Origin of the sequence: Myroides albus, from assembly GCF_009711045.1 — a bacterium.
Lineage (GTDB): Bacteria > Bacteroidota > Bacteroidia > Flavobacteriales > Flavobacteriaceae > Flavobacterium > Flavobacterium album_A.
Genome location: NZ_WMJX01000001.1, coordinates 57672 through 115342 on the forward strand (window position 1 = coordinate 57672; position 57671 = coordinate 115342).

47 protein-coding genes (2 of these 47 cut by a window edge) are annotated in these 57671 nt (G+C 35.5%); 30 read left to right on the forward strand and 17 right to left on the reverse strand.

The features are described from left to right. The 3 genes from GJV76_RS00270 to GJV76_RS00280 form a co-directional block, all read right to left on the reverse strand. Nucleotides 1-212, reverse strand: the 5' portion of a protein-coding gene (locus GJV76_RS00270) for a glycoside hydrolase family 32 protein (RefSeq protein ID WP_155090642.1). 1486 nt of this gene lie to the left of the window's left edge; only the first 212 of its 1698 coding nucleotides appear in the window; the start codon lies at nt 210-212; its stop codon lies beyond the left edge, outside the window. 213 nt (nt 213-425) lie between these two features. Then, a complete protein-coding gene (locus GJV76_RS00275) occupies nt 426-851 on the reverse strand; it encodes a c-type cytochrome (protein WP_155090643.1) in 426 nt (141 codons plus the stop codon). Nucleotides 852-952: 101 nt separating this feature from the next. After that, nucleotides 953-1357 carry a hypothetical protein gene (locus GJV76_RS00280; RefSeq protein WP_155090644.1) on the reverse strand — a complete coding sequence of 135 codons (405 nt, stop codon included), beginning with the start codon at nt 1355-1357 and terminating at the stop codon, nt 953-955. 1118 nt (nt 1358-2475) lie between these two features. On the opposite strand from GJV76_RS00280, the gene porW reads away from it, so the two are divergent. The 11 genes from porW (at nt 2476) to GJV76_RS00335 (ending at nt 12373) form a co-directional block, all read left to right on the forward strand. Further along, nucleotides 2476-5139 carry a type IX secretion system periplasmic lipoprotein PorW/SprE gene (porW, locus tag GJV76_RS00285; protein ID WP_160338991.1) on the forward strand — a complete coding sequence of 888 codons (2664 nt, stop codon included), beginning with the start codon at nt 2476-2478 and terminating at the stop codon, nt 5137-5139. Nucleotides 5140-5171: 32 nt separating this feature from the next. Further along, the gene (locus tag GJV76_RS00290; protein WP_155090645.1) at nt 5172-5612 is read left to right on the forward strand and encodes a bactofilin family protein; all 441 of its coding nucleotides are present in this window, start codon (nt 5172-5174) and stop codon (nt 5610-5612) included. Between the two features lie 18 nt (nt 5613-5630). Beyond that, nucleotides 5631-5858 (forward strand): AtpZ/AtpI family protein, encoded by a 228-nt coding sequence (locus GJV76_RS00295; RefSeq protein WP_258204679.1) that lies wholly within the window; start codon nt 5631-5633, stop codon nt 5856-5858. Between the two features lie 2 nt (nt 5859-5860). Beyond that, nucleotides 5861-6271, forward strand: coding sequence for a hypothetical protein (locus GJV76_RS00300; RefSeq protein WP_155090646.1), 411 nt, complete (start codon nt 5861-5863; stop codon nt 6269-6271). A gap of 93 nt (nt 6272-6364) precedes the next feature. Next, nucleotides 6365-7543 carry a F0F1 ATP synthase subunit A gene (atpB, locus tag GJV76_RS00305; RefSeq protein ID WP_155090647.1) on the forward strand — a complete coding sequence of 393 codons (1179 nt, stop codon included), beginning with the start codon at nt 6365-6367 and terminating at the stop codon, nt 7541-7543. Between the two features lie 56 nt (nt 7544-7599). Continuing rightward, nucleotides 7600-7794 (forward strand): ATP synthase F0 subunit C, encoded by a 195-nt coding sequence (gene atpE, locus GJV76_RS00310; RefSeq protein ID WP_155034838.1) that lies wholly within the window; start codon nt 7600-7602, stop codon nt 7792-7794. 95 nt (nt 7795-7889) lie between these two features. Further along, nucleotides 7890-8390: a F0F1 ATP synthase subunit B gene (locus tag GJV76_RS00315; RefSeq protein WP_155090648.1), complete on the forward strand. Its 501-nt coding sequence runs from the start codon at nt 7890-7892 to the stop codon at nt 8388-8390. Between the two features lie 10 nt (nt 8391-8400). Next, nucleotides 8401-8937, forward strand: a complete 537-nt coding sequence (gene atpH / locus GJV76_RS00320; RefSeq protein ID WP_155090649.1) for an ATP synthase F1 subunit delta — start codon at nt 8401-8403, stop codon at nt 8935-8937. A gap of 41 nt (nt 8938-8978) precedes the next feature. Further along, nucleotides 8979-10553: a F0F1 ATP synthase subunit alpha gene (gene atpA / locus GJV76_RS00325; RefSeq protein ID WP_155090650.1), complete on the forward strand. Its 1575-nt coding sequence runs from the start codon at nt 8979-8981 to the stop codon at nt 10551-10553. Nucleotides 10554-10619: 66 nt separating this feature from the next. Continuing rightward, complete coding sequence (gene atpG / locus GJV76_RS00330; RefSeq protein ID WP_155090651.1) at nt 10620-11480, forward strand: ATP synthase F1 subunit gamma; 861 nt, start codon at nt 10620-10622, stop codon at nt 11478-11480. Nucleotides 11481-11605: 125 nt separating this feature from the next. Then, nucleotides 11606-12373 (forward strand): 5'-methylthioadenosine/adenosylhomocysteine nucleosidase, encoded by a 768-nt coding sequence (locus GJV76_RS00335; RefSeq protein ID WP_155090652.1) that lies wholly within the window; start codon nt 11606-11608, stop codon nt 12371-12373. 95 nt (nt 12374-12468) lie between these two features. On the opposite strand, the gene GJV76_RS00340 is transcribed toward GJV76_RS00335, so the two are convergent. Beyond that, nucleotides 12469-13539 (reverse strand): endonuclease/exonuclease/phosphatase family protein, encoded by a 1071-nt coding sequence (locus GJV76_RS00340; RefSeq protein ID WP_155090653.1) that lies wholly within the window; start codon nt 13537-13539, stop codon nt 12469-12471. A gap of 130 nt (nt 13540-13669) precedes the next feature. Between GJV76_RS00340 and GJV76_RS00345 the strand changes: the two genes are divergently transcribed. From GJV76_RS00345 to GJV76_RS00375, 7 genes are all read left to right on the forward strand, one after another. Next, entirely contained in the window at nt 13670-16519 is a 2850-nt protein-coding gene (locus GJV76_RS00345; RefSeq protein WP_155090654.1) for a carboxypeptidase-like regulatory domain-containing protein, read from the forward strand. A gap of 16 nt (nt 16520-16535) precedes the next feature. Further along, complete coding sequence (locus GJV76_RS00350; RefSeq protein WP_155090655.1) at nt 16536-18620, forward strand: DUF5689 domain-containing protein; 2085 nt, start codon at nt 16536-16538, stop codon at nt 18618-18620. 292 nt (nt 18621-18912) lie between these two features. After that, nucleotides 18913-20460 (forward strand): PSP1 domain-containing protein, encoded by a 1548-nt coding sequence (locus GJV76_RS00355; RefSeq protein ID WP_155090656.1) that lies wholly within the window; start codon nt 18913-18915, stop codon nt 20458-20460. Further along, the gene (locus GJV76_RS00360) at nt 20447-20947 is read left to right on the forward strand and encodes a gliding motility lipoprotein GldH (RefSeq protein WP_155090657.1); all 501 of its coding nucleotides are present in this window, start codon (nt 20447-20449) and stop codon (nt 20945-20947) included. The genes GJV76_RS00355 and GJV76_RS00360 overlap by 14 nt, the downstream gene beginning before the upstream one ends. Nucleotides 20948-20970: 23 nt before the next feature. Next, the gene (locus GJV76_RS00365) at nt 20971-23280 is read left to right on the forward strand and encodes a penicillin-binding protein 1A (RefSeq protein WP_155090658.1); all 2310 of its coding nucleotides are present in this window, start codon (nt 20971-20973) and stop codon (nt 23278-23280) included. A gap of 71 nt (nt 23281-23351) precedes the next feature. Beyond that, the gene (locus tag GJV76_RS00370) at nt 23352-24050 is read left to right on the forward strand and encodes a CoA transferase subunit A (protein ID WP_155090659.1); all 699 of its coding nucleotides are present in this window, start codon (nt 23352-23354) and stop codon (nt 24048-24050) included. Between the two features lie 27 nt (nt 24051-24077). Beyond that, entirely contained in the window at nt 24078-24734 is a 657-nt protein-coding gene (locus tag GJV76_RS00375; protein WP_155090660.1) for a CoA transferase subunit B, read from the forward strand. Nucleotides 24735-24800: 66 nt separating this feature from the next. On the opposite strand, the gene GJV76_RS00380 is transcribed toward GJV76_RS00375, so the two are convergent. Further along, entirely contained in the window at nt 24801-25646 is an 846-nt protein-coding gene (locus GJV76_RS00380; protein ID WP_155090661.1) for a universal stress protein, read from the reverse strand. A 129-nt stretch (nt 25647-25775) separates the two neighbouring features. Next, nucleotides 25776-26570 (reverse strand): NAD(P)H-binding protein, encoded by a 795-nt coding sequence (locus GJV76_RS00385; protein ID WP_155090662.1) that lies wholly within the window; start codon nt 26568-26570, stop codon nt 25776-25778. Between the two features lie 99 nt (nt 26571-26669). On the opposite strand from GJV76_RS00385, the gene GJV76_RS00390 reads away from it, so the two are divergent. Continuing rightward, the gene (locus tag GJV76_RS00390; RefSeq protein ID WP_155090663.1) at nt 26670-27935 is read left to right on the forward strand and encodes an alkaline phosphatase family protein; all 1266 of its coding nucleotides are present in this window, start codon (nt 26670-26672) and stop codon (nt 27933-27935) included. Nucleotides 27936-27989: 54 nt separating this feature from the next. On the opposite strand, the gene GJV76_RS00395 is transcribed toward GJV76_RS00390, so the two are convergent. The 7 genes from GJV76_RS00395 to GJV76_RS00425 all read right to left on the reverse strand — a co-directional run bounded on the left by GJV76_RS00395 (nt 27990) and on the right by GJV76_RS00425 (nt 36560). Beyond that, complete coding sequence (locus GJV76_RS00395) at nt 27990-28760, reverse strand: porin family protein (RefSeq protein WP_155090664.1); 771 nt, start codon at nt 28758-28760, stop codon at nt 27990-27992. Between the two features lie 27 nt (nt 28761-28787). Next, nucleotides 28788-29972 carry a PCMD domain-containing protein gene (locus GJV76_RS00400; protein WP_155090665.1) on the reverse strand — a complete coding sequence of 395 codons (1185 nt, stop codon included), beginning with the start codon at nt 29970-29972 and terminating at the stop codon, nt 28788-28790. A gap of 435 nt (nt 29973-30407) precedes the next feature. Then, a complete protein-coding gene (locus GJV76_RS00405) occupies nt 30408-31181 on the reverse strand; it encodes a porin family protein (RefSeq protein ID WP_155090666.1) in 774 nt (257 codons plus the stop codon). Between the two features lie 17 nt (nt 31182-31198). Beyond that, on the reverse strand, nt 31199-32356 hold the full coding sequence (locus tag GJV76_RS00410) for a PCMD domain-containing protein (RefSeq protein ID WP_155090667.1): 1158 nt from the start codon (nt 32354-32356) through the stop codon (nt 31199-31201). A 300-nt stretch (nt 32357-32656) separates the two neighbouring features. After that, a complete protein-coding gene (locus GJV76_RS00415; protein ID WP_155090668.1) occupies nt 32657-33454 on the reverse strand; it encodes a porin family protein in 798 nt (265 codons plus the stop codon). Between the two features lies 1 nt (nt 33455). Next, the gene (locus GJV76_RS00420; RefSeq protein ID WP_155090669.1) at nt 33456-34547 is read right to left on the reverse strand and encodes a PCMD domain-containing protein; all 1092 of its coding nucleotides are present in this window, start codon (nt 34545-34547) and stop codon (nt 33456-33458) included. 486 nt (nt 34548-35033) lie between these two features. Then, complete coding sequence (locus tag GJV76_RS00425) at nt 35034-36560, reverse strand: bifunctional GNAT family N-acetyltransferase/carbon-nitrogen hydrolase family protein (protein ID WP_155090670.1); 1527 nt, start codon at nt 36558-36560, stop codon at nt 35034-35036. Nucleotides 36561-36719: 159 nt separating this feature from the next. Between GJV76_RS00425 and GJV76_RS00430 the strand changes: the two genes are divergently transcribed. The 9 genes from GJV76_RS00430 (at nt 36720) to GJV76_RS00470 (ending at nt 48683) form a co-directional block, all read left to right on the forward strand. Continuing rightward, entirely contained in the window at nt 36720-37055 is a 336-nt protein-coding gene (locus tag GJV76_RS00430; protein ID WP_155090671.1) for a single-stranded DNA-binding protein, read from the forward strand. A gap of 223 nt (nt 37056-37278) precedes the next feature. After that, nucleotides 37279-37968, forward strand: coding sequence for a response regulator transcription factor (locus tag GJV76_RS00435; RefSeq protein WP_160339247.1), 690 nt, complete (start codon nt 37279-37281; stop codon nt 37966-37968). Further along, entirely contained in the window at nt 37958-39316 is a 1359-nt protein-coding gene (locus GJV76_RS00440) for a sensor histidine kinase (protein ID WP_155090672.1), read from the forward strand. The genes GJV76_RS00435 and GJV76_RS00440 overlap by 11 nt, the downstream gene beginning before the upstream one ends. Before the next feature lie 768 nt (nt 39317-40084). Then, the gene (locus tag GJV76_RS00445; RefSeq protein WP_155090673.1) at nt 40085-40780 is read left to right on the forward strand and encodes an MgtC/SapB family protein; all 696 of its coding nucleotides are present in this window, start codon (nt 40085-40087) and stop codon (nt 40778-40780) included. A 21-nt stretch (nt 40781-40801) separates the two neighbouring features. Next, on the forward strand, nt 40802-42199 hold the full coding sequence (mgtE, locus tag GJV76_RS00450; protein ID WP_155090674.1) for a magnesium transporter: 1398 nt from the start codon (nt 40802-40804) through the stop codon (nt 42197-42199). A gap of 215 nt (nt 42200-42414) precedes the next feature. Next, nucleotides 42415-43530 (forward strand): efflux RND transporter periplasmic adaptor subunit, encoded by a 1116-nt coding sequence (locus GJV76_RS00455; RefSeq protein WP_155090675.1) that lies wholly within the window; start codon nt 42415-42417, stop codon nt 43528-43530. A gap of 21 nt (nt 43531-43551) precedes the next feature. Then, a complete protein-coding gene (locus tag GJV76_RS00460) occupies nt 43552-46665 on the forward strand; it encodes an efflux RND transporter permease subunit (RefSeq protein WP_155090676.1) in 3114 nt (1037 codons plus the stop codon). Nucleotides 46666-46672: 7 nt separating this feature from the next. Continuing rightward, nucleotides 46673-47971, forward strand: coding sequence for a TolC family protein (locus GJV76_RS00465; protein ID WP_155090677.1), 1299 nt, complete (start codon nt 46673-46675; stop codon nt 47969-47971). A gap of 10 nt (nt 47972-47981) precedes the next feature. Beyond that, a complete protein-coding gene (locus GJV76_RS00470; protein WP_155090678.1) occupies nt 47982-48683 on the forward strand; it encodes an outer membrane beta-barrel protein in 702 nt (233 codons plus the stop codon). A 91-nt stretch (nt 48684-48774) separates the two neighbouring features. Here the strand turns inward: GJV76_RS00470 and GJV76_RS00475 are convergent, their stop codons facing one another. The 3 genes from GJV76_RS00475 to GJV76_RS00485 form a co-directional block, all read right to left on the reverse strand. Beyond that, complete coding sequence (locus GJV76_RS00475) at nt 48775-49464, reverse strand: HAD family hydrolase (protein ID WP_155090679.1); 690 nt, start codon at nt 49462-49464, stop codon at nt 48775-48777. Nucleotides 49465-49510: 46 nt separating this feature from the next. Then, nucleotides 49511-50485, reverse strand: a complete 975-nt coding sequence (locus GJV76_RS00480) for a deoxyhypusine synthase family protein (protein WP_208103209.1) — start codon at nt 50483-50485, stop codon at nt 49511-49513. Between the two features lie 172 nt (nt 50486-50657). Beyond that, complete coding sequence (locus tag GJV76_RS00485; protein ID WP_155090681.1) at nt 50658-51218, reverse strand: Crp/Fnr family transcriptional regulator; 561 nt, start codon at nt 51216-51218, stop codon at nt 50658-50660. Nucleotides 51219-51565: 347 nt separating this feature from the next. On the opposite strand from GJV76_RS00485, the gene pafA reads away from it, so the two are divergent. After that, nucleotides 51566-53218, forward strand: a complete 1653-nt coding sequence (pafA, locus tag GJV76_RS00490; RefSeq protein WP_155090682.1) for an alkaline phosphatase PafA — start codon at nt 51566-51568, stop codon at nt 53216-53218. Between the two features lie 142 nt (nt 53219-53360). Then, a complete protein-coding gene (locus GJV76_RS00495) occupies nt 53361-56282 on the forward strand; it encodes a M16 family metallopeptidase (protein ID WP_155090683.1) in 2922 nt (973 codons plus the stop codon). A gap of 74 nt (nt 56283-56356) precedes the next feature. On the opposite strand, the gene mfd is transcribed toward GJV76_RS00495, so the two are convergent. Further along, nucleotides 56357-57671, reverse strand: the 3' end of a protein-coding gene (gene mfd / locus GJV76_RS00500; RefSeq protein ID WP_155090684.1) for a transcription-repair coupling factor. The gene runs 2042 nt beyond the window's last position; 1315 of the gene's 3357 nt are visible here — the last part of the coding sequence; the start codon falls outside the window, past its right edge; the stop codon is at nt 56357-56359.

The following is a 57671-nucleotide window of genomic DNA, read 5'->3' on the forward strand; positions in this document are numbered from 1 at the left end:
ATTTTTAGTTTCAAGGTTTGCCCCTTGAATTGGCTTACTTGTATAGGGTGATAGTATTGTGCCTTGCCTGAGGTAATCTTTGCTGTAAAGCTTAAAGAAGTAGCTTTATTAGGACTGATAAACTCAACTTTGGATTCAGGTTCTCCATTGCAAAAAGGAAGTAAAATAAAATTTGAAGTGATGTCAATAAGCGACTTTTGATTGTACTTCATAAGTTATAGTGATTTAAGGTTTTACTTTTTGTATTCTATCTATTGTTGTGTAAAGTAAAATTACCTTTAAATTGAAAAACTCAATATTATTATAGTATTAAATATTCGTTTGAAATTCAATGATTTATATAGTGAAGAAATCAAATATTCACATTTTAGTTTGTATAGAATTAAGCGGGGGATACATACTTGTATCCCCCGTTTTAAATTCTATTATTTCTTTAGATCTTTTGATGGTTGTGGTGATCCTCTATGGCACATCGCACAACTAACAACATCTATTTTTTCTGGCTCTGCAGCATTTTGCCAATTGAAATTTTCCGCATTAATCTTGCGAGTCATTACAATCATATGACGTGTAAATTCTTTCTCTTTTTTGCTGTCATCAGCAAAGTCTAATTTGTCGCTACCTTCAATTTGAGCGTGACAATAACTACACTTTACACCTAAAGCTTCGTTATAGCCTTTCATCAAGCCTTTCAAACTATCATTAGAAATATCCGCTGGCAATACTTTTAAGTTTTTCCATTCAGATTGTTCTTTTGTTGATTCTGTAATCGTTGTTTTATTATTAAATGCTAATAATATTGTCGCTCCAACGATAACCAATCCTAATCCAAGTAAGTTTTTAATTTTCATAAGTGATTCTTTTTTGAGTAAAAGCAAGTTAATCAAAGAATCATTTGGATTGAATATAAATAATGTGCTTGTATGTGGTTGAAAATTAGTTTATTGCGATTTTATAAGAAAACCCCATTTTTGTTGTCAAATGGCAATTTTTTTAATTCTATTCCTTCGATTGTATTTGCCTGTAGGGTATAATTTTTATCATAAAGCTTGCCACCTTGAAAGAATGTCAACATAAATGTATTGTCTAATTGAAAGATGTTCTCATCAAGTAGTTCAACTTTTAGCGCTTGTTTTGGACCTAATTTTTGAAAGGCATGTCTAAATAGACTGGATGCTCTCTTCTCTCCATTGAGTTCTCCTTGCGCTTGTGAGACAATCATGATTGCTTCAATATCTTCTGCTGTATTGTTATATAAGTAGACGTACCAGCAGTCAGCAAGAAAATTGTCATTGTACTCTTTTACAATTGCTATCTCTACATTTTTTACTTCTGGAATTTCAATGTCTTTTTTCATTGTCAACAAATTTAGGTTGCAAAGATAAAAACTTATTGATGTTTCATTTATAAAATATTTGCGACCCATAGGGGCAACTGTGATTTCTGTATTTGTTTTCGCGGTTGGTATTTTTGTTGTGTTCGTTTGATTTTATCGCTGGCTTGTTCGTGGAGTGCTAATAATAGGTAGCAGTCATTTTGTCTATTAGTCTACTTACTTATCTTGAATTGTTTGATGCTCTTGCTCATTTAATCCTGTTTTGCTATTTGGCATATTACCACCGCAGAACTATACAGTTGCTTTTTGCTTTTATTGATTTCTTCTTTGCCACCTTCCACTTATGATTGTTGAGAGTTAAGTATCGTTTATGACACAGTGAGGTGTTTGCTACTTCGCGTTTTCTTTTGCTTTAGAGGATATTGGGTGGAAGTAATCAGTAGGTGATAGTAAGGTGATTGCATAGTGGTCGCATGAATTTGCCTATAAAGTATGCGATCACTATGCGATCACATGCCGACCACCCTCTCTAAATTTTGTCTCGTCCTAATATAGCTGTACAGTTATTGTTTATAATTCTGCTTTTAACTGTACTCTTGTTTTTACATTCTGATATTGTTTTAGCGGTAAGCCTGAATTGATGTGTTTGGATGAGTCATTTGCTGATCCCAGCCCTACTACTTAAATTCGCTTAAGTGAGTTAATCAAAAGCAAGGTGATAGACAAGGAGATGGCTCTTGCCGTGTCAAGTCACGATTTACAGTATATTGTGGATATCTCCAATTGCGGAGAGTAGAATGGATGGAGAAAGGCAAAGTAATTGAGAATGCAACAAGTGGGAACCACGTTTTTTGCGTGTTATTGATGTACTTTAATAAATGCGTTGAATCCTTTATTTTACACTTAATAATTGGAACAATGTAGACCAATTCGTTCTTGAATTGTCTTTTTGGGCATTTTGGGTTACACAGTGGTGACTATATTTTTTTGAAGTAATTAAATACGCGTTATTTTAATCAAGGAAAAAATAGTTACTTTGTTAGAAGTTTAAAATTTTAATAAAAAAGAAGTAATCATTATTTTTGTGAGTAAGGATACTAAAAGTATATTAAAATAGTTTAGATGATAAATGAGTTAAGGTGAAAAGTTTAGGAAGTTACAGTTTATTATTAATCTTCAGTGTTTTGTTCATTGTCAGTTGTTCTGTGAAGCAGGATCGACTGATTAATCGCGGATATCACGCGATGACTACGCGTTATAATATTCTGTATAATGGTGATATGGCTTACGATGAGGCGTTGATCGCTCTCAAAGAGGGCTATTATGACAACTTCTGGGAGATTCTTCCTGTTGAGCGCATCGAGATAAAAGTTGACCCAGAAAAGGAGTTTAAGATTAGTGAACCGATAAAAAGTAAACCAGGGTCAATATTAGATAACCTTTCCATTGAAGGAGAGAACAAGGAAGGTGGGTTAGATGGAGGTACTGGATTTGAACGAGCAGAGAATAAAGCTACAAAAGCTATTCAAAAGCACTCAATGTACATTCAAGGTAGAGAGCGAAACTGGCAGATGGATGAGGCTTATTTACTCTTGGGAAAGGCGCGTTATTACGACGGGAGATTCATACCTGCCTTAGAGTCGTTTAACTATATTTTGTACAAATACCCTGATAGCGATAAGATTGACGAAGCAAAGGTATGGCGTGAAAAGTCAAATCTTAGACTTTCTTATGATGATATAGCGATAAAGAACTTGAAAGAGTTTATACACATCCGAAAAGGAAAAATGAAGAAGCAAACGGAGGCTGACGCCAACGCTATTCTTGCACAAGGGTATATCAATATCGAAAAATTTGAGGAGGCAATCGCTCCGATGAAGAATGCTTTGGAGTTAACGCAATCTAAAGAAGAAAGAGCAAGGTATTCTTTTATCTTAGGACAATTGAATGCAAGAGTAGGAAAAAAAGCGGAAGCATTTCACTACTTCGAATCTGTCGTGAAGATGAAGCGCAAAGGACCGAAATCGTATTATATTCACTCGTATAGTCAAATGGCTGAATTAGGTGTGCGCAAAGCTTCTGATTCTACTGCTTTCCTAAAATTGTACAGAAAGTTGTTGAAGGATAGAGAGAACCGCCCGTATTACGATGTACTAAATCGTCAAGTAGGTTTGTTTTACAATGGGGTTGGCAAAACGGATTTGGCTTTGAACTACTTGAAAAAGGCAGTAAAAGAAAGCAAAGGAGATGAGCAATTAAAGGCGTACAACTATTTGAGTATTGCCGATATCTATTTCAATAGTGCTGGATATGCGGAAGCGGGATCATATTATGATAGTGCACTTAGTATCTTGCCTGAGAAGTTTAAAGAACGATATCGCTTAACGAAAAGACGCGATGCACTGAAAGAGGTTGTGAAATACGAGCAAATTGCACATAAGAACGATAGTATTCTCAACCTTGTGGCGATGACTGCTGATCAACAGATTGCTTATTTTACCAAATATGTAGAGGACTTGAGAAGAGAAGATTTTAGAAAGTTGCAAGCCAACCTAAAAGGTAAAAATAGAGATTCAAATGTAGATTATTTTAATATGGCCAATTTTGGAGAGGCTGTAGGTTCCTTTATGGAATCAAATAGTCTACCACAGGGAATGGGCAATTCTACTTTCTACTTTTATTCTCAACAGGCTTCAGCTTATGGTAAACAGGATTTTAAGCGAAAATGGGGAAATCGTCCATTAGTTGATAATTGGAGATGGTCTTCAGCATTGAATAATAGCCATAGGGAAGTAGGACAAACAGAGAACTCTGAGGGGAAATCAAAAGGAAATACCGTTGGTTCTCCTCCCGACAACAGGTATAATGTGGATCATTACATCGGACAGATTCCAAAAGATTCTTTAGAGATTGGCAAGCTTCGCGTTGATCGTGATTTTGCTTATTTTCAGTTAGGGTCAATGTACAGCGAACAGTTTAAGAAATACAAGTTAGCTGCTGAGCGATTTGAAAAATTATTAGCTTTTGTACCTGCGCCTGCAAATCGACTTATTTTGCCAAGTATGTATAAGTTGTATAAGATATACTTAGAGATTGACAATGATAAGGCGATGGCTATGAAAGCGTATATCATCCGTAATTATCCAAACTCGCGTTATGCAAAATTACTGCAGAATGTCAAAATGAGCGAGATCGATGACTTATCACCCGAACAGTTGTTTACGAAAGTGTATCGTGTCTACGCAAGTGGAGATATTGAAAAAGCATACAAGGAAGTAGATTTTGTATTAGAGAATTACGATAATGACTATATTAGTAAATTCGAATTGTTAAAAGCGAGAATCATTGCTCGAAAAGAGGGAATTAATGCTTATAAAGAGGCGCTCAATTTCATTGCTATGACCTATAGCTCTACAAAAGAAGGTAAAGAAGCTGAGGAAATACTAAACAATGAGGTAGTCAGCTTGGAAGCACGAGAGTTTACAAATAACAATAGTGCTGATAGTTGGAAGGTAGCCGTGTGGGTCTCTGATAGGGATGCGGGACAAGTGGGAGATTTACGTAGAAAAATGGCTGATTTCGGTGCAATTAATGAGCAAATCGGAATTAAGTTTTCGGAAGATTACTATTTGACAAGCGAAAAAATATTAGTTTTACATGGGTTTAGAAGTAAAGAAGATGCTGAAAAAGTGATAGATAGGTTGGGAATACTTGCTTATCCTGTGGAAACGAATGACTATGTTATTATTCAGATTAAAAAGAATTGGAAAGAGTTTATTGATAAGTTCTTTCCTCCACAATAGTTAAGTAAAAAAAGGTTGAAAAAAAATAGATTATGTTTAAAAATTCAAAAAAAGAGTCTTCTGTAGATTTGTTAGGAAAAACGAATAGAATAGTTGAAGCAACTATTATTAGAGGAGATATTGAAGCAGTCTCTGATCTTCGCATCGATGGAGAATTGAAGGGAAATTTACTTGTAAAAGGAAGAGTTGTTGTAGGACCACAGGCTAAGGTGGTTGGAAACATCGACTGTGAGAATGCCGATATTGAAGGAACTGTTGAAGGTATTATTCGCGTGAACGATCTGCTTACAGTGAAAACAAATGCGAATATCAAAGGAGAATTAATAGTGGGGAGATTATCTGTTGAACCTGGAGGAAATATAGAGGTTACTTGCCAAATGCTTGGGCAGTCAGGTAAGGATTCTAAATCCAATGGCAAACAAGAGAAAGCTGAAAAAACGGAGAAATTAGAAGCTGTTGAAAAGAAGGGATAATAGTAAGAAATTGATATTTTGAATAAACAAAAGCCAAATGATAAGGGACCTAATAAGTGGCTAACTTTAATTACGATGCCGTTTCAAATGGGGATTACTATTTATTTGGCTCATTTGTTAGGAGATTGGTTAGATGGTAAATACGATTTTAACAATGGTATTGCAAATAAAACTTGTACATTATTGGGAGTAGGATTAGCTTTGTACCAAGTTATTAGACAAGTACATCAAATTAATCAAAAGTAAAGATGGATAGACAGACACTTGGTGTTGGATTGAAAGCGCTCGGATTTTTAGCAATCTGCTTTTTAGCGCATTATGCGATTATTTCTTTTACGGATTTGGGAAATTCACTTCCTGTATTAGGATATAGTTTATTTGGATTTTATGGATTAGGATTGATTTTTACGATTGTTATATTTGCAGCAATGGTAGGGATTAAAAATAGCCTGCCAAATAACTTGGGCTTTGTCTTTTTGGGCTTCATAACGCTTAGGCTTGTCGTTAGTTATCTTTTTGCTAAGGCAGGTTTAGACAGTGAAAATGTCGATCTGGGATTCAAAGTAAATTTTCTTGTATCTGTTCTGGTTTTTCTTGGGGTAGATGCATATTTGAGCTATTTCGTTTTGAATAAGAATAGTAGCGCAGAAAAAAGTTAACAAAAAAAGTTTCGCATAAAGGTATGATTATATAAGATTTATTGTACTTTTGCACAAAATTTTAAGAACCATAAATATTCAAGAAGTTAAGGTATGGTGACTCTGAAGAAATCACTGAATTTATTAGCAGCTGTAATTTTTACAGCATCGTCTGTATTTTCGTATGCACAAACTAATGCTCAAAGTAATGAAGGAAACCTTTCAAAAGCTGAGCAGTCAATTGAGGAAACACTTGAAGCTGTAGAGGATACAGAGCATGTTGTGGCTGAAAAAACTCAAAAGGAGAAAGTTCAAGACCACATCACGCATCACTTAGCAGATGATTATTCATTTGTGTTTTTCTCAGATGAGGCGACTGGTAAAAATTACGGATTTCCGTTACCAGTAATTTTAATAGACAACGGCCTTAAAGTATTTATGTCTTCTGAATTCGACTACGGTAAGAAATTAGTTGAAAAAGATGGACAAACGTATAAATTGTACCACAGCAAAATCTATAAGACTGACGCTGAGGGAACAATTAACTATGATGACAAGCATTTTGTAACTAATGAAAAACCTTTGGATTTTTCAATTACAAAAAATGTTGCGTCATTGATGTTTACTACTATTTTAATCATCATCATGTTTACAGGTTTGGCTAAAACGTATAAAAACGGGCCAAATAACTTGCCAAAAGGCTTTTCGAGAGCTTTAGAGCCAATGGTGCTTTATGTGCGTGATGAAATGGCAATTCCAAACATTGGAAAAGATAAGTATAAGAAGTTTATGCCTTATCTGTTGTCAGTTTTCTTTTTGATTTTCTTATTAAACGTATTGGGGTTAACTCCACTTGGATTTAACGTAACAGGAAGCATATCGGTAACTGCTTGTTTAGCATTGTTTACTTTTTTCTTTGTTCACTTTTCTGCAAACAAAGATTATTGGAAACACATGTTGTGGATGCCTGGTGTTCCAGTACCAATGAAAATAATGTTAGCGCCAATTGAGATTTTAGGAGCTTTAATTAAGCCTTTCTCATTGATGGTTCGTCTTTTTGCTAATATTACAGCAGGTCACTCTGTAGTATTTGGGTTAATTGCTATCATCTTCGTAATGCAACAAGAGTTGACTACAGGTGGAGCTACAGCAGTAGGGTTTTTACTTTCTACTTTCTTAGTATTCTTAGAGATATTAGTTGCTTTCTTACAAGCGTTCATCTTTACGATGTTATCTTCTCTATTTATCGGAATGGCTGTTGCTGAGCACGATCACGAAGAAGCTCATCATTAATAGTATTAAATCAAGAATCAATTTAAAATTTGTTTAATTAATATAAATCAATCACTATGGAATTACCAAACATTATTGGTGCAGGTTTAATCGTAATCGGAGCTGGTTACGGTTTAGGAAAAATCGGATCTTCTGCAATGGACGCTATTGCTCGTCAACCAGAAGCTGCTGGAAAAATCCAAACTGCGATGATTATTATTGGTGCATTATTGGAAGGTTTAGCATTCGGTGCTTTAATCTTAGGTAAATAATCCAAGAAAACAAAAAGAGGTTTATCTGTGACGGTTGGTCATAGGTAAACCTCTTAATTAAACAAAATAGGCATTAAAAAGTATAATTTTAGATAATGGAGAAGTTAATTAACGATTTCAGTTTTGGATTATTTTTCTGGCAATTTATCATCTTATTAGTGGTGGTATTTGTTTTAGGGAAATTTGCATGGAAGCCAATTGTAAATGCTTTAGAAGCTCGTGAGGCGGGTATTACTGACGCATTAGCAGCAGCTGAGAATGCAAAAAGAGAAATGGCTAATTTAAAAGCTGATAATGAGAAATTATTAGCTGAGGCTCGTGCTGAGCGCGATGCTTTACTTAAAGAAGCTAGAGAAATTAAAGAGCAAATGATTGCTGATGCAAAAGTTGAGGCAGAAGCTCATGGAGAGAAATTAATTGCACAAGCGAAAGCTGTTATCGAAAGCGAAAAAGCGGCTGCAGTAATCGATCTTAAAAATCAAGTATCTTCAATTTCAATTGAAATCGCTGAAAGATTATTAAAAGATCAATTGGCTAACAAAGAGGCTCAATCTAAATTGGTTGAGAAGATGTTAGACGAAGTAAAATTAAATTAATAAAGTCATTATGATAAGCACTAGAGCAGCTGCAAGATATGCTAAAGCAATGCTTGAGATTTCCATTGAAAAAGGAAATACTGATGCTGTTAATAATGATATGATCTTTATTTCTCAATCAGTATCTCAAAGCAGTGAATTGAAAACGTTTCTTTTAAATCCTATCGTTAAGGATGATATTAAACTTAACGCGTTAGTAGAAGTTTTTGCTTCTGTTAGTGAGGGAACGAAAGAGTTGTTTAAATTGTTAAGTACAAACAGTAGATTTGAGATTCTTGAGGGTATTGCTTCTGAGTTTCAAAAGCAATATGAGATTTTCAAGGGAATCGAGAGAGTAATTGTTACTACTGCAATTCCTATGGACGCAACGTTAGAAGCTAAGGTGATTGACAAAGTCAAAACTCTTGCTCCTAATAAAGAAATTATTATTTCTAATATTGTTAACCCTGATATCTTAGGTGGTTTTATCCTTAGAATGGGAGATAGACAATTCAATGCGTCTTTAGCTAATCAATTACAAGTTTTAAAAAGAGAATTAACTAATTAAAAAATCACCGCACGAATTTTCGTGTATAAACATAGACAAAAATGGCGGAAATTAAACCAGCTGAAATATCAGCGATTTTAAAGAAACAGTTATCTGGATTTAGCTCTGAAGCTTCATTAGAAGAAGTGGGAACTATACTAGAAGTAGGAGATGGTGTTGCTCGTGTGTACGGGTTGACAAATGCTGAATATGGAGAGTTAGTTGTTTTAGACAACGGATTAGAGGCAATGGTACAAAACCTTGAAGAAGACAATGTAGGTATTGTATTATTAGGTTCAGCTGTTGGAGTTAAAGAAGGAGCTACAGTGAAGAGAACTGGGCGTATTGCTTCTTTAAAAGTTGGAGAAAAAATGGTAGGACGTGTTGTAAATACATTAGGTCTGCCAATCGATGGAAAAGGTCCTATTGAAGGTGATTTATTTGAAATGCCATTAGAGCGTAAAGCTCCTGGTGTTATCTACCGTCAGCCAGTTACTGAGCCATTGCAAACAGGTATTAAATCAGTAGATGCGATGATTCCTATCGGACGTGGACAACGTGAGTTAGTTATCGGTGACCGTCAAACTGGAAAAACTACGGTTTGTATTGATACGATTTTGAATCAAAAAGAGTTTTACGATGCTGGGCAACCAGTTTACTGTATCTACGTTGCAATTGGACAAAAAGCTTCAACTGTAGCAGGTATCGCTAAAACTTTACAAGATAAAGGAGCTATGGATTATTCTATTATCGTAGCTGCTAACGCTTCTGACCCAGCTCCAATGCAAGTTTATGCTGCTATGGCTGGTGCTGCAATCGGAGAGTACTTCCGTGATACAGGACGTCCTGCTTTGATTATCTATGATGACTTGTCTAAACAAGCTGTTGCTTACCGTGAGATGTCATTAATTTTACGTCGTCCACCAGGACGTGAGGCGTACCCTGGAGACGTTTTCTATTTACACTCAAGATTATTAGAACGTGCTGCTCGTGTTATTGGTGATGATGATATCGCTAAAAACATGAACGACTTACCTGAGTCTTTGAGACCATTCGTAAAAGGTGGTGGTTCTTTAACTGCTTTACCTATTATTGAAACTCAAGCGGGTGACGTTTCTGCATATATTCCAACTAACGTAATTTCGATTACTGATGGACAGATTTTCTTAGAGTCTGATTTGTTTAACTCGGGTGTACGTCCTGCTATTAACGTGGGTATTTCTGTATCTCGTGTTGGGGGATCTGCTCAGATTAAATCAATGAAGAAAGTGGCTGGTACTTTAAAACTTGACCAAGCGCAATTCCGCGAATTAGAGGCTTTTGCTAAGTTTGGTTCTGATTTAGATGCTGCGACTATGAACGTTATTTCTAAAGGTCAACGCAACGTTGAAATTTTGAAACAAGCTGTTAACGATCCATATAAAGTTGAAGATCAAGTTGCAATTATCTACGCTGGATCTAAAAACTTATTGAGAAACGTACCTGTGGAGAAAGTGAAAGAATTCGAAAGAGAATATCTTGATGCTCTTAACTCTCGTCACAAGGATACATTGAATCAATTAAAAGCAGGTAAATTCACTGATGAGTTAACTGCTGTATTAGAGAAAGTAGCGAAAGAAGTAGCTGCAAAATATTAAGAATTAGATTTAGGTTGGAAAGGTGCTTTTGGCTCCTTTCCATTCTAAGGTAATATATATAACAAAATGGCAAACCTTAAAGAAATACGTAATAGGATTTCATCAATCGGTTCAACTATGCAGATTACTTCTGCAATGAAGATGGTTTCTGCAGCTAAGCTTAAAAAAGCAACAGATACTATTATGGCGATGCGTCCATATTCAGAAAAGTTGACTGAATTGATACAAAATATTAGCGCTACCTTAGAAGGAGATAACGCTGGAATATATTCTCAAACAAGAGAGGTTAAGAATGTATTATTTGTAGTGGTTACTTCTAATAGAGGTTTATGTGGTGGGTTTAATGCTAATATTATTAAACAAATTAATCACTTAAGCCAAAATGAATTTAAGGGAACTAATATTGATCTTTTAACAATTGGTAAGAAAGGGTTTGATGTATTGCGCAAGCAATTTAACGTGACAGAAAATCGCAGTAATTTATACGATGATTTAAGTTTCGATAATTCTGCTGTAATTGCTCAACAGTTAATGGATGCTTTTGTAGAAGAGAAATATGATTCTATTCAAATCGTATATAATCAATTTAAAAATGCTGCAACGCAAATAGTTGTTACTGAGCAATTCTTGCCATTATTGCCAATTGAAACTGATAGCAATGCTTCATCTGATTATATCTATGAGCCTTCTAAACCTGAGATTATTGAGACATTGATTCCTTTGTCATTGAAAACTCAATTGTTTAAGGCTGTAGCTGATTCAGTAGCATCAGAACACGGTGCGCGTATGACGGCTATGCACAAAGCAACTGACAATGCGAAAGATCTTAGAGATCAGTTAACGCTTAGCTATAATAAAGCTCGTCAGGCTGCTATTACAAATGAAATTTTAGAGATTGTTGGTGGTGCGGAAGCATTGAACAAATAATCGAAATAAATTAATTATACTTTTTATATAAAAGAGCTATCTGTTTACAGATAGCTCTTTTGTTTTTTAGTACCCTATAGTATTTTGTTACTTTTGTAACTTTGAACGTAATTAAATTGTAAAGCATGAATGCATCTAATGTAATTGGTATTCTTGGAGCTATCCCTCAAGAGATTAACGGTATTATTAATTCTTTGACTTCCGTGAAGGAGACTGTTATCAGTAATCGCAGTTATTATGAAGGTTTTCTCGGGGAGCAAAAGGTTGTTGTGGTCTATTCGCGTATCGGTAAGGTTGCAGCTGCCGCTACCGTGGCTACTTTGTTGCTCAAGTTTGACGTTTGTAAAGTTGTGTTTATTGGTGTTGCTGGAGGTATTGGTACAGATGTCTGTGTTGGAGATGTGGTAGTGGCAAAAGATTTGATTCAATACGATATGGATGCTTCTCCTTTGCGACCAAAATTTGAAGTTCCTTTGATCGGTAAAAGCTATTTTAATTCAGATCAAGAATTATCAATAGCTATTATGGATCGAATTAAAGCTATTTTAAGCCCTGATAATCTAAATGAGTTAATCGATAGTGATGATTTAAAAAAGTTTAAAATAAAAGCTCCTAAAGTTCTTTTTGGTACTATTGCAAGTGGTGATCAGTTTGTTTCTACTAACGAACAACGCAGTAGACTGCTTGCTGAGTTGCCAAATGCTTTATGTGTGGAAATGGAAGGGGCTGCAGTTGCTCAAGTATGCTTTGAGTTTGGTATTCCTTGTGTGGTAATTCGAACAATATCTGATAATGCTAACCACGAGGCAAGTTTTAGTTTTCAATCTTTTGTGGAAGAGGTTTCGATCGTGTATGGTCGAGAGATCTTAAAAACAATTATTGAATTAATGTAAAGCCAATGTTAATTATTGTTTTCACTGCAAAAACAAACCCCCATAGCTCTAAAAGTGCTATGGGGGTTTGTTATATCATTGAGTTAATCTAACGATTATTTAACTTCTCTAATTAAGTATACATAAACTGGAAAGTGGTCACTAAATCCTGGGATTCCATTTGTGTTTCTAAGTGGATAACCTTTGTATTGACCAGTGCTTTGAATCATAAAAGGTTTTTTAAAGATTTTAGCTTTCCAAAAACGCCAAGAATCATATTCTTCTCTTACATATGGTTCAGTCAATACCATTTGATCAAATACGTCCCACGCATCTCTATATGCTAATGTTCCTAATCCATCTTTAGCCATCTTTTCCATTGGATTATATACTCCACCAGCTTTTACATTAGATTTTTTAGCTTCAGTTTTTAATACTTTTTTCATACTGTTGTTGTATGGTCCGTCGTTCATATCACCCATAGTGATGATTTTAGCGTCCGGATTGATAGCTCTCAGTGAGTCCATGATCTTCACGTTTAAAGCAGCAGCAGCCTCTCTTAATGGGCTACTTCTCTTTTCACCACCTACTCTTGAAGGCCAGTGGTTAACGATAAAGTGAACTTCTTCACCATCTAATAAACCAGTTACCAATAATTGGTCACGTGTATACACACGTACACCTTTTTCTCCTGTGTATTTGTCTACTTTGGTCATGTCGTAGATCATCGTAGGGATAGCTTTAGAGCTTGTAGGAGTGAAGTGATTTTTTTGGTAAAGTAAACCAACGTCTATACCGCGTTTGTCAGGAGAATCATAATGAACAATTCCATAATTACCTGGTAGTAGTTGTGGTTCTTTTACAAGGTCTTCCAGTACAGCTCTGTTCTCAACCTCTGCAACACCAATAACAGCTGGCATTTTTGGGTTTTCGTCTGTACCGATGATAGACATAACTCTTGCTAAGTTGTGTAGTTTTTGCTTGTACTTAGCTGAAGTCCAAGATTGAGCACCTGTAGGCGTCCATTCTTCATCATAGATTTTCGGATCACGAATCGTGTCGAATAAGTTTTCACAATTGTAAAAAGCAATTGTTTGAATTTCGTATTTCTTTTCTTGAGCTTGTACACCAAAAGAGATGAAAAGCACGAAAAAAAATAGATTTCGGATGCTTAGTTTTGTAGCCATATTAAATTTTAGTAAAGTTTGACTTAATTCCTACAACAAAAGTAGTTAATATTATTTTAATAGCATACCTTTGTAAGAGAAATAAGCGTAAAGCTTTTTTTTAACATAGCACTTTAATCATTTTTAATTTATGAAGAAACTTTTATTTAGTTTGTTCCTTGTTTTGCAGGTAGTTGTGAGCTACGCACAAGGAGTTCAAGAAATTAAAGGGAAAGTTGTAGATGCTAAATCTTTAACACCAATTAACGCGGTGTTGACGAGAATTGACGCTACAAATATTTCCACTTTGACAGACAATGAAGGAGTCTTTTTCTTAGGTGATGTAAAGGCTGGAGATTATCAAATTATTGTATCTTATGTAGGGTATGGTACAAAGAGATTTCCAGTAACAATCGACAATCAAGATGTCGATTTAGGTACCATCTACCTTGAAGAAGATTTAGCTTCATCACAACAAATGGGTTTAATCACTCTTACAGAAAACGACTTAGGAGATGATGACTCAGGTTCAGAAACTTCCTCAAGTTTATTGCAAGCCACAAAAGATCCTTTCCAACAAGCAGCAGCTTTTAACTGGGGATCTGCGTTTTACCGCATTCGTGGTTTAGACAATGAATATGGGAAAACATTGTTGAACGGTATCGTAATGAACAAAATCTACGACGGTCGTCCTCAATGGGGTAACTGGGGTGGTCTTAATGATGCGACTAGAAACCAAGAATACTCTTCTGGTACTACACCATCTGACTACACTTTCGGCGGAGTTTTAGGAACTCAAGCCATTTCTACAAGAGCTTCACACATTCGTAAAGGAGCTAAAGTTGGTATTTCTGGTTCAGATACAAACTACAACTGGAGACCTTATGCAATTTATTCTTCTGGTATGAATAGTGAAGGTTGGGCTTATGTGATCTCTATGTCTTATCGTGGAGCTAACGAAGGACGTTGGGAAGGTACGAACTACCATGCACCATCTTTCTTTGCTGCAGTTGAGAAAAAATTCAACGACAACCACAGCTTAAACTTCACAGCAATTTATGCTAAAAACAAAAGAGCGAAAAACTCTCCTGTAACTGATGAGCAAGTTGCTCTTAAAGGTTATAAATACAACTCTTACTGGGGTTACCAAGGTGGAGACAAGAGAAACTCTCGATATAAAGATGTATCAGAGCCTATCTTTATGTTAACACACTATTGGAAAATGAGTGAGAAAAGTAATTTGACTACTACTTTAGGTTACCAATTCGGACATATTGCTAATAGCCGTTTCGGATATCAAGATAACTTAAACCCAGATCCAACTTACTACCGTAACATGCCAAGTTATGCTCTAAACAACAGTAATAGAGATACGATGGAATGGTTGCCGTTGACTGACTTAGCAAACGAAAAAGCAGATGCTTTTAGAAATGACGGTCAAGTTGATTGGAAAGAAATTTATACCATTAACTCTTTAGGAGTGAATGGGCAAAGTAAAATTATCCTTTACGAGGATAGACAAGAGGATCAAACATTCCACTTTAATACTAGCTTTAAAACACAAGTAACTGATAATATTACTTTTGACGCTGGTTTAAACTATAGAAGATTAGTTTCTAAAAACTTTAAAAAGTTAACTGACTTATTAGGTGGAACTTTCTATAATGATATTGATACTTATCAAAAAGGTTTAGCTCGCTATAATGACCTAAACAAAATTGAAAGAAACGATAAAGGACAAATAGTTTTAGATGAGCAAGGAAATATTCCTGCAGGTCGTCACTATGTTGGAGAGAAAGACAAATTCGGTTATAACTATAAAATGTTTGCTGATGTTGTTGACGTATTCTCTCAATTCGCTTTCGACTATGATAAGTTTGACATCTATGTAGGACAAAAAATTAGCTATACAAGATACCAAAGAGAAGGACTTTTCAGAAATGGTGTTTATGCTAATGACTCTTACGGAAAAAGTGGTGCAATAGACTTCAATAACTTTGGATTCAAAGGAGGGGCTACTTACCACATTACAGGTCGTCATGCCTTAAATATGAATGTTGCTTACTACAACCAAGCACCTTCAATTAGAAATACATTTGCTAACGTACGTGTGAATAACTTAATCACTAAAGATATTACAAATGAGGATATCTTCAGTATTGATGGTAGTTATATCGTTAGAACTCCAAAATTCAAAGGTAGAATCTCTGGGTACTTAAGTGAAATCAAAAACAGTACGCAAATGAATTTCTACTACGCTGATGGTACTGGTATCGTTGGTTCGGATGGAGAATTATTAAATAGTACTACTGGTGGTGCTTTCGTTTCTGAAACTTTAACAGGAGTGAATAAACGTAACATAGGACTTGAATTGGGAGCTGAGTACCAATTAACTCAAACTGTTAAAGCTACTGCAGCTGTTGCTCTTGGTCAGTCTTTCTACACAAACAATCCAAATATTAGACTTAACTCTGATAATGCAGGTAGATCTTTTGACTATGGTCAAGCATACTTGAAAAACATCAGAAACGGTAACGGTCCACAAACTGCTTTATCTTTAGGATTAGAGTATAGAGATCCAAGTTATTGGTGGGTTGGTGCAAACGTGAACTATATGGATAATGCATATACAAATGTATCTGCTATTAGAAGAACGGATAACTTCGTTAAAGACCCTCTTAACCCAGGTCAATTGTTGCCAGGTGTTAATGAGCAAGATGTTCGTAGAGCATTGAAACAAGAAAAATTAAATGATTTTACTTTAGTTAATATTACTGGAGGTAAATCATGGAGATTACCTAATAGAAATATTATCGGATTCTTCGCAAGTATTAATAACGTTTTTAATAAAACTTATAAAACTGGTGGATTCGAACAAGCTAGAAATGGTAACTACAAACAAGAAGTGTTAAATAACCAAAGTGGTGTTAACACATTTGCAAACAAATATTGGTATGGTTACGGACGTAACTTCTTTGTAAATGTTTATTACAACTTCTAAAAAGATTAAATTCATTATGAAAACAATTTTTAAATCACTATTATATTTTTCGTTCGCAGGTCTTTTAGTAACTGGATGTGCTAAGAACGATGACTTTTCTACACCTGATATGACTTGTGTGGAGCCTGCAATTAAGGAGCAAGTGAATCTTACTATTGCACAGCTTAAGAATGAAGTAACAGCAACAATGACAACATATGAAAAAGATGCTGTTGTTGAAGGTTATGTTGTTTCAAGTGATCAAGGTGGTAACTTTTATCGCGAGATTTATATCGTTGATGAAGATAACGTGAACTCATTGCTTGTTAAAGCTGAAGTAAAAGCTTCATTCGCTAAATACCAATTTGGTAAAAAGGTATATGTTTCTTTAAAAGGTACTCAAGTACAAATGACTAATGGTATTATTACTGTTGGTGATAAAGATAAAGACCCTAAGAGATCATTTATTTCTTATATTTCTGATCCAACGTATAAAAAACACGTATTTGCTGGATGTGATGCTATAGCTGAAAAAGACTTAATTAAAGAGGTTTCTTTAATGGATGCTGTTAAAGATGAGAATATTGGTAAACTTGTTAAAATTACTGATGTTCAATTCAAAAAAGATATTCACGGAAAACCATTTTGGGATAAAAACAGACCTGCTCCAGGTAATGCTACTTATAATGATATTGTTTCTTCAAAAGAGAATCCTTCAAGTCAAGTGACTTACCGTGCTGTTGAACAATCTACAGATTTCGCTACTAAAAATGTTCCTGCAAAAAGCGGTAGCTTAGTTGGGGTAATGACAAAATTCGTTAGTGGAAGTAATACAACTTTCCAGTTCGTTCCAAGATATTGGTCTGATATCCAATTAGACAAAGATCCATTCGATGGTAGTGGTGAAGGTGACGGAGACGGAGATGGTGACGGAGACGGAGACGGAGGAGAAATCGTTGTTGAACCTGGTAAATATTTAGCTTTCCCTGGATCTGATTTTGAGAACTGGGATGAGTTTAATGCAAGTATTAATCAAGAGTATAAATTGAAGTTTGCAACTGAAGGTGCTGGATTAGGTTGGAATGGTTCAAGAGGTCTTTTGTTTAAAGGGACTCCTGAGAAAACTGATTACACATTTAGTGTTGTTAATGTTAAAGTGCCAACTGGTGCTACAGAGCTTTCTTTCTTAATGAAAGGTACTGCTGATGCACGCTCATTATCTATTAATTTGTATCAAGCAGATGGTACATACGTTGCATATAACGTTGGAGATGTGAAAGGTAGTAAACGTGTTGAGAAATCAAAAACAAATAAGGAAGAGCAATTTATTAATAACTATGAAGGAGTTATTGATACTAAAGGAGAATGGGTTAAAATTGTCCTTAACTTAAAAGGTTTTGATTATAATACTACAGGTACTGGTAATTTTATTGGATTCAAACACGGAGGTCCAACAAAAACAATTAGCAGTAATTACGATTTAGTAATCGATGAGATTAAGTTTGAAGATGGTACTCCAGTAGAAGGTGGAGAGAATCCAGGAGAAGGTGGAGAGAACCCAGGAGAAGGTGGTGAAAACCCAGGGGGTGATGTTTCTTTACCAACTGACAAAGGTTTGTATATTTCTGATTTTTCAGATTGGAATGCGTTCGTAAGTAATGTTTCTAAAGAGGGGATGAAAGCTTATGCTGTAGAAGCAAAAGGTAAAGGTCCTAATGGTACTACTGCAATGGAAATTAAAGGACCTATCAGTGGAAATGACTATGTATTTACTTCTTTAGCGAAAAATGCACCAGCTGGAAAAACTAAGGTTTCATTTTATATTAAAGGAACTGCTGATTCAAAATCTATTTCGTTGAATGTTTATAAAAACAGTAAAGATGAAAAGTATAATGCATTTAATCCTGGAACAATTGAGGATACTGATTTAGTTGTCCAAAAAGCAGCTAATAACCAATATGTTGGAAGTATTGATACTAAAGGCAAATGGGTTAAAATCACTTTAGATTTAACTTCTGTATCTAACGATTATCAGACTACTAACGGAGAGAAATTGTTCTCTCTAAAGGTTGGAAAAGATGCTAATTTTGATATTCTAGTTAGTAGCATTTTCTTCGAATAACATTAAATTTTCAAATTTAAGATAGTATAAAAAGCTCGGCATATGCCGAGCTTTTTTTTTGAGGTCTTTAGTACCTGTTCTTTGCATCAAGAAAATAATGATGAGTTTGTATCGTTTATGTTATATACCTTACTTTAGTTAGTTCAAGGTGGGGTAACCTTATTTAGGTTTGGGTATATAATGAGTCTCTGTTAAAAAAAAAGTCAATGTCAGCACTAAAAATAGTATCTTTACAACAAATTTTCTCAAAAAATACCTTATAATAAGGTTTAAATTAATAAACATAAATTGAATGGCTTGTACAAATTGTTCGACAGATAAAGGAAGTAATGGGCAACCAAGAGGGTGTCAGAATAATGGAACGTGTGGTACAGACAGTTGTAATAAATTAGCAGTTTTTGACTGGTTGTCTAATATGGTTTATCCATCAGGCAGCGAAGTTTTTGATATAGTAGAAGTACGATTTAAAAACGGTAGGAAGGATTTTTATCGCTATCCTAAAGAGCTAACGATCTCTATGGGAGATATTGTTGCAACTGAAACGTCACCGGGACACGATATAGGTGTGGTTTCATTAACAGGTGAACTTGTGAAAGTTCAAATGAAGAAAAAAGGTGCTGATCCAGAGGGAGATGTACTCAAAATTTATAGAAAGGCTACGCAAAAAGATATTGATATCTGGCAGGAGGTTCGCGAAAAAGAGGAACCTGTACGTATGCGTGCACGGGAACTGGCTATTGAGCTTAACTTGGAAATGAAGATTTCTGATGTAGAATTTCAAGGGGATGGTTCTAAAGCTACTTTTTATTATACGGCAAGTGAGCGAGTGGACTTTAGACAATTGATTAAGGACTTTGCAAGAGAGTTCTCTATCCGTATCGAAATGAAACAAGTTGGTTTTCGTCAAGAAGCTGCACGCCTTGGAGGTGTGGGTTCTTGTGGTAGAGAATTGTGTTGTTCTACGTGGTTAACTGACTTCAGAAGTGTGAATACTGCTGCTGCGCGTTACCAACAACTATCTTTAAACCCTCAAAAACTCGCTGGTCAATGTGGGAAACTTAAATGTTGTTTGAACTTTGAGTTAGATACATATTTAGAGGCATTAAAGGATATGCCAGAGTCAGATACGAAATTAATGACTACTAAGGGAATCGCTTTTTGCCAGAAAATAGATATTTTTAAAGGTCAGATGTGGTTTGCTTATGCAAATAACTCTGCGAACTGGTATGTACTATCTACGGAGCAAGTGAAGGAAATCGTGGATCTGAATAACCGCGACATCAAGGGGGATGAGTTGGAAAGCTATGCTTTGGAGCGCGAGGATTTACCTGAACAAAACGCTGTAGAGGAAGATAGCGTTACTCGCTTTGATCAACCAAAGCGCAAGAAGAAACCTGCACGTAAAAGAAAGGAAAAGTCTAATGATGGAGCTACTGCTAAAGAAGCAAATGCTACAGCAGACAACAGTGGTAATCGAACTGAAAGACGCCCTCGTAATCAAAAGGTACGAAAGGAAGGAGAGGTTAAGAATGTTAAGAACGAAGGAGGAGAAAATGTAGCGAGAACGGAGAAGAAAGAGGGGCAACCTCGCGTGAAGAACAACAAACCTAAAGGTCCACGTACAAGTGAAGATAAGAAACCGAATTTAGGTAAAGAGAAGTCACAGGATACTACACGTAGTGAGAAGGCTAGTGATCAGAAGAAAGGACCTGCTAAACAAAATGATGCTGGAGAGGGAAATGTAAAGAAAGCAAATCCTCGTAATAAGAATCGCAACAATAATAATAGAAAGCCGAAAAACTCTAATAATCAAAATAATAGTTCAAATGCTACTGAATAGTAAAGTTTTAATAGCGCTGATTAGTTTTATCATATTGTCTTTTGCATCTTGTCAGAATTACGATAATGTAGTTTTTGACCAGTTTATTGAAACGAAAGGTCAATGGGAGAAGAAAGATGTAAAAACCTTTGTTTATAAGGTAACGGATACTATTTCTCCTTATAATTTGTATATGAATGTTCGTGCGAACAAAGATTACCCATATAGCAATATGTATGTGATCTTTAAAGTATACCAGCCAAACTTGAGTATTCATGTGGACACCTTACAGTATCAAATGGCAGGTGCTGATGGTACTTTGTTAGGAAATGGTTTTTCTGATATAAAGGAGAGTAAACTAGAGTTAAAAGAAGGTTTTGTATTCCCTCAATCAGGGACATACAAAATGACTTTAGAACACGCAGTAAGAGCCTTAGGCGAAGTCGAAGGTGTAGTTACCTTGCCAGGTATTTCGGAAGTTGGGTTAAAAATTGAGAAAAAAGAATAATATAACAACGAACTTTAAATTCTATGAGTTCTAAACAAAACAATAAAGTAAAAAAAGAGCAAGGTGGTTTTAGAAAGTACCTTCTTGCTTTTTGGTTAATCTTTTTAGGAGGATGTGCTGCAGTAATATTTTTCTTTCTTTGCGCATCTTGGGGTGTTTTTGGGCCTATGCCTACCTTTGATGAGCTTGAGAATCCTGCAAGTAATGTCGCTACGGAAATTATTTCATCGGATGGAAAAACGATTGGTAAATTCTATTTAGAGAATAGAGTACCTGTTTCCTATGATGATTTGCCAGATCATTTAGTAAAGGCTTTAATTGCTACAGAAGATGAACGTTTTATGAACCACTCTGGTATTGATGCAAGAGGGACATTAAGAGCTGTTACTTCTGTTGGTAGTAGTGGTGGAGCAAGTACAATTACGCAGCAGTTGGCTAAGTTGCTTTTTCACGGAGAAGGAGCGAAGAATTTACCAAAGCGTATTGCACAGAAAGCTAAAGAATGGGTTATCGCTGTTAAATTAGAACGTCAATATACCAAAGAAGAAATACTTACAATGTATTTAAACAAGGCTGACTTCGTTAATAATGCTGTAGGTATTCGAACTGCTTCTCGCGTTTATTTAGGTAAAGAGCCTAAAGACCTTACAATCGATGAAGCGGCAATGTTTGTTGGAATGTTGCAGAACCCTGCTTATTTCAATCCTGTAAGACGTCCTGAACTTGTTCAAAAAAGGAGAAATGTCGTGCTACATCAAATGGCGCGTAATGAATATATTACTAAAGAGCAAAGTGTTGAATTGCAGGAGTTACCTTTAAAGTTAAACTATACTCCTGAAAGTCACAGAGATGGTATTGCTACTTATTTTAGGGAATATTTACGTGAATTTATGCGTAGATGGGTAAAAGAAAACCCTAAAAAAGATGGAACAACTTATGACATTTACAGAGATGGTTTAAAGATATATGTTACACTTGATTCTAGACTACAACAGTATGCTGAGGAAGCTGTAACTGCTCATATTTCAAATTTACAAGAGGAGTTCTTTATTGATCAGAAAAGCAATAAAATGGCACCATTTTATAAGATTAATGAAGCAGATAGAGAGGGAATTATTTCTCGTGCAATGAAGAGTTCTGATAGATGGAGACAAATGAAATCTCAAGGTAAGTCTGAAAAAGAGATTGTAGACTCTTTCAAAGTAGAGACGAAAATGCGTATTTTCTCTTGGAAAGGCGAAATAGATACGGTAATGACTCCAAGAGATTCTATTCTTTATTACAAGCATTTTTTACAAGCAGGGATGATGTCTATGGAACCACAAACTGGGCATATCAAAGCTTGGGTAGGTGGAATTAATTATAAGCATTTCCAATATGATCACGTAGGACAAGGGGCAAGACAGGTAGGTTCGACTTTTAAACCATTTGTTTATGCTACTGCTATCGAAAGATTGCATTATTCGCCTTGTGATTCTATTATAGATTCTCCTTTTACAATGCCAAAAGGAAGACATGGGATAAGTAAAGATTGGTCACCTCAAAACGCCAATCGTAGCCATAAAGGTATTATGACTCTAAAACAAGCATTAGCAGGGTCTGTTAACACAGTTACTGCTAAATTAATGGATAGAGTAGGACCAGCTGCAGTAATTGATCTGATGCGAGATTTAGGTGTTACCTCTGAGATACCAGAAAGCCCTGCCATTGCATTAGGAGCAGTGGATATTACCGTAAGCGATATGGTTGCTGCTTTTAGTACATTCGCAAACCAAGGGATCTATGTGAAACCTGTATTCATTAGTAAAATTCAAGACAAGAATGGTGTAGTGCTTTATAATGCTGTACCAGAAACTAAAGATGTAATGAGTAAAGACGTTGCTTTTGCTATAGTAAAACTACTTGAAGGTGTAACAGAGTCTGGTTCAGGTGTTCGATTACGCACTACTTGGCAAGGGAGTGGCTATAAGAGAGTAACAGGTCACCCATATAAGTTTACTAATCCTATTGCTGGAAAAACGGGTACAACGCAAAATCAGAGTGATGGATGGTTTATTGGTATGGTCCCTAATTTAGCAACAGGTGTTTGGGTTGGGAATGACGATCGTGCTGCCCACTTCAAAACGATGTTGTATGGACAAGGAGCTACTATGGCCTTGCCTATCTGGGGAGTTTATATGAATAAAGCTTATGCAGATAAAACATTAGATATCTCTAAAGGGAATTTTGAAGTACCTGCTAACTTATCTATTCGCGTAGATTGTAGCAAAGTCACGGAGGACACCAAGTCTGAAGATGAGTCAGAGTTAACAACAGATGAATTTGATTTTTAATAAATAGAACGCCTTTTTTTAAAGGCGTTTTTTTTTATATATTAGGACAATTAATTAAACCAAAAAGTCCTATGATAAATAAAAAAGTAGCTAATGTTCAGGTAGCTTTATCTGACATTGCAGATAATATGACGATTATGCTTGGTGGTTTTGGGTTATGTGGAATACCTGAAAACTCTATTGCAGAATTGGTTCGCAAGAATGTGAAGGGATTAACTTGCATATCTAATAATGCAGGGGTTGATGATTTTGGATTAGGTTTGTTACTTCAAAAGAGACAGATTAACAAAATGATATCTTCTTATGTTGGTGAGAATGCTGAATTTGAAAGGCAAATGCTTAGTGGAGAATTAGACGTAGAACTTACTCCTCAAGGTACATTGGCAGAGAAATGTCGTGCGGCTCAGATGGGAATACCTGCATTTTACACTCCTGCAGGTTATGGTACCGAAGTAGCTGAAGGTAAAGAAGTTCGCGTGTTTAAAGGGAAGCCACATATCTTAGAGCATGCTTTTGATGCGGATTTTGCTATTGTGAAAGCTTGGAAAGGGGACGAGGCAGGAAATCTAATCTTTAAGGGAACAGCTCGTAATTTTAATGCTTGTATGGCTGGTGCCGCAAAGATTACTATTGCGGAAGTGGAGGAATTGGTCCCAGCGGGTGAGTTAGACCCGAATGAGATCCATGTTCCTGGCATTTTTGTCAAGCGTATATTTCAAGGAGAGAAATACGAGAAGCGCATTGAGCAACGTACAGTGCGTACGAAGTAATCATTCATCAACCATTAAAAGTACATTATGTTAGATAAAATAGGTATTGCAAAGAGAATAGCAAAAGAGCTACAGGATGGGTTCTATGTAAATTTAGGGATAGGAATCCCTACTTTAGTTGCTAATTACGTTCCACAAGGTATGAATGTAGAGTTTCAAAGTGAGAATGGTGTGTTGGGAATGGGACCTTTTCCCTTTGAAGGAGAAGAAGATGCTGATTTAATAAACGCTGGTAAACAAACGATAACAACTTTGAAAGGAGCTTCTTTTTTTGATTCAGCGACCAGTTTCGGAATGATTAGAGGAAAGCATGTGGACTTGACCATCCTTGGTGCAATGGAAGTCTCTGAAAGCGGAGATATTGCCAATTGGAAGATTCCAGGTAAAATGGTTAAGGGAATGGGAGGAGCTATGGATTTAGTAGCATCTGCTGAAAATATTATTGTTGCTATGATGCACGTTAATAAGATTGGAGAATCGAAGATATTAAAAGAATGTTCGCTTCCTTTGACTGGTGTAAAGTGTGTCAAGAAGATTGTTACAGAACTTGCTGTAATGGAAGTAACTGATAAGGGAATTAAACTATTAGAACGCGCCCCTGGCGTATCTGTAGAAGATATTATTAAGGCTACGGAAGTGACGTTGCTAATTGAAGGAGATATTCCTGAAATGATATTAGACTAATTATCAGGAATTATAAAAGAGAAACGGGCTGTATTTTTTCAAAAAATACAGCCCGTTTTTATTGCGTTATTTCTTTCTTGTTTTGTAAACAAAGAATGGCGTTTTTAAATGCTTGGCCAAATGTTGGGTAGTACTCTTTTGCAGAATACTTTCAAAGAATGATTTATTTCTTTGGATTGTAGCAACCATATCCACAGGTTGTTCGCTTTGTATAAACTCCAATATTGCCTTATCTGTATTATCTGAGGTGAAAATATGGAAACTGATAGGTCTATTTTCATAGCGTTTTTTCCATTTCTCATACACTTCATCGCAAGAAGTACAATTTTTTTGTTTAATGTGAACACATTTTATCTTCGCACCAAGGTTCTCTGCAGCTTGTACTAGTTCATCTAATGTATCTTGTTCTTCTTCGTTGAATAATGAAGTAAAGATTATATTATTAAGCTGTTTAAAAGTAGCCTCTTTCGGAACACTCAATACAGGTACTGTAACTTTTGAGATTGTATTCAACGTATTTGTACCTAAGAGTTTCTTGTGAAAACTTGCATTTCTTCCGTCTGTTCCCATGACTACAAAATCAATTTCGTGCTCCTCTATGGCGTTTAATATCTCTGGGATAAGTAAACCTTCCTTAACTTTAAAAAAGACTTCTACGTGGTCTAAATTTAATTCAGAACGCAAATTAATTAATATTGGGCTATTAGCATGTAATTGCTCCAGTTTTTCGAACTCATTTTTTTTGATCACATTGTCAACTAAATGAGGGCTGATATGGCCTGATATTACTGGTGGGTCATAGACATGCAATACATATAGCTCAGCATCTTTTTGATCAGCAAGTTGTAAAGCATACTTAAATGCGTTATTTGCCGTCTCAGAATAATCAGTAGGGAATAATATTTTTTTCATTTTCTAACACTTTCATACTGTCTACAATATACAAATAATTAATATGTAATGCAGTTTTTTCTTTGAAAAGTACAATGATAATTATCTAAATTTAATAGGAATAATATTTTGTACAGAAGTAAAATAATATTAGTATCTATAAGGGATTTCGGTGACTTCACTAATTAAATTTCCAGTTATTTTTCGGTAAGAAGCCTTGTCATTTTCCCCTAAAGGAGGTAGTGTTAAGTTGTTCTCTTTGGCTTGTTGCGAATAGTAATCTAATCTACTTTTAAACGATGGAGACACAATGTTGTAAATTGTAGTTTGTGCAACTGGTTTAATGACCATGGCTACCGTATATGCAATTATATCTTCTAAGTGAATCATATTGATAGGCATATCAGGGTTGTCTAAGAAGGCTTTCTTGCAGATGTATTCGACAGGTTTTCTATTATGGCCATACAATCCTCCTAAGCGAAGTACACAAGTTTTAAAATGAGAGTTGCTCATCAGCACTTGTTCAGCTGCTAAAATTTGTTGGGCAGTTGCTTCTTGTGAGTATTCTGTACACTGTTCTGTAATTGTTACTGAAGATGGGGCATAAACGGAAACTGAACTCATCATGATCACATTCTTGATTTGCTGTGTTTCTATTGGCTCAATGAGTTTCTTAAAGTTTAGTGCATAAGTTGGGGTATCTTCATTACGAAAGGGAGGGATGGTAATAATTAGCGTATCTATACCATTTAAGAAAGTATTTAGGACAGCGCTATAATCATCAGTGTATAAGTCTAATAGGTAAGGGTCAATACCTTGTTCTTCGAAGTATTTTAGCTTGTCCAATGAGGTAGTTGTACCTTTTACGGTGTATCCTTTTTCTATTAAATTTTGAGCTAAAGGCAGTCCTAACCAACCACACCCTAAAATACCTATGGTTTTCATATTCTTAATATTAGATTTAAATTTGTTATAAAAATAAGCATTTACTTTGTAGTGCTTGATTTATCTCAAGATATTTGAACATTGAAAAACACGAATAAAATGAACAAACTGTTATTATCAGTTCTTGGTTTTTTGACTATGACATTAAGTACAAATGTTGTAGCTCAAGAAAAAGAGAAACAATTGGTTATTGAGAATCGCTTAAATAACCCAAAACAGGTTGACAAACCTTATGTTATTTTGATTTCTATAGATGGGTTTAGACACGATTATATAGAAAAGTACAATGCCGAGTTTCTAAAGAGTTTAGGGGAACAAGGAGTAAGAGCAGAGTCTATGCTGCCTTCTTATCCTTCTGTAACTTTTCCAAACCATTATACGATTGTGACTGGATTATACCCAGCTCATCACGGACTTGTTGGAAACAATATTTATGATCCTAAAATGGATGCAAGATATTCGTTGGGCAATGCTAAAGCAGTTCGAAATAAAGATTGGTACGGAGGAACACCTCTATGGGTGTTAGCTGAACAACAAGAGATGTTATCTGCTTGTTATTATTGGCCAGGTTCTGAAGCTGATATTAAAGGTGTTTTACCATCGTATTACTACAAGTATTCTGAAAAAACTCCTATGCAGGATAGAATAGGCGAAGTTGTGAATTGGCTGAGCTTACCAGAGGATCAACGTCCACATTTCATCACTTTTTACTTGCCAGAAGTTGATCACGCAGGACACCGTTATGGACCAGATGCACCTGAAACAGAGGCAGCTGTTAAATTCGCTGACGAATCGATTAAACAGTTAGTATCCGAAGTAAGCAAAACAGGTCTTCCTGTTAACTATATTGTAGTTTCTGATCACGGTATGGTGGAATTGAACCAGAAGAAACTATTGAAGTTTCCAATCAAACTTACAGGTGAAGACTTTAAGATTACGAGAAACGGAACGTACGTGAGTGTATTTGTAAATGATAAATCTAAAATTGACTATTGGTACAACAAAATTTCATCAGCTGCCAATAAGAAGTATATGAAGGTGTATAAACACGATGAATTGCCAGAGTCATATAATTTTGGTGGAGAACACGATCGTTTTGGTAGAGTAGGAGATATTGTAGTTACAGCAGAGTCACCTTACTATTTTACAGATAGAAAACTTGCTGGTAGCCATGGATTCGATCCCAAAACAGTAAAAGAAATGCATGCTATTTTCTTGGCGTATGGACCGCAAATCAAATCAAATAAAGTAATTCCTTCATTCGAGAATGTGCATGTGTATCCTATCGTAACTGAAATTTTAGGTTTAGAAGTTACTGAAGATATAGATGGAAATACTGAAGTTGCAAAACAAGTATTGAAGTAAAATTTTTGATCATTAAAAAAGGCATATAGTCAATTGACTATATGCCTTTTTGTTTTAAAACTGATAACCAAAACCTAAGTTAAGGTATATGTTGTGCATGGAGAATGATATCGCATCGAAATCACTTCTAAGTACCCCATTGAATCCATAAGTAAGATCTGAGAATAGTTTGAAGTTTTTATTCAACGTCCATTCACCTCCTATTTGAGCTCCCCATTGAAACTTGCGAACTTCGTCCGAGAAGTCGTATTCTCCACGTTCCTCATCTTTAAAGTTGATTCTATCACCGACAGGAGAGTCTTTTCTAAAGGTTCCATCATAGACATAACCATCAAAGTTCTTGTCAATAAGACCTGAGAGATATACTCCCCCATAGATGTTCCATTTAGGCGTTATTCTATAGACTGCAGATATAGGAAATGTTATGTAAGTATTTCGAACATTTGTGCGTACTTTTCCATCATAGTATCCATTTAATTCTGTTCCTTCATAGAAAATACGAGTTTTGTAATCTTTTACTTCAGCTTTTGTTTTCATACCTTTTCCTTCAAATCGCAAGCCGATTCTTACCCCCCATTTTTGATCAACTGTAAGCCATTTAGTAGCATTCGCTTCCAAGCCTAATTGTAATGTTGGATTATAACTGTCAATCTTTCTAATTTCACGAGGTAATCCCAGAGGAGAGCTCCCTCCAATACTAAATTGAGCTCTTACTTGATAGTCCATATTGTGGATAAAGAAGTTTTCTTCTTTTGTGTTTTCTGTTACTTGAGCCGTAACATATAAGGGCATCAGAGCAACTAATATGATATATATATATTTCATTGTTTCAAATTTTTAGAATAGTTGTCATTAATTGTCTTCAAGAACAAGTTCAATCTCGTCAATCCAAAGTGTACTACCGATAGCACCTCTAAAGTCTGCTCCTTGGATACTGGAAGTGAATACAAGTGCAATCATATATTCTTTTGAAGGGTCAAAAGTTTTGTCATTAACATTTTTGAAATTTGCTTCAAATGGCGTCCATTGTTCAGTTTCTGGATAACTACCTTCCTCTATTCTCGCAACCATTACCATTTTCTCACTCTCAAAGTTATGAACACCATCCAAATAATTCTTGTCTGTTGTCTTTTCAAATAATATGGCATAAGCGTCCCATGTATCTCTATCTAAGTCTTTTAGAGCAAATTCATTTTTAGCTCCATAAAAATCACCTGCTTTATATTTGTAGAAGCCTTTTAATGTGATGGGCTTTCGATTGGTATTATAAGGTATACCAAATTTCGGTGACGCCGCTGGTACTGACATGTTTAAACTAAAAGTACCAGTAAATAAATTACCAGCTGCGATCCCTGGTGTTTTTATGAATCCAGTCATTTTGTGATCTAAACCAGTGAGAATGGTTGATAGCTTCGCCGCTTTGCCTTTGTATCCATCAAAATCTACAGCAGTGGGATATTGTGAAGGATTTGTTAGTTTTAATTTTCCAGCAGGCATTATTGAAAACCCTTGGTTCCCACTTGACCAAAGGGTGTTTACCTCATTTTTATCTGTATAGCTTATGAAATTAATATATACATCAGAAGCATACCTTTCATCGACGTCATACTCTTCTTGTAAAACCGCACTTCCTTTGTATAAAAGGTAGTCTTCTAAATTAAAGTAAGTTGGAAACTCACTAAGGATAAAATTCACATAATACGTTTTGGTCCAAGCATGGTCTTCAGAAGTAACAATATACTTCTGAGGTCCATTTGTAAAGTCCAAGCTGGTACCACTTTCAGGTTGGATGGTAGCTCCAGGAGAAAGTACAAATTCAGGGGCAAAAATATTGTCTTCTTTATTTTGTTTTAGTTGGAATATTATAATATCCTCATCTCCAACTTTTTTATTGTGATTGAGAAGTAGTACTTCTGCATCTGCTATTGTAGCCTCTAATATATAAGCTTGTTTGCTCGGTGCTTCATCTTTTATGCATGAGGATAATGTCACGCTTATCAGTAAGAATAAGCTAAACAATAAGTAGTTTTTTTTCATTGAATCGTCATTTACGTTAATTTACTTTTGTATTACTCTATCTAAATAGAAATTTAACTCACAAAGGTATACATCTATTAAAGAGTAGATAGTTTCCTTGAAAGTTGTTAATGATATGGTTTAAGTGTAAGGTGGGGATAAGAAAGTGTTCTTATAGGGCAACTAAAGATTGGATACATTGAATTGTATTTATCTTGATGATGGAAACTTTGTTATTTATGTATTATATAAATAAGCCGACCTGTTTAGAGTCGGCTTAATTTTATATTAAGTTTGATTAGATATAATTTCCACATTAGTTAAATACTGCAAAACCACTCTACTTTATTGTGTTAACAAGATCTCTAAGGTAACACTTTTGCAGATTTGAATTGCAACATTAGGTCTACTTGAAATTATTATCTTTTGTTTATGTCCCTATCGCATATTTTTGTTTTAAAACTGATAACCAAAACCTAAGTTAAGGTATATGTTGTGCATGGAGAATGATATCGCATCAAAGTCACTCTTAAGCACCCCATTGAATCCATAAGTAAGATCTCCGAATAGGAAGAAGTTCTTATTCATTTTCCATTCAGCTCCAATTTGTGTACCCCATTGAAATCTATTTACTTCATCTGAGAAGTCGTAATCAGCTTGTTTACCATCTTCAAAGATAAGTTTTTGACCAGTCGAATTACCTTGTCTTAAGTAACCATCATAAACATACCCATCAAAGGATCTGTCAATGGTAGCAGATAGATAGATACCTCCATATACTGTCCATTGAGTATCTACATTATAGGTAGCTAATATTGGAAAAGTTAAGTAAGTGTTTCTCACTTGTGTCTTTACATTACCAGTGAAGTTACCTTTTACTTGTGCTCCGTTATAATTGATCTGTGTAAGGTAATCTTTTACTTTCGCATCTGTTTTCATTCCTTTTCCTTCCACTCTTATACCTGTACGGATACCCCATTTTTGTTCCTCTGTAAACCATTTTGTGAAGTTAGCCTCCATTCCTAATTGTAACGTTGGATTATAACTTTTTATATCTCTTATTTCACGTGGTAGTCCCAGTGGAGTTGCTCCACCGATACTGAATTGTGAACGTATTTGTACCGTTGTATTTGTATTGAAGAAGTGTTGTCTTTTTACCTTTATTTCTTGTGAAAAAATAGGCAATGAAAGTGCACAGATTAATATCGTTGTTATATATTTAAAGTTCATGTGATCCTTTTTTTAGATTAGTTTTTAGGGTTCTCGTTTTCATCATTTGTCAAGATTTCAACCTCGTCAATATACAAAGTACTTCCAATGGCACCATTAAACAAACTACCTTCTTCACTCGAAGAGAAGACTAAAGCAAGTTTATATTTTTTGTTCTTTGGGTCATAGGTTTTTCCTTCTACATATTGGAATGGTACTTCGAATAAGGTCCAAGTACTTGTCTCTTTTTTCTGTGATTCAGGTACTCGTGCGATAGAGACGATCTTTTCATCTATAAAATCATGATCTCCATATAGCACATCTTCTGGACCTGCTTCAAACAAGATTGCATAGGCATCCCATCTATCTTCTTTGATTTTGTTTTTCTCTAAGTTATTAATTTGGAATTCCTCACCTCTTTTATACTTAAAGTATCCTCTAAGCATAATTGGTTCTTTAGTGAAGCTAACTCCAAATTTAGTTCCTTTTAATGGTTTAGATACCGCTATTGCTAAATCAAATTCTCCTAAGAATAAGTTACCTGCAGCAAGGGGACTTCCCATCATAGGACCTAAAGGTTCTGTTGATAATGTGGTAAGTTTTAGTCCATGTCCTACAAACCCATTAGATACAGCTGAAGTAGGAAAGTCACTTGGCTTTTTCGGATTGTCTGTATCTCCATCAGTCATCGCAAAACCAATGTTTCCACTAGCCCATTCGAAAGTTTCTTTTTCTTTTCCCGTATCTTCATCTATTCCGTTCTCATAGAATACGTGGTAGATATCTGCATTATAGAAACCACCAGCTTTCTCCTTGAATGTTTCAAATTGATATGCTGTTGATATTTCAGAGTTTACAAATTCTATAGTATAGTTTTTTTTGAAAGTAGCACTCTGTGAAGTTACTTCATAAGTCAAAGGCCCTTTACTAAAGTCTCTTACCGTTCCGCTTGCTGGTATAATTGTTGCTCCGTTTGTAAGTCGAAACTCTGGTGCTACTTTAGTTAAATCAAGTGATTTATATACGGTAAATGTCACTTTATCATTTGAAATAATAGGAGATGACAATATAAATTCCTCCGGAATAGTTGCTATTTCTATATCAGCCTCGTTATTTAATGCCTCATCTTTGATACAAGATGAAAAGGTTATCCCTATAAACGCGAGTAGGGGTATAAATAAGTAATTTAATCGCATAGGTTAATCATTTTATTAATTAGTAAATTATTATGTGTTATGTTTTGTTCGGTAAAAACCGAACTGCAAATTTACACAAACTATTTGATTGATTAATTGATTGCTAAATCACAGTGAATTGGAATCTTTAGCTTTTTTTGGTCTAAAAAGCTAAATAACAATTCGTTTTATTAGCGAATTGTTATTTTTAGGTGCGTTTTTTTAGAGTTTGACAGTGAAAATAACGCGAATGGCTTTTGAATAAAAAAAAAGCCTGAAGATAGTATCTTCAGGCTTATGCTATAGGGTATGAGATGAAAACTAAAATTGGTAACCAAATCCTAAATTGACGTAAATGCTATACATATTAAAAGTTATGGCATCAAAGTCTTTTTTGAATAAGGGATTTAACCCCCAGTTTAGATCGGCAAATAGGCGAAAATGTTCATTCATCTTGTATTCACCCCCAAATTCTAACCCCCATTGAAATCGGTTTAATTCATTCGAAAAATCGTAGTCACCTTTGGCACTTTCTTCGAAGACAATAGGCGTACCAACGGGTGTGCCCTCACGCATTACTCCGTCGTATACATAGCCTGTGAAGTCCTTATCTATCAATCCAGAAAAGTAGAAACCGCCATAGACATTCCAGCTATTTGTCGCCTTCCACGTTGCTAAGACTGGAAAAGTAACGTAAGAGTTCTTCATTGTGGTCTTCACATTTCCTGTAAAATATCCTTTAGTCTGTTTGCCTTCTTCTCCATCTATTTGGGTATAGTAGTTCTTTACATTTGCATCAGTTTTCATTCCTCTGCCTTCAAATCGCAAACCTGTTCTAATTCCCCATTTTTGGCTTTCTGAAAACCATTTTGTAGTTGTAAATTCCAGACCAAGTTGCAGAGTTGGATTATAGCTGTTTACCTCTCTGATCGATGCTGGCATTCCAAGTGGAGTACTTCCTCCAACACTGAATTGTGCCCTCAGTTGGTGGTCCATGTTTTCTTGGAAGAAGTTACGAAACTTCGAGGTAGTAGAAACCTCTGTATTCTCTTGAGCAAGGGCTGTAGTAGTACAGCAGCTTGCAACTAGCAGAACGGTATATAAAAGTATATTTTTCATCTTATTCGTCTTTGTCAAAAACCAATTCTATTTCATCTACCAGTAAGGTGCTTCCAATAGCCCCTGTGAAAAATGCTCCTTCTATACTCGAAGTCATGACTATAGTCAGCATGTAATCTCTTTGAGGGTCGTATGTCTTTCCAGGTAGTAATTCAAAAGGCACTTCAAACTCAGTCCAAGTGTTTGTCTCTTGTCTTAGTTCTTTTGGTATACGCGCAATGGCTATATTTCGAGGATCTTTAAAATTGTGATCTCCCGATAAGTAATTATTTTTCTTCTGCGTTTCAAAAATGATTGCGTAGATATCGAAGTCGTCTTTTTTATTTGGAACAGGTTTGAAATTCACATCTGTTACCACTTCACCAGCTTTATATTTATACACTCCACGGAGTGATTTGGGCATTTCTCCATTGTATGGCAGTCCAAATTTGGTTGATTTAACTGTATTTAGATAGTTTAGTTTAAATGTACCAATGAATAGATTACCCGCAGCGATTGGATTACCCGTTTTGGCTGCGAAATCAGCTGTGTAAACCGTTTGCATTTTTACGGCAAGTCCTCCGCGACGTCCAGGAGCAATTGTAGTTGGGTATCCTTCAGGGGGAGTAGATCCAGCTATTGTAGCATATCCCTCATTGCCACTGTCCCAATCCATTATTTTATCTCCATTGGATCCAATCTCAAAAAAGCGATAATACCTGTCTTTATCTGTTAGTTCAGCATTATTGAAGGTGTATAAGGTACTTAATTCGTCTGACGTGAAACTTATTGTATAATCTTTACGCCACTTTTTGTCTTGTGCAATAACAGTTACCTTTTGGCTGTTTCTAAAATCTCTTGTCAGGCCGTTTGGAGGATCTAACGTCGCATTAGGCGATACTATAAAAACAGGAGATTGATGTTCAAGGTCAATATTTGACTTGACTCTAAACTCCACTGTAGTATTCGTAATAATAGGTTCTGTCTTTAAGTATTCTGACGGAATGTATGCCTCTAAAATATCTGCATTTGTATCGAGTTCTTCCTCTTTAATACAACTAATTGTGATTATAGAAGATAGAAAAAGTAGACTAAGAGCGATTTTCCTAAACATAGTAAGTTGTTTTTATTACGATAGTGAATATACAAGTTTCTTGCCAATTTTTAGTTTTGTTTTATCACTTCCTGTGATGTCAAAGGTCATCAAGTCAGTGGAGAGTAGAGATAGAGTGTATCTGCCAAGGCTTTGAGGTATTGTAGGAGGACTTGTTATCGCTGTGTTCTAATATTGTTGACAGGGTTATCGCATAGTGGTCGGCTAAAAAAGGTAATAAATAAGCCGATCACAAGCCGACCAAAAGCCGACCACAAGCCGACCACCATTTAAAAGGATGCCTAAAAGGTGGATTTAAAATGCGGGTAATAGGTGGTTTTATGGCCTTTTTTGTGTGATAAAGGTGTCGTTTGCTTGAAGTTTAATGGTTGTGAAGAGGAGTGATACTCAAAGGGGGGACTTTGGGTAAGAGTTATAAACCTAAAAAGGGACTATCTCATTGTTTTTTGAGATAGTCCCTTTTTATTGACGTATAGTTCAGTAGGTTTACTTTAATTTTCTTGTTTCATAGAGATCCAGTCTTCTGTCTTTCTTGATTTGCACACTACCGTGTTCGTGTAATTCTTTTAGTAAATCAACGTCAACGTCAACAATCAATGTCATTTCAGTATTTGGAGTAGCCTCTGCTTTAACCCCATTAGTAGGGAAAGCGAAATCAGAAGGCGTAAACACAGCAGCTTGAGCAAACTGTATATCCATGTTGTTTACTTTAGGCAAGTTACCAACACATCCTGCAATAGCAACATAGCACTCATTCTCAATGGCTCTTGCAGCAGCACAACTGCGAACGCGTGAGTATCCATTTTGGGTATCGGTCAAGAATGGAACAAATAAGATATCCATACCTTGATCAGACATCAATCGCGATAATTCAGGGAACTCTACGTCATAACAAATCATAACGCCAATTTTTCCACAGTCGGTGTCGAAAGTCTGTATTTTCGAACCTCCTTGCATACCCCAATAGTGTACTTCGTTTGGCGTAATATGTATTTTTTGATACATTTCGTAGGATCCATCTCGCTTACATAAGAACCCTACGTTGTAAAGTGTTCCATCTACTAAGTGAGGCATACTACCCGTGATAATATTTATGTTGTAGGATATTGCAAATTCTTGAAACTTCTTGCGAATAGGCACAGTGTATCGGGCTAATTCTCGAATAGCCTCTGCTTCTGATAAGTGGTTGTAATCGGCCATTAGTGGAGCAGTAAATAGCTCAGGGAATAGCGCAAAGTCACTTTCGTAGTCAGATACTGCATTAATAAAGAATTCTGCTTGATCAAAAAATTCATCTAAGTCGTTTAGGGGACGCATTTGCCATTGAATTAATCCAAGTCGAATAACACTTTTTTTGGTGTTAATTAACTGAACATCTTTTTCATAGTAAATATTGTTCCATTCAAGTAGGACAGCGTATTCTTTAGAGCTAACATCACCTTCAAGATAGTTGCGCATTAACCTTACCATGTGGAAGTCGTTAGCCAATTGGAAAGACATCACAGGGTCGTGAATTTCTTTGGTTTTTACTTTCTCAAGATACTGCTTTGGAGTCATTTCTTCAGCGTATTTTGAATAGTTGGGAATACGACCAGCAAATACAATAGATTTTAAATTCAGCTGTTCACATAATTCTTTACGGGCGTCGTATAAACGTCTTCCCAAACGCAAACCTCTATATTTAGGGTGAATAAACACATCGATACCATAAAGTACATTTCCTTTAGGGTTGTGCGTATTGAAGGTAGAATATCCCGTAATTTGATCATAAGTGTGCGCAGACATCGCCTGCTTTTCATCAATAATTAAAGATAAAGCAGAACCTACCACGACATCATCTACTAAAATTACCAATTGACCTTCAGGAAAGACATTTAGCAAGTCAGCAATCTCCCCTTTATCCCAGTAAGGATCTTCCAATCCTTTGTAGGATTCCATCATCGAACGCTTCAATTCTATATAATCGTCAATCTGTAAATTTCTTAGTTCAACTTTATTAATTTGGTTTTCCATGATTTTTTGTTGCAATTTACAAAGATTTAAGGATAGGAAAAGGATAAATAATGTGAAAATTATACAAAATTTATAAAAAATGGTCTATTTTTTGCTTGTAATTACATAGCGAGAAACCAATATATTTAACCATGCTCGCAGATTTAAAACCAAAAAACTATGAGTTCATTAAAAAATCGAGTTCAATTAATTGGACGTATTGGGCAAGACCCAGAAATTAAGCGTTTTGAAAAAGATAGTATTAGGGCAACTTTTTCGATTGCTATTAATGAGGTGTATTACAATGAGAAGAACGAGAGGGTGGAGTCTACTCAATGGCACAATGTTGTAGCGTGGGGAAAAGTAGCTGAGATAGTTGAAAAATTTGCTTCAAAGGGTAGGGAAGTGGCTATTGAAGGCAAATTAGTTAATCGCACTTACACCGACAGTGAAGGCAATAAGAAATACATTACAGAAGTGGTAGTAGGAGAAATTTTACTCTTGGGTAGCAAGTAATTAGAGATTTGAAAGATAATTGATTTATTATAAAAACAATGATAAACTCTATCAACGGAGTTTACATTGTTTTTTTTTGTCAGATGTTTTTCGCACATCGATTGATTAGGATATATTGGAGTTTAGTCTCTGTGAAAAAGAATATAATCAATAGGCCTCATGGATACCGTATTGTTAGACGTTTAAAAAATAGTAACTTGCAGATTATTAAAAAGTAATTGACGTGGTTTCTATTTTAGTCATTGAAGATGATATTCGCGTAGCAGAGTTATTGCAACGCAGTCTGGAAGAACAACAGTATAAGGTTGATGTAGCCTATGATGGTTATATGGGGCGAAAATTGGCTTTACAGAGGGAGTACAGCTTGATTATCACAGACGTTATATTGCCCAAAATCAATGGCATTGATTTGTGTAAAGAACTAAAAAGAGAAATACCACAGGTTCCGATTATTATGCTTACGGCACTCGGTACGACTGATGATAAAGTCGAAGGATTTGATGCTGGTGCAGATGATTATTTAGTCAAGCCTTTTGAAATTAGAGAATTGTATGTTCGCATTCGAGCGCTTATTAAGCGCTTTGAAAATAACAATCCCACAAAATCGAATATTTTGCGTTATGCAGATATGGAGCTTGATTTGAATGAAAAGAAGTTTAAACGATCTGGTCAAGAAATTCACTTAACTCCCAAGGAGTTTAACCTTCTTCAATATATGATGGAGAATCCTGAACGCGTATTGTCCCGCAGCGAGATATCCGAGAAGGTTTGGGACACGCATTTCGATACAGGAACTAATTTTATCGATGTGTATATTAACTACTTGAGAAAAAAAGTAGAGATAGATACAGCAAATAAACTAATACATACTAAATCGGGTATGGGCTTTATTTTGAAACAGAATGAAAATTAAAACGAGGCTTACATTACTTTTTACTGTTTTAGTAGCGTCAATACTGCTTGTGTTCGCAGGGGTTATCTATTGGTCTTCTTCTCAGAATAGAGAAATTGAATTTTATGAAGAGCTCGAGAAAGAGGCAATTACAAAAGCTAAACTTTTTTTAGAGGCTAAAGTTAAGACTAACACCTTACACCGTATTTATTTGAATAATAGTCAGATTATCAACGAAGTTGAGGTGGCTATTTACAACAGTTCTTTTGAGTTGTTGTATCACGACGATGTCGAAATTGACCGTGTTAAAGAAACGGACGAAATGCTGACCTCTATTTTAAAGTTGAATCAATTGCACTTTATGCAAGATGATTGGCAGGTTATCGGCATGCTTTATAAGTACGATGGAAAAGATTATATCATTACTGCTACTGCCTTTGATGAATATGGATATACTAAGTTGCAAAACTTGTTTTATACCATCATTGTATTGACTATTGTCTCCTTACTCGTTATCGCTTCTTTGGGTACCTTTTTTGCGAGTAGAGCACTAATGCCAATAAAGAAGATGATCAGTGAGGTAAATAAGATAACAGCTACTAACTTGGACTTGAGGCTGAGCAATGAACAAAATAAAGATGAATTAGCTGCCTTGGCTAATACCTTTAATGAAATGCTGAATAGACTTGAAAGTTCCTTTGATAGTCAAAAGCAATTTGTTTCGAATATTTCTCATGAGTTGCGCACCCCTTTGGCTGCTATAATTGCTGAGTTAGACTTGGCATTGAATAAAGAGAATGAAAAAGAAGCGTATGTACAGACAATTCAAAATGCTTTAGCCGATGCCAAAAAGTTGGTAAAGTTATCTAATAGTTTATTGGACTTTGCTAAGGCGAGTTATGATCCTACTGAGATTGTCTTTAAGGAAGTTAGAATTGATGAAATTATTTTGGATGCTTGTCAAAAATTGCAGAAGTCAAATAGTACTTATAAGTTTAATTTCCTTATCGATGAATCTGTAGAGGAGGAGGAAATGATGATTGCTTCTGTAAATCCATATTTAATGGAGGTGGCGTTGATGAACCTTTTGGAGAATGCTTGTAAGTATTCTGATAATCATCACGGAACAGTGAGTTTGTTTAATATCAGAGGTCGTTTAGTGATTAAGATAGCTGATAAGGGGATTGGGATGAGCGCAGAAGATATAGAGAAGATTTTTAAACCTTTCTATAGAGGAGATAACGGCAAGTATTTGGAGGGAAATGGCATTGGACTTTCACTGACTAAGAAAGTGGTGGACTTGCACAAAGGAACTATTGCTGTTACTTCACAAGTAAATAAAGGAACCGAATTTGTAATCACTTTATAATTCAGTGGGCGTGTATTATTCGCTATTTAAAACGCATATCTTATTGTTATTTACTCCTTGAGTAGGCAAAAAACTGATTGGTTCAAACGGCTTTGTTTGAACGAGGGGCTCCTTCGAAATTTAGTCTAAAGATTACTAAGGGCACAAAGCGCATTTGTTGTTTTTTTGTGCCTTGACTCTTTTCTGTGAGAGTATTCTCCCTTGTGTTTTTTATCACTTTAAATAACGTAGAGGGTGATGATAGCACTTTTAAAATAGCAGTTTTTTATTTCGTTAAATTCAACTGCTGTAGTTGATCGTTGACTTATCTTGTCAATTGATTAGAATTTTACCTCCTCTGTTTTGGTAAACCAAAATACGCGATAGACATATAAATGAGAATAAAGTATACGAGAATAGGCCTGATTTAGTAATACAAGCATATAATAGTTTTGGTTGTACAGCTAATGAAGGGACTATGGAGTAGAATTGCTTTGCCGTATTTTGCTAATACAGATTTTGGGTTTATCCCTTTCGTTAATCTGGTGTATTGTCAACTTGTATATTGTCGAATGTGACTTAGACGATCAATTTTTCTGTTTTTCTAATAGAATTCTAATATTTTTCTAAAACCTTTCTAATAGCCTTCTCTAAAGGCTTCCTTTACTTTTGCCACATCAAAAAATAAGATATGGACACAGAATCCTTTATAGTTATTCATTGTTAAACCATCCTGCTTAGTTGCTCATAATACATGTGATTGCTCAGTAGGAGCAAAAAGTAAAAGTTATGGCAATTTCAGTATTTATTTTAAGATTATTACTTGCTTTCGCATTAGGTGCTTTGATCGGTGTAGAAAGACAAGTAAGACAGAAAAGCGCAGGATTGCGAACAAATACCTTAGTATGTATAGGTGCGGCTGGTTTTGTATTGATGTCTTATCAGATTGGGGGTACAGCTGTAGGGAGAGTAGCTTCTTATGTTGTTAGTGGAATAGGTTTTTTAGGAGCAGGTGTGATCATGAAAGACGGATTTAGCATTCGCGGTTTGAATACAGCAGCTACTATTTGGTGTTCTGCTTCTGTTGGTTCTATGTGTGGAGTAGGACTGTGGAAAGAAGCAATCGTCATGACGGTATTGATTGTGGGAGCCCACTTGTTATTGCGTCCTTTAGGATCAGTTATTAATAAGCTTTCTTTTGAGTCAGAAAGCGATTCGTCAGAAGTACACTACGAGATAATTGTGGGTTGTAAGGAAGAAGTAGAGAATGCTATACGCGTAATGGTCTTACAACAGCTAAAATCTCAAAAGGATTTGCAAATGCGCTCATTGAAAAGTTCAGATAATGGCAATCCAGCTTTCTCGTATTTAAAATTTGAGATTTACTGTATTGGAAGGAAAGATGAGGTATTAGAGCAAATTACGAAGAAAGTTTCCTTAGAGTTTGGAGTGTCTGAAGTTTCTTGGGAACTAACAACTTATTAACCGATTAAAAACAGAAATGCGATGAAAAAGACGACCCATGTACCAAGTAATCTGACCAAGTTGGCTAAAGATTTTCAAAGTATAGATCAAATGATGACAATGCTTCCCGTTTTGAAGAAAATGCCCATTATAGATATTAGTGAAGTGTTGTCTTTAATGGAGAATAAAGATCTATTTACTGTTTTATGTGAATTTCCCATTTCAGAGCAAGGAGAGATTTTTGCAGAATTTCCCTTAGTAAAACAACTTTCCTTTTTTCAACAAATAAGTAAAAAACGCTTTTCAAAAATATTCGAAGAAATGCCTTCTGATGCAAGAGCAGATTTGTTTCAAATCTTAACGCAACAAGAGCAGATTGACTTATTGCCTTTTTTAAACAAGCACATCAGAGAGAATGTTTTGGCTTTGAGTTCTTATCCAGCAGATACTGCAGGTGGGATAATGATCACTGATTTTGCTACTGTTTCGAGAGATATGTCTTGTTTTGAGGCCATACAAAAGGTGAGACAAGATGCCCCTTCCAAAAAGACTATTTACTATGTGTACGTCGTAGGAGAGGATCAGACTCTTGTAGGCTTTATTACTTTAAAAGATTTGATCATTGCTGAGCCAGATGTATTGGTCAATGATGAACTCCACACAGAGTTTGTCTTTGGTTATGTAGATGAATCAAGCGAATCAGTGGCGGCTAAGATTGATAAGTATGAGTTAGTTGCACTGCCTATTCTCAATAGTAAGAATCAACTTGTTGGAATAGTAACCCACGATGAGGCTATTGATGTAATACAAGCAGAACATACAGAAGATATGGAGCGCTTTATGGGAATTATCAGCAATAATGAAGAATTAGATTACAATCAGACAAGCATATTTGATCATTTTAAAAAGAGAGTATTCTGGTTGGTTACTTTGGCTATTGTAGGTATTATTTCTGGATTGATAATTCACAGTTATGAAGGAGCCTTAGCGCAGATGATGATTTTAGCCTTGTATATGCCTATGGTAGCTGATACAGGTGGGAATGCCGGAAGTCAATCTGCAACTGTGATCATTAGAGCTTTAGCATTAGGACAAGTTAATATGAAATCGTGGTTTGCTATCTTGTGGAAAGAAACGCGAATTGCATTAATGCTGTCTATTTGCTTAGGAGTATTGGCTTTTGCAAAGGTAGTTTTCTTGAGTTGGGAGACTGATATTCCAGCGGCATATTCGCTGGTAGCAATAGGTGGAGTTATTGCTTTAGCTCTTTCGTTACAAGTTATTTCTTCTACAATTATAGGGGCTGCACTGCCTTTGATAGTCAAGAAAGTAGGAGGTGATCCTGCTGTGGTAGCTAGTCCAGCTATAACGACAATTGTTGATATTTCAGGTTTGTTAATTTACTTCAGTATAGCAGCTACCTTTTTTAATCTAAAGTAGCACAGTTATTGTTATATAAAATATTAAGTATTTGAATTGAGAAAAAAGGATGAAAAAAATACGATTTAGAAGTGATTTGAGCCCAGAAGGGTAGAATAAATCTTTTTTTGTAGGAATTAAGAGTAATAAGTTTATATTAATTAACATAATAAGGCGTAAATTTATTGTTAATAATTAGGTTTTAAAATATAGTAAAAATTAAAATATTAAACATAATGGCTAAAAAAGTACAAATAGCAGGTGTTTTAGGCTTGAGCCTCTTATTGAGTTTTTGTTCAGATAAGAATGAGCAAAACGGTGAAACAGCCCAATATTTGGTGGAGAATAAGGTAATTTCTTTGACCGAAAACTCAAACTTGAAAAGTAGAATTAAAACAACTTCAGTAAGTGAGGAGGATTTTACTTTTGATTTAGTTACAGCAGGAATTGTCAAAGCAATTCCTAACCATTATGCAGAGATAGCTTCTCCGTTTTCTGGTAGAATAATTAAGTCTTTCGTGAAATTAGGACAGAAAGTAGCTGTAAACACTCCTTTGTTTGAGGTTACTTCTCCAGATTATTTCGATGCACAAAAAGATTACTTTGACTCTAAGCAAGAGTATAAGCAAGCTTCTTTAAATCTGAGAAGACAGGCTGACTTACTTGAGAATGGCGTAGGTGTTCGTCAAGAGTATGAAGAAGCAGAAACAGAAAATTCGATTGCCAAAGCTGCTTTTGACAATGCAACAGCAGCAATCAAGATTTACAATGTAGAGCCGACGAGTTTAGTTTTAGGCCAGCCTCTTATTGTTCGTTCTCCAATTGCTGGAGAGGTATTGGAGAATAATGTAGTTATCGGTCAATATATCAATGATGATTCAGAACCAGTAGTTAAAATTGCTTCTCTGAATAAGATTTGGATTGTTGGGAAGATTAAAGAGAAAGACATTAATCACTTAAACAAGCTAAATAAAGTTCAGGTAGAATTGTCTGCTTATCTAGATCAACCAATTGTAGGAACGATTTACCATATCAATGAGATTGTAGATGAGGAGACAAGAAGTATTGACGTACTTATTGAGGTGGAGAATGACAAGCGTATTCTAAAACCTGGAATGTATGTCAATGTGCGTTTTATTGATCAACCAGAAAAAGTAATCTTAGTTCCTTCTCGTTCAATTTTACAAGGTGAAGATGATTCTTTTGTTTTTGTGGCAGTATCAGAGCATAGCTATGTCCGCAAGAATGTGAAAATTGGCGGAGTATCAGGAGATAAAACAGTGATTTTATCAGGATTAGACAAAGGAGATAAAGTTGTAAGTGAAGGGGGAATTTACTTGCCACAACTTTAATAACTACAAAAGACACAGACAATGAAAAAAAACATAATAGACTTAGCTATTCACAAAAGATGGCTTGTTTCAGCTCTATTTGCACTGTTATGTATATTTGGATATTACTCTTGGAAACAGTTATCTATAGAAGCATATCCAGATATTGCAGATACGACATCGCAAGTAGTGACGCAAGTACCAGGATTGGCTGCAGAAGAAATAGAATTGCAAATTACTATTCCTGTAGAACGAGCATTGAATGGAATGCCAGGAATGCACGTAATGCGTAGTAACAGTACATTTGGATTGTCAATGATCACTTTAGTTTTTGAAGATGGGATTGATGATTATTTTGCAAGACAGCGTATACAAGAGCGCTTAAATGGACTTGACCTACCTTATGATGCAGTACCAGAGTTAGATCCTCTTACATCTCCTATTGGAGAGGTGTATCGCTATATTATTGAAGGTGATGGTTATAGCTTAAGAGAATTGACGGATTTGCAAAACTTCGTGATTATTCCCAAGTTGAATCAAGTACCTGGTGTAGCAGAAGTAACAAACTTTGGGGGTATTACAACTCAGTTTCAAATTGAATTAGACCCGCGCAAATTAGAGCAATATGATTTATCGTTAAGTGATGTCACTGAGACAATCGAGGAGAATAATGTCAATGCTGGAGGAAGTGTTTTAACAAGAGGAGATCTTGGCTATGTTGTCAGAGGAATCGGTTTGATTAAGGACCTTGAAGACTTAGGGAAGATAGTTGTAAAGGCAGAGAACGGTATTCCTGTATTCTTGAATGATTTAGGACAATTAAAATATGGTAATGTAGAGCGAAAAGGAGTCTTAGGGTATAGTGATCGCGAAAGAAATTACTCTGATAGTATTGAGGGGATTGTCCTGTTGTTGAAACACGAAAACCCATCAGTAGTTTTAGAAAAGATTCACCAATATGTTGATGAATTGAATAATGGACTATTGCCAGAAGGTGTTAAGATACATACATTTTTAGATAGAACTGATTTAGTTGATACTACTCTTAGCACTGTTTCAACGACTTTGATAGAGGGGATAAGTTTAGTAGTAATCGTTTTAATTGTATTTTTAGGTAGTTGGAGAGGTGCGTTATTAGTAGCGATTACAATTCCGGTGTCTTTGCTTTTCGCATTTATCATGATGCGCTTTACAGATATACCAGCAAACTTATTATCGCTTGGTGCAATTGACTTTGGTATTATAGTCGACGGTGCAATTGTAATGATGGAATCTATTCTGAAGAAGAGGGAGGACAATCCAGATGAAGAGCTGAAGGAAAAATCTATTGCGCAAAGAGCAAAAGAGGTTGCAAAGCCTGTATTCTTTGCTACAATTATCATTATTACAGCTTATTTACCGCTATTTGCCTTTGAGCGTGTGGAGAAAAAGCTTTTTACACCTATGGCATTTACAGTAGGGTATGCTTTAGCCGGAGCTTTATTGGTAGCTTTAATCTTAATACCAGGTTTGGCGTATGCTGTTTACCGTAAGCCGAGAAAAATCTACCACAACAAGTGGTTAGAAAAGCTAACGGGAATGTACCACAATCGCATCATTAAGATTGTGAATAAACCAAAGCAAGTTTTTGCTCCAATATTAGTGGTATTGGCGATTACAATTGGATTGACTATAAAGGTAGGTAAAGACTTCTTACCTCCGTTAGATGAAGGTTCTATATGGCTTCAGGTAACATTACCTCCAGGGATTTCACTGGAAAAATCAAAAGAGTTGAGTGATACGTTACGCGCACGTACGATGAAGTATGATGAAGTAACTTATGTCATGGTGCAGGCAGGTCGTAACGACGATGGAACAGATCCATTTACACCTTCACACTTCGAGTGTTCTGTGGGGATTAAACCTTACAAAGAATGGCCAAGAGGAAAGACTAAGGATGATTTAATTGAAGAATTATCAGCCGAGTATGAGAGTTTGCCTGGATTTACAGTAGGTTTTGCTCAGCCGATGATCGATGGTGTTATGGATAAAATATCAGGGGCTCACTCTGAATTGGTTGTAAAGGTTTTTGGAGAAGATTTCCACGAGACGCGCCGTATTGCAAATGAAGTTTTAGGAACATTGAGAACGGTAGATGGTGCAGTAGATTTAGCTATTGACCAAGAACCACCACTTCCACAGTTGCAGATTCACGCTAACAGAGATAAGATTGCACAGTATGGATTGAATGTATCTGACGTTGCAGAACTTATCGAAGTAGCTATTGGTGGAAAGGCTATCTCGCAAATATTTATTGGGAACAAGGTATATGATATCAGTGCGCGATATACAGAAGAAAGTAGAAATACACCTGAGAAGATTGCAAACTTAATGTTGACTTCAAGTACTGGTGCAAAGATTCCATTATCTCAAGTAGCAGAAGTGAAAACAAGTACAGGAGAAAGTACTATTACCCGTGAAATGAATAGACGTCACTTAACTGTGAAACTGAATGTCCGCAATAGAGATTTAGGATCCCTATTGAAGGAGGCACAGCAAAAGATAGAGGAGAATATCACTTATGATCACGAGAAGTTCCACATAGAATGGGGTGGGCAATTTGAAAATCAAAATCGTGCATATAGTCGTTTAGCTGTAATTGTTCCATTGACCTTGTGTTTGATGTTTGTCTTGTTGTATGGTGCTTTTGGACAGTTTAGACAGGCAGGATTATTAATGGTTGTTGTTCCACTGGCTCTTTTTGGAGGAATGCTTGCCTTGAATATACGAGGAATGTCTTTGAACGTTTCTTCAGCAGTTGGGTTTATTGCCTTGTTTGGTGTAGCAATTCAAAATGGGGTAATTATGATTTCTCACATCAATGACTTGAGAAGAAAGGGATTTGCTTTGTTAGATGCTGTATTGACAGGAGCAGAACAAAGGTTTAGACCAGTCTTAATGACTGCGACCGTTGCTATTTTGGGATTATTTCCAGCGTCTATGGCTACGGGAATCGGATCTGATGTGCAAAGACCATTGGCAACAGTAATTGTTTATGGATTGCTATTTGCGACTATATTAACGCTATTTGTGTTACCTGCGCTTTATTATTTAGTGGAACGCAAATGGGGGAAAGATAGTGATTTTGTAAAAAGTGAAGTAGAAGAAGAAAATTAGTCAGAAAATGAATAATTTAAAAAAATACATAGGAATAGGTTTAGTTATTCTTTGTAGTGGAAGTACACTGTATGCTCAGAACGGGCATACAGAGAACTCTGGAAACAAGAATGCGATTACTTATAAAGAGTTCTTGAGTAGAATGATAAGTAATAACCTAAGTTATACAGCAGAGCGATTCAATATTGATATTGCTGAGGCTGAGGTTCAAGCAGCAAAGGCTTTTCCCGATCCAGAGTTAAGTTTTGGATGGGCTGACAATCAGCAAAAGCGCATGCAAATGGGGTATGGCTTTGAGGCAGAGTTGTCTTGGGATTTGGAGCTCGGAGGTAAGCGAAAAGCGAGAAAGAATTTGGCACGCGATCAAAAAGTCTTGGCAGAATTAGAATTACAAGAGTTCTTTCATACGCTGAGAGCTGAATCTACGGTTACATTTCTTGAAGGCATGCAAAATAAGATGTTATTCGACATTCAACGAGATTCTTATTTGTCTATGCAACAAGTAGCTCAGTCAGATAGTATTCGTTATAGCTTGGGACAAATAAGCAAAGTAGATGCTATTCAAAGTAAATTAGAAGCCAAGTCAATGTGGAATGATTTACAAGATGCAGATGATACTTGGGAGAATAGCTTAGTGGAAATTAGAAATATTATCAGTGTCAATAGACATGATACAATTTACGTTCCTGAGGGGAGTTTTGATAAGTTTGCTCGATTATTTGACTTAGATGATTTAATCGTAACGGCTCAAAATAACCGTGCAGATTATTTGGTTGCAAGACAGAATAAGGTTGTAGCAGGTCGTCAAGTTGCCTTAGCAAGAGCTGAAAGAGCGATTGATTTGGGACTAAGTGTAGGAGTTGAAAACAATTCATTCGTAAAAAATGCTGTTGCTCCAACACCTGGTAATACTGTTGTAAAAGCGGGAATCTCTGTTCCTTTGAAGTTTTCAAATCGAAAAGAATCGGGGTTAAAGACTGCATTGTATGAAGAAAAACAAGCAGATCTGGAATACTTATCTATTGAGTTAGAGCTTGAAAAAGAGATTACACAGGCATATCGCAATTACTTGACAAAACAAAAACAGATTTACCGCTTTGAGAATGGGATGTTGCAAGAAGCTAAAGAAGTATTTGAGGGGATCAAGTATAGTTATCAGCGTGGTGCAAGTAGCTTATTAGAAGTATTAGACGCACAGCGTACCTATAATGAGATACAACAAGCTTATGCAGAAACGCTATTTGAGTACGCTTCAGCTTTAGTAGAGTTGGAGAAAGCAGTAGGTATTTGGGATATTGACTTTTAAGATGTGTATTATGAAAAAAATTATATTAGGATTATTCTTGTTTTCTGTTTCGTTGATATCAGCGCAAGATATCAATGAAGACCTTAAAGGAAGAACTACATTTGCTGTTAAGGCGGGATGGTTACAATCAACGCTGAAAGGCGATGACGTTGACTATTTAGCTGTAGATGGTAAAGTAGATGCCCGCAATAGCTTTTTTGCTGGTGTAAGTGTGGATAATAGTATTGGCAAACACTTTGGGTTAAAGCACGAGTTATTTTATCAAAATTACGGAGGTGAGTTTAAAAGAGAACTTGAAGATCACGTATTTGATGCTACGTTAGAAATGCATAGTTTGCGCTTGAACCCGATTAGTGCAGTATTTCAAGTTAAGGGATTGCAACTCTATGCAGGACCCTATGTGAATATGCTGTTGTATTCTTCTATTTCGGCAATAGATGAAAATGGAAAGAAGTACAAAGATCACGGCATATTTGGTAGTACAGAAGATGATCAAGAAGACAGTAAGTACTTGCAGAAGATGGATTATGGTATTGTTGCAGGATTGGAATACCAGTTTAAGTTTGGCTTGATTATCGGAGCACAGTTTACTCGTGGGTTTGCCTCAATATTTGATAATTCAAATACTTTTGGAGTAGAAGAAAATGAAGGAGCAAATGACTTTAAAATATATAATCAGAACTTTAACGTCTTTGTAGGTTATCGCTTTTAAGATGATTAGATTGTTGTAAAAGAGAAGCTAATGTGTTTTAGCTTCACTAAGATGTACAAAAAGCCTCATAATTATGAGGCTTTTTCTTTTACTATAAGAGTATGTTTTTTACTTCAGATAACTTCTTTATTACTTTGAAGTTTTCGTGTACTATTGGGTGATCTATATGCTCGTGGAGCCATGTTGTATGAAAAGGTACATGTACAGCATGTCCCCCTAATTCAAGAACTGGCAATACGTCTGAACGCAGCGAGTTACCTATCATAATAAATTCATCTGCATTTATATCAAGTCGTTTCAACAGTTTTTGATAGTCTATTTCTTCCTTGTCTGTCATTACTTCAATGTGGTGGAAATAAGAACCTAAACCAGATTTGTGTAATTTTCGGTGTTGGTCTTTTAAATCTCCTTTCGTAGCGACAACAAGTTTGTATTTGGATTGTAAATCTTGTAGAACATCTTCAACATCATCTATTAGTTCAACAGGTTTAGTCAATAACTTTTTACCTATTTTGACGATTTTGTCAATAACTTTGACATTTACAGTTCCTTTCGATATGATATTTGCAGCCTCTACCATGGATAGTGTAAATCCCTTGATACCATATCCATAAAGAGGTAAGTTATCGATTTGCATTTTGAAGAGGATTTGAGAAATACTTTGATGTGTGAGATAATCTTCTAACAAAACACAGAACTCTTGTTCGGCTTCGTTGAAAAAAGGCTCATTTACCCATAGTGTATCATCTGCGTCAAAAGCTACTACTTTGATGTTTTTCATATATAATTGTATTGTTTGACATACAAATATACTGTGAAATAAAATCTTATTGTTTCAAAATATAAGCAAAGATTAAAGGTGCTACAATAGTTGCATCAGACTCAATCATAAAGCTTGGTGTGTCAACATCGAGTTTGCCCCAAGTGATTTTTTCATTTGGAATACAGCCAGAATACGATCCAAAAGAAGTTGTAGAATCCGTAATTTGACTATAGTATCTCCATTTTAGTATGTTTTCTTTTTCTAAGTCTTGCTCTAACATAGGAGCTACACACATTGCAAAATCTCCGGCAATTCCTCCTCCGATTTGGAAGAACCCCACTCCTTGTCCAACAGCATTGTGCTCGTACCAGTTTGCTAACCAAACCATGTATTCTAATCCACTTTTGACAGTTGATGCTTTTAGCTCTTGTTTGATTACATAAGAAGCAAATATATTCCCCATAGTTGAGTCTTCCCAACCTGGTACTACAATAGGTAAGTTGCGTTCAGCAGCAGCTAACATCCACGAGTTTTTCGGGTCTATTTCGTATTCGTCCTCTAATACTCCACTAAGCAATAACTTATACATATATTCATGAGGGAAATAACGTTCGCCAGCTTGCTCTGCATCTTTCCAAATTTTCTCGATGTGACTTTGTATTTTTCTGAAGGCTTCTTCTTCTGGGATACAGGTATCGGTTACGCGATTGTATTTGTTTTCAAGTAACTCAAGTTCTTGTTGAGGTGTTAAATCGCGGTAGTTTGGTATTCTCTTGTAGTGAGAGTGTGCGACTAAGTTCATAATGTCTTCCTCTAAGTTGGCACCAGTACAGCTAATGATGTCCACCTTTCCTTGTCTAATCATCTCTGCTAACGAAATTCCTAATTCTGCTGTACTCATTGCACCTGCAAGAGAGATAAGCATTTTTCCTCCTTTTTCTAAGTGTGTTTCATAGCCTTTAGCTGAGTCTACTAAAGTTGCTGCGTTGAAGTGAAGGAAATTTTCTTCTAAGAATTGTGAGATCGGTCCTCTTTTCATTGTCATAATTTTGTTTTACTGCGTATTTCTAAACTGTTGTTATATTCTAAATATCAATAGCAATTACACCTGTTTTGTCTTGCAAATGAGGTGTTTGTGTTGATTTTAGATATGCGTCAGCGAAACTAATTAGAACATTAAGGATAATATTTATCCTATGATAAATATTAATCTATTTTTCTTTTCTTATCCTACTTAAGCTTACTTGAGTAATTCCTAAATAAGAAGCAATGTGTTTTAAAGGGACACGTTGAAATAGGGTGGGTTGATTGCTTAGAAGTGCCTCATAGCGTTCTTTGGCAGGTAACAAATCTCTTGTAATGATGCGTCTTTCAACTTTAAGCAATTCTTTTTCTGCTAATTTTCTTCCGAGATTGGCAATGTGTATATCCGAAAGGTAGAAAGTGTTGAGCTTGTCAAAGTTGATTTCATAAAGCTCACAATCAACTAATAGCTCTATGTTTTCATAGCTCTTTTTATTCTCTACGTAATTTTGCATGGATAAAATGGTAGCACCTTCTTCTCCAAACCAAAATGTGATTTCTCCCTGATCGTGGTAGGAGAAAGCTCTTACGACTCCTTTTTTGATAAAGTAAAGTTTGTTTTCAAACTTATCCGCCTGCAGTAGAATGTGTCCTTTTGGAAATGACTTTTCTATTGCAATATCTTGAATAGTTTGTTTTGATTCCTTTGGAAGTTCATAGATATTGTCAAGTATTTGTTCTAAAGTCATTTTTTGTCAAATTTAAGGGAGTAAATCTATTATCGCTGTAAAGATAAGCTATTTAAAAAAAAGTAGTAGAAGTGCAAAGATGTAGTTTTTTGTAGGTATTTCAGTTTAGAAAGAAAAGCATTTAAGAGAGGTGTTTGCTAATATCTTCGTTTTCATTTTCATTGCTAAGAGAACCAGAATAGCTATTTCAAGCTTTTTTTTATTGTTAAACTTGATTCGTTATTGTGATATAGATTATATTAATGTTAATATTTATGTTTTTGGGCTTAAGTCTTTTTTTTCAAGGTCTTACTTTAATAGATTTGTAAAACTTAATATATAGAAGAAAGCAAATAAACACTTTAAGAATGAATTTTAAATCAACCATTTACGCAGCAGTAGGATGTCTTTTTTCTGTTGCAGCATTAGCAAATGAGACTTTGCCAAAACCAAAGTTAGTAGTAGGATTAGTTGTAGATCAAATGAGATGGGACTATTTGTATCGCTACTATGACCGTTATTCAGATAATGGTTTTAAGCGTTTGCTTAATGAAGGTTTCTCAAGTGAGAATACTTATATAGATTATGTACCTACTTATACTGCAATCGGGCACAGTACTGTTTATACAGGAAGTGTACCAGCTATTCACGGAATTGCGGGTAATGACTTCATTATTCAAGCAACAGGAGAGAGCATGTATTGTACACAAGATGACTCTGTCGTAGGAGTTGGAGGAGGAGAAGGTAAGATTGGGAAACAATCACCTAAGAACCTACTTGTCTCTACAGTGACTGACCAATTAAAATTGGCGACTAATTTTCAATCTAAAGTAATTGGAATTGCAATTAAAGACAGAGGGGGTATTTTACCTGCTGGACACTTTGCAAATGCTGCTTACTGGTTAGACGGTACAACAGGAGATTGGATAACGAGTACTTTTTATATGAATGATTTGCCTAAGTGGGTAAAGTCTTTTAACAAACAAAAGTTGGCTGATAAGTACTTTAAACAGGGGTGGAAGACCTTATATCCAATTGATAGTTATGTTTTGAGTATTTCAGATGACAATGAGTATGAACAGCCTTTTAAAGGAGAAGATAAGCCTGTTTTTCCACGTAATTTAGTAAAACTTAAAAAGGATAATGGCTATGATTTAATCAAATCAACTCCATTTGGAAATAGTTTGACACTTGATTTTGCAAAGGCTGCAATTGAAAGTGAAGAACTTGGGAACAACAGTAAAGGAGTAACGGATTTCTTAGCTGTAAGTTTATCGTCAACAGATTATATTGGACATCAATTTGCAATCAACTCTATTGAGATTGAGGATACATATTTGAGATTAGATGCTGATTTAGCTGAATTTTTTGAGTATTTAGATAAGAAGGTTGGGAAAGGGAATTACACTTTGTTCTTGACAGCAGACCATGGAGCTGCACACAACCCTAAGTTTTTTGCAGATCAAAAAGGTAATGCAGGTTATTTCAATACTGGTGAAGCTCGAAAAATTTTGAATGAAAAGTTAGCTAAGAAATTTGAGCAAGAAGATATCATCAAAAGCTTGACGAATTACCAAGTTCACTTAAACAATAAACTGATTGAAGATAAAGACTTAGAAGAAGATGATATTCGCGAGTTTATTGTAAGAGAGATGAAGAAGCTTGAAGGAATTGCATTCGTAACAGATATGGATAAAGCTGCTCAAGCGAGTATTCCTCAAAAAATTAGAGAGCGTATTGTGAATGGTTATAATATTAAGAGAAGTGGAGTTATTCAGTATATCTTAGAGCCACAATGGTATAGTGGAAAGAAAGATGGAAAGGGAACAACACACGGAACATGGGGATCTTATGACGCTCATATCCCAGCAGTATTTATGGGATGGGGAGTGAAACCTGGAAAAACAACAAGAGAAACTCATATGACGGATATTGCGCCAACTATTGCCGAGATTTTAAAAATCGAAGTTCCAAATGGAAATATAGGAACGCCAATCCACGAGGCTATTGATGTAAAATAAATAGATATTTTATAGAAATATTAAAGCGTTATTAGTGCTAATGTACTAATAACGCTTTTTTTATAATTTAGATTGTTTTTTAATAGTGATAGTTCGTTTTTATTTTTAGCTTTGAAATATCTACAATAATTTTTTAGTAAATATGAAAAAAAGACTTTTACTAGTTAGTTTTATGTTAGTTGTTAGTGCCACACTACATGCACAATATAAAACTATAACAAAGAAAGATTCTAATGGTTTTAAATATGAGACTGTTGAGAATGATCCTTCAAAAGCGCGTATTTATACCTTAGAGAATGGTCTTAAAGTATATTTGGCACAGAATCACGATGAACCTCGTATTCAAACCTATATACCAGTGCGTACAGGATCAAATAATGATCCAGAGGATAATACTGGACTTGCTCACTATTTAGAGCATATGTTGTTTAAAGGTACTTCTAAGTTAGGAACTGTAAATTGGGAAGCTGAGAAAGCTATGATTAAACAGATTTCCGATTTATATGAAGAGCATAAAAAGGAAACAGATGTAGAGAAGAAGAAAGCAATTTATAAGAAGATTGATGAAATCTCTAAAGTTGCTTCACAATATGCTGTTGCTAATGAATATGATAAATCTGTAGCTTCAATCGGTGCATCAGGCACAAATGCTCATACCTGGTTTGACGAGACTGTATACAAGAACGTGATTCCGTCAAATGAATTGGAGAAGTTCTTGATTATTGAACAAGAGCGCTTCTCTGAATTAGTATTGCGTTTGTTTCATACAGAGTTAGAGGCAGTTTACGAGGAATTTAATAGAGGTCAAGATAGTGACTATAGGACTTCACATGAAGCTATGATGAAGCTATTGTTCCCTACTTCTCATTATGGTACACAAACTACCATTGGTACTTCAGAGCATTTAAAGAATCCTTCAATGGTGGCTATCCACAATTATTTTAATCAATATTATGTTCCTAATAATATTGCAGTTGTGTTAGTAGGAGATTTAGAGTTTGAACCAACGATTAAATTGGTAAATGCCTATTTTGGTTCAATGAAGAAGGGGGTTCAGCCTAAAGAATATGTTGCTGTTGAACCACCGTTAACAACTATACAATCAACAGAGGTTTTTAGCCCTCAAAGTGAGAGAGTTGAAATAGGTTTTCGCCTTGGTGGTGTAAAAACGGAAGATGCTACTTACCTATCTTTGATTGATATGTTATTGAGCAATGGGCAAGCAGGTCTTATTGACTTAGATGTCAATCAAAAGCAAAGAACGCTTTACGCAGGTAGTTCACCTATGATTATGAAGGATTACTCTGTACACCAGTTAACAGGTATGCCTAATGAAGGACAAAGCTTAGAAGAAGTGAGAGATATTCTTTTAGGAGAGTTAGAAAAGATTAAAAAAGGAGACTTTGACGAGTGGCTATTAGAGGCTGTTGTAAATGAGTTTAGAAAGAACTCTATGATGGCTTTGGAAAGCAATGACGCGATGGCTACGGAAATGTATCAGGCGTTTATTTACGGAAGAACTTGGGAAGAGACTGTAAGCGAGATTGACAAGATTGCTAAAATTACCAAAGCGGATGTAGTGAAGTTTGCAAATGAAAAGTATGGTGATAATTATGCTATTGTCTATAAAAGACAAGGTGAAAATAAAGACTTAGTTCGCGTAGAGAATCCTGGAATTACGCCTATTGATTTGAATAGAGAAAGTGAGTCAGAGTTTTACAAACGCCTTAAGAATATCGCAGTACAAGATATTCAGCCTGAATTTATAGACTTTGATTCGGCTATTAAAAAAGATAAAATCGGAAAAGTGGGAGGTACTTTGTACTCCATTGAGAATAAAACAAATGATATTGCTACAGTAACTTATATCATGCCAGTGGGTACTGATCACGGTAAAGTATTAGGTTTAGCAGTTGGTTATTTAGATTATTTAGGTACAAATAAATATTCTGCAGCTGATATTCGCAAAGAGTTTTACAAATTGGGAATAGAGTATTCTTTTAGTACATCTACAGATAAAACATTTATTACCGTAAATGGATTAAAGGAGAATATTCCTGCAGGTATAGCTTTATTAGAGCACTTGTTGACAGATGCGAAAGCAGACCAAGAAGCGTATAACAATTTAGTAGATCAAATCTTGAAAGGTCGTCAAGATGCAAAATCGAGTAAAGGCGGTATTCAAAGAGCATTGAGCAGTTATATTGTTTCAGGAGAAGATAGCCGCTTTAAAGATATATTTAGCGAAAGTGAATTGAAATCTTTGAATCCTAATGAATTGGTGAAGATTGTTCATTCGTTTAGTGATTACAATCAAGATGTTTTCTACTATGGAAATGATTTAGCAGCAACGAAGAAGGCTGTTGAAAAACACCATAATTTAGGGAAGAATAAGAAAGTTCCAGCGTTGAAAGTTTATCCAGAGCCAGAAACAACAGGAACAGTATATTTTGCACCATATGATATGGTACAAGCTGAAATTTCATTTAGAGGACGTGAGATCAAGTTTAATAAAGATATCTTAGCAGCGAGTAATATTTTCAATAATTACTTTGGTGGAGGAATGGCATCTGTGGTTTTCCAAGAGATTAGGGAGTCTAAATCACTGGCTTATTCGGCTTATGCATATTACTTCAATGCAGCAGAGAAAGAGAAGTATAACTATGTGATGGCTTATGTTGGAACACAGGCAAACAAATTACCTCAGGCAGTAGATGCAATGATGGAACTGATGAACGATATGCCAAAAGCTGAAAATCAGTTTGAGAATGCTAAGAGTTCTGTATTAAAGAATATCGCAACACAACGTTATACGAAAGCTCAAATATTCTATTATTGGTTGACTTTAAAAGAGAAAGGTATTGATTACGATATCAATAAAGATCTTTACAAAGAGATTCAAACTATGAAAATGGATGATTTAGTTGACTTTTTCAACAAACACGTGAAAGGTAAATCATTTAACGTTGGTTTATTAGGTAAGAAAGAGAACCTTGATTGGGAAGCAGTGAAGAAATTTGGAAAGATTAAAGAGCTGACTTTAGAAGATTTATTCGGGTACTAATACATTATTTATATAGCTTAAAAAAGCCTCAAGTATTTTACTTGAGGCTTTTATTGTTCTATTGAAAGGTTGTTTTATTCGTTTAAAAGAGAGATATATTCCAGGCCTTGTTTTATTGATTTTACATTATTAAATGTTAGCAATAAGCGCAATCCTGCTTTTGTTTGCTTTTCTTTTATACTACATATATTCGCTCTGTGTTGAACGAAAGTAAACACGTTTCTGAATTTTGCTGTTTGATAAAATTCCGATTTCTGATCGCCAATAAAGTAGCAGATCATCTTTCCTTGTTTCATCACTATTTTTTCTATTCCCATGTCAATAGCATGCTTTTTTATACGCAAACTATTGTGTAAAGCAATCGCTTGTCTTGGCAAGGGACCGAAACGGTCAATAATACGCTGCTCGTAAGCGACTAAATCTTCATCTGTATTTATAGAACTTAGTTCATTGTACAAGTTTAGACGCTCAGTAATATTGTTGATATACTCATCAGGATATAGAATTTCGAAATCAGTGTCAATCTGTACATCGCGAACAAAGACCTTATTTTCCTCTTTATTTTCATCTTCATAAAGATCTTTAAACTCATTTGCTTTAAGTTCTTCAATCGCTTCTTGCATGATTTTTTGGTAAGTTTCAAATCCTATTTCATTGATAAAACCACTTTGCTCACCTCCTAATATATCACCTGCTCCACGTATTTCTAAGTCTTTCATTGCAATATTAAAGCCACTGCCTAAGTCACTGAACTGTTCAAGAGCTTGGATTCGCTTTCTGGCTTCTTCTGTCATCGCTGAATAAGGAGGGCAGATAAAATAACAGAATGCTTTTTTATTACTTCGACCAACGCGTCCTCTCATTTGATGTAAATCAGAAAGTCCAAAGTTATTTGCATTGTTGATTAATATGGTGTTGGCATTTGGAACATCTAATCCACTTTCAATAATTGTAGTCGCTACAAGAACATCAAATTGGCCATCCATGAAAGCAAGCATTAAGTCTTCTAATTTTTTTCCTTCCATTTGACCATGGCCTATACCTACTTTAGCATCAGGTACAAGACGTTGTATCATTCCAGCAACTTCCTTGATGTTTTCAATTCTATTATTGATGAAATAAACTTGCCCACCTCTTTCTATTTCATAAGAAATAGCATCTCGGATTACTTCCTCATTGAATCCTACTACATTCGTTTCTATAGGATATCTATTAGGTGGAGGCGTTGTTATAACTGATAAATCCCTTGCAGCCATTAAAGAAAACTGTAAAGTTCTTGGAATTGGGGTAGCAGTTAGTGTTAACGTATCTACATTTTCTGATATTGTTTTTAGTTTGTCTTTTACAGCTACTCCAAACTTTTGTTCTTCATCGATGATTAGCAAACCT

Coding starts and splice junctions, on each gene's coding strand:
- GJV76_RS00275 (WP_155090643.1), bottom strand. CDS start 851: ATGAAAATTAAAAACTTACTTGGATTAGGATTGGTTATCGTTGGAGCG.
- GJV76_RS00280 (WP_155090644.1), bottom strand. CDS start 1,357: ATGAAAAAAGACATTGAAATTCCAGAAGTAAAAAATGTAGAGATAGCA.
- GJV76_RS00290 (WP_155090645.1), top strand. CDS start 5,172: ATGTTTAAAAATTCAAAAAAAGAGTCTTCTGTAGATTTGTTAGGAAAA.
- GJV76_RS00300 (WP_155090646.1), top strand. CDS start 5,861: ATGGATAGACAGACACTTGGTGTTGGATTGAAAGCGCTCGGATTTTTA.
- atpB (WP_155090647.1), top strand. CDS start 6,365: ATGGTGACTCTGAAGAAATCACTGAATTTATTAGCAGCTGTAATTTTT.
- atpE (WP_155034838.1), top strand. CDS start 7,600: ATGGAATTACCAAACATTATTGGTGCAGGTTTAATCGTAATCGGAGCT.
- GJV76_RS00315 (WP_155090648.1), top strand. CDS start 7,890: ATGGAGAAGTTAATTAACGATTTCAGTTTTGGATTATTTTTCTGGCAA.
- atpH (WP_155090649.1), top strand. CDS start 8,401: ATGATAAGCACTAGAGCAGCTGCAAGATATGCTAAAGCAATGCTTGAG.
- atpA (WP_155090650.1), top strand. CDS start 8,979: ATGGCGGAAATTAAACCAGCTGAAATATCAGCGATTTTAAAGAAACAG.
- atpG (WP_155090651.1), top strand. CDS start 10,620: ATGGCAAACCTTAAAGAAATACGTAATAGGATTTCATCAATCGGTTCA.
- GJV76_RS00335 (WP_155090652.1), top strand. CDS start 11,606: ATGAATGCATCTAATGTAATTGGTATTCTTGGAGCTATCCCTCAAGAG.
- GJV76_RS00340 (WP_155090653.1), bottom strand. CDS start 13,539: ATGGCTACAAAACTAAGCATCCGAAATCTATTTTTTTTCGTGCTTTTC.
- GJV76_RS00345 (WP_155090654.1), top strand. CDS start 13,670: ATGAAGAAACTTTTATTTAGTTTGTTCCTTGTTTTGCAGGTAGTTGTG.
- GJV76_RS00350 (WP_155090655.1), top strand. CDS start 16,536: ATGAAAACAATTTTTAAATCACTATTATATTTTTCGTTCGCAGGTCTT.
- GJV76_RS00355 (WP_155090656.1), top strand. CDS start 18,913: ATGGCTTGTACAAATTGTTCGACAGATAAAGGAAGTAATGGGCAACCA.
- GJV76_RS00360 (WP_155090657.1), top strand. CDS start 20,447: ATGCTACTGAATAGTAAAGTTTTAATAGCGCTGATTAGTTTTATCATA.
- GJV76_RS00365 (WP_155090658.1), top strand. CDS start 20,971: ATGAGTTCTAAACAAAACAATAAAGTAAAAAAAGAGCAAGGTGGTTTT.
- GJV76_RS00370 (WP_155090659.1), top strand. CDS start 23,352: ATGATAAATAAAAAAGTAGCTAATGTTCAGGTAGCTTTATCTGACATT.
- GJV76_RS00375 (WP_155090660.1), top strand. CDS start 24,078: ATGTTAGATAAAATAGGTATTGCAAAGAGAATAGCAAAAGAGCTACAG.
- GJV76_RS00380 (WP_155090661.1), bottom strand. CDS start 25,646: ATGAAAAAAATATTATTCCCTACTGATTATTCTGAGACGGCAAATAAC.
- GJV76_RS00385 (WP_155090662.1), bottom strand. CDS start 26,570: ATGAAAACCATAGGTATTTTAGGGTGTGGTTGGTTAGGACTGCCTTTA.
- GJV76_RS00390 (WP_155090663.1), top strand. CDS start 26,670: ATGAACAAACTGTTATTATCAGTTCTTGGTTTTTTGACTATGACATTA.
- GJV76_RS00395 (WP_155090664.1), bottom strand. CDS start 28,760: ATGAAATATATATATATCATATTAGTTGCTCTGATGCCCTTATATGTT.
- GJV76_RS00400 (WP_155090665.1), bottom strand. CDS start 29,972: ATGAAAAAAAACTACTTATTGTTTAGCTTATTCTTACTGATAAGCGTG.
- GJV76_RS00405 (WP_155090666.1), bottom strand. CDS start 31,181: ATGAACTTTAAATATATAACAACGATATTAATCTGTGCACTTTCATTG.
- GJV76_RS00410 (WP_155090667.1), bottom strand. CDS start 32,356: ATGCGATTAAATTACTTATTTATACCCCTACTCGCGTTTATAGGGATA.
- GJV76_RS00415 (WP_155090668.1), bottom strand. CDS start 33,454: ATGAAAAATATACTTTTATATACCGTTCTGCTAGTTGCAAGCTGCTGT.
- GJV76_RS00420 (WP_155090669.1), bottom strand. CDS start 34,547: ATGTTTAGGAAAATCGCTCTTAGTCTACTTTTTCTATCTTCTATAATC.
- GJV76_RS00425 (WP_155090670.1), bottom strand. CDS start 36,560: ATGGAAAACCAAATTAATAAAGTTGAACTAAGAAATTTACAGATTGAC.
- GJV76_RS00430 (WP_155090671.1), top strand. CDS start 36,720: ATGAGTTCATTAAAAAATCGAGTTCAATTAATTGGACGTATTGGGCAA.
- GJV76_RS00440 (WP_155090672.1), top strand. CDS start 37,958: ATGAAAATTAAAACGAGGCTTACATTACTTTTTACTGTTTTAGTAGCG.
- GJV76_RS00445 (WP_155090673.1), top strand. CDS start 40,085: ATGGCAATTTCAGTATTTATTTTAAGATTATTACTTGCTTTCGCATTA.
- mgtE (WP_155090674.1), top strand. CDS start 40,802: ATGAAAAAGACGACCCATGTACCAAGTAATCTGACCAAGTTGGCTAAA.
- GJV76_RS00455 (WP_155090675.1), top strand. CDS start 42,415: ATGGCTAAAAAAGTACAAATAGCAGGTGTTTTAGGCTTGAGCCTCTTA.
- GJV76_RS00460 (WP_155090676.1), top strand. CDS start 43,552: ATGAAAAAAAACATAATAGACTTAGCTATTCACAAAAGATGGCTTGTT.
- GJV76_RS00465 (WP_155090677.1), top strand. CDS start 46,673: ATGAATAATTTAAAAAAATACATAGGAATAGGTTTAGTTATTCTTTGT.
- GJV76_RS00470 (WP_155090678.1), top strand. CDS start 47,982: ATGAAAAAAATTATATTAGGATTATTCTTGTTTTCTGTTTCGTTGATA.
- GJV76_RS00475 (WP_155090679.1), bottom strand. CDS start 49,464: ATGAAAAACATCAAAGTAGTAGCTTTTGACGCAGATGATACACTATGG.
- GJV76_RS00480 (WP_208103209.1), bottom strand. CDS start 50,485: ATGAAAAGAGGACCGATCTCACAATTCTTAGAAGAAAATTTCCTTCAC.
- GJV76_RS00485 (WP_155090681.1), bottom strand. CDS start 51,218: ATGACTTTAGAACAAATACTTGACAATATCTATGAACTTCCAAAGGAA.
- pafA (WP_155090682.1), top strand. CDS start 51,566: ATGAATTTTAAATCAACCATTTACGCAGCAGTAGGATGTCTTTTTTCT.
- GJV76_RS00495 (WP_155090683.1), top strand. CDS start 53,361: ATGAAAAAAAGACTTTTACTAGTTAGTTTTATGTTAGTTGTTAGTGCC.